The organism is Pseudomonas sp. KD5 (assembly GCF_012932895.1).
GTDB lineage: Bacteria > Pseudomonadota > Gammaproteobacteria > Pseudomonadales > Pseudomonadaceae > Aquipseudomonas.
This window is the reverse complement of the sequence record NZ_JDWJ01000022.1, coordinates 1-43,119: the sequence shown is the minus strand read 5'-3', so window position 1 is coordinate 43,119 and position 43,119 is coordinate 1. Positions and strand designations below refer to the sequence as shown.

41 protein-coding genes, 4 tRNA genes and 1 pseudogene are annotated in these 43,119 nt (G+C 60.4%); 31 read left to right on the top strand and 15 right to left on the bottom strand.

Annotated features, from left to right (window positions below):
• The 16 genes from AF70_RS29285 to AF70_RS29210 all read left to right on the top strand — a co-directional run.
• A partial coding sequence (locus AF70_RS29285) for a transposase (RefSeq protein ID WP_169342507.1) occupies positions 1–309 on the top strand: 309 nt, incomplete at its 5' end.
• A gap of 233 nt (positions 310–542) precedes the next feature.
• Positions 543–1,367, top strand: coding sequence for a tRNA pseudouridine(38-40) synthase TruA (gene truA, locus AF70_RS29280; RefSeq protein ID WP_018928093.1), 825 nt, complete (start codon positions 543–545; stop codon positions 1,365–1,367).
• A gap of 63 nt (positions 1,368–1,430) precedes the next feature.
• Positions 1,431–2,063 carry a phosphoribosylanthranilate isomerase gene (locus AF70_RS29275; protein WP_018928092.1) on the top strand — a complete coding sequence of 211 codons (633 nt, stop codon included), beginning with the start codon at positions 1,431–1,433 and terminating at the stop codon, positions 2,061–2,063.
• A 212-nt stretch (positions 2,064–2,275) separates the two neighbouring features.
• The gene (gene accD, locus AF70_RS29270) at positions 2,276–3,196 is read left to right on the top strand and encodes an acetyl-CoA carboxylase, carboxyltransferase subunit beta (protein ID WP_007935172.1); all 921 of its coding nucleotides are present in this window, start codon (positions 2,276–2,278) and stop codon (positions 3,194–3,196) included.
• On the top strand, positions 3,193–4,500 hold the full coding sequence (folC, locus tag AF70_RS29265; protein ID WP_028940401.1) for a bifunctional tetrahydrofolate synthase/dihydrofolate synthase: 1,308 nt from the start codon (positions 3,193–3,195) through the stop codon (positions 4,498–4,500). The genes accD and folC overlap by 4 nt, the downstream gene beginning before the upstream one ends.
• Positions 4,484–5,146: an SPOR domain-containing protein gene (locus tag AF70_RS29260; protein WP_028940400.1), complete on the top strand. Its 663-nt coding sequence runs from the start codon at positions 4,484–4,486 to the stop codon at positions 5,144–5,146. The genes folC and AF70_RS29260 overlap by 17 nt, the downstream gene beginning before the upstream one ends.
• Before the next feature lie 98 nt (positions 5,147–5,244).
• Positions 5,245–5,805: a CvpA family protein gene (locus tag AF70_RS29255; protein ID WP_018928089.1), complete on the top strand. Its 561-nt coding sequence runs from the start codon at positions 5,245–5,247 to the stop codon at positions 5,803–5,805.
• A gap of 41 nt (positions 5,806–5,846) precedes the next feature.
• Entirely contained in the window at positions 5,847–7,352 is a 1,506-nt protein-coding gene (purF, locus tag AF70_RS29250) for an amidophosphoribosyltransferase (RefSeq protein ID WP_018928088.1), read from the top strand.
• A gap of 67 nt (positions 7,353–7,419) precedes the next feature.
• A complete protein-coding gene (locus tag AF70_RS29245; RefSeq protein ID WP_018928087.1) occupies positions 7,420–8,631 on the top strand; it encodes an O-succinylhomoserine sulfhydrylase in 1,212 nt (403 codons plus the stop codon).
• Positions 8,628–9,404, top strand: a complete 777-nt coding sequence (locus AF70_RS29240; RefSeq protein ID WP_008007225.1) for an SDR family oxidoreductase — start codon at positions 8,628–8,630, stop codon at positions 9,402–9,404. The genes AF70_RS29245 and AF70_RS29240 overlap by 4 nt, the downstream gene beginning before the upstream one ends.
• A 268-nt stretch (positions 9,405–9,672) precedes the next feature.
• Positions 9,673–9,748, top strand: a tRNA-Val gene (locus tag AF70_RS29235).
• Positions 9,749–9,802: 54 nt separating this feature from the next.
• Positions 9,803–9,879: transfer RNA gene (locus AF70_RS29230), tRNA-Asp, on the top strand.
• A 105-nt stretch (positions 9,880–9,984) separates the two neighbouring features.
• A tRNA-Asp gene (locus tag AF70_RS29225) sits at positions 9,985–10,061 on the top strand.
• A gap of 249 nt (positions 10,062–10,310) precedes the next feature.
• Positions 10,311–10,820 (top strand): sigma-70 family RNA polymerase sigma factor, encoded by a 510-nt coding sequence (locus AF70_RS29220; protein WP_019582127.1) that lies wholly within the window; start codon positions 10,311–10,313, stop codon positions 10,818–10,820.
• On the top strand, positions 10,817–11,767 hold the full coding sequence (locus AF70_RS29215; protein ID WP_028940399.1) for a FecR domain-containing protein: 951 nt from the start codon (positions 10,817–10,819) through the stop codon (positions 11,765–11,767). Before AF70_RS29220 ends, AF70_RS29215 begins: the two co-directional genes overlap by 4 nt.
• Positions 11,768–11,834: 67 nt before the next feature.
• Positions 11,835–14,258: a TonB-dependent receptor gene (locus AF70_RS29210; RefSeq protein WP_026331919.1), complete on the top strand. Its 2,424-nt coding sequence runs from the start codon at positions 11,835–11,837 to the stop codon at positions 14,256–14,258.
• A gap of 73 nt (positions 14,259–14,331) precedes the next feature.
• Here AF70_RS29210 and AF70_RS29205 read toward each other — a convergent pair whose 3' ends face one another.
• Positions 14,332–15,615 (bottom strand): FAD-binding oxidoreductase, encoded by a 1,284-nt coding sequence (locus tag AF70_RS29205; protein WP_019582130.1) that lies wholly within the window; start codon positions 15,613–15,615, stop codon positions 14,332–14,334.
• Positions 15,616–15,798: 183 nt separating this feature from the next.
• Between AF70_RS29205 and AF70_RS29200 the strand changes: the two genes are divergently transcribed.
• The 4 genes from AF70_RS29200 to AF70_RS29185 all read left to right on the top strand — a co-directional run bounded on the left by AF70_RS29200 (position 15,799) and on the right by AF70_RS29185 (position 17,959).
• Positions 15,799–15,875 (top strand) — tRNA-Val (locus AF70_RS29200).
• A 202-nt stretch (positions 15,876–16,077) separates the two neighbouring features.
• On the top strand, positions 16,078–16,545 hold the full coding sequence (locus AF70_RS29195) for an anti-virulence regulator CigR family protein (RefSeq protein WP_007935023.1): 468 nt from the start codon (positions 16,078–16,080) through the stop codon (positions 16,543–16,545).
• A gap of 178 nt (positions 16,546–16,723) precedes the next feature.
• Positions 16,724–17,332 (top strand): hypothetical protein, encoded by a 609-nt coding sequence (locus tag AF70_RS29935; RefSeq protein ID WP_231508973.1) that lies wholly within the window; start codon positions 16,724–16,726, stop codon positions 17,330–17,332.
• Positions 17,333–17,503: 171 nt separating this feature from the next.
• On the top strand, positions 17,504–17,959 hold the full coding sequence (locus AF70_RS29185; RefSeq protein ID WP_019582132.1) for a DUF2214 family protein: 456 nt from the start codon (positions 17,504–17,506) through the stop codon (positions 17,957–17,959).
• A gap of 193 nt (positions 17,960–18,152) precedes the next feature.
• On the opposite strand, the gene csrA is transcribed toward AF70_RS29185, so the two are convergent.
• Positions 18,153–18,347, bottom strand: a complete 195-nt coding sequence (csrA, locus tag AF70_RS29180; protein ID WP_007938114.1) for a carbon storage regulator CsrA — start codon at positions 18,345–18,347, stop codon at positions 18,153–18,155.
• Positions 18,348–18,597: 250 nt separating this feature from the next.
• Between csrA and AF70_RS29175 the strand changes: the two genes are divergently transcribed.
• Positions 18,598–18,963, top strand: coding sequence for an SPOR domain-containing protein (locus tag AF70_RS29175; protein ID WP_007938113.1), 366 nt, complete (start codon positions 18,598–18,600; stop codon positions 18,961–18,963).
• 95 nt (positions 18,964–19,058) lie between these two features.
• On the opposite strand, the gene AF70_RS29170 is transcribed toward AF70_RS29175, so the two are convergent.
• From AF70_RS29170 to ftrA, 5 genes are all read right to left on the bottom strand, one after another.
• A complete protein-coding gene (locus AF70_RS29170) occupies positions 19,059–20,522 on the bottom strand; it encodes a GDL motif peptide-associated radical SAM/SPASM maturase (RefSeq protein ID WP_028940397.1) in 1,464 nt (487 codons plus the stop codon).
• Positions 20,523–20,692: 170 nt separating this feature from the next.
• Complete coding sequence (locus tag AF70_RS29165) at positions 20,693–21,274, bottom strand: DUF1842 domain-containing protein (protein WP_018928079.1); 582 nt, start codon at positions 21,272–21,274, stop codon at positions 20,693–20,695.
• 54 nt (positions 21,275–21,328) lie between these two features.
• A complete protein-coding gene (locus AF70_RS29160; RefSeq protein ID WP_018928078.1) occupies positions 21,329–21,964 on the bottom strand; it encodes a DUF1842 domain-containing protein in 636 nt (211 codons plus the stop codon).
• 41 nt (positions 21,965–22,005) lie between these two features.
• Positions 22,006–22,194, bottom strand: a complete 189-nt coding sequence (locus tag AF70_RS29155; RefSeq protein ID WP_018928077.1) for a DUF1843 domain-containing protein — start codon at positions 22,192–22,194, stop codon at positions 22,006–22,008.
• A gap of 228 nt (positions 22,195–22,422) precedes the next feature.
• Complete coding sequence (gene ftrA, locus AF70_RS29150) at positions 22,423–23,394, bottom strand: transcriptional regulator FtrA (protein WP_028940396.1); 972 nt, start codon at positions 23,392–23,394, stop codon at positions 22,423–22,425.
• Positions 23,395–23,495: 101 nt separating this feature from the next.
• Between ftrA and AF70_RS29145 the strand changes: the two genes are divergently transcribed.
• Positions 23,496–23,930 (top strand): rhodanese-like domain-containing protein, encoded by a 435-nt coding sequence (locus AF70_RS29145; RefSeq protein WP_019582137.1) that lies wholly within the window; start codon positions 23,496–23,498, stop codon positions 23,928–23,930.
• Positions 23,931–24,082: 152 nt separating this feature from the next.
• Here AF70_RS29145 and AF70_RS29140 read toward each other — a convergent pair.
• A pseudogene (locus tag AF70_RS29140) lies at positions 24,083–24,712 on the bottom strand (type 1 glutamine amidotransferase); the annotation flags it as partial.
• 321 nt (positions 24,713–25,033) lie between these two features.
• Here AF70_RS29140 and AF70_RS29135 point away from each other — a divergent pair.
• From AF70_RS29135 to AF70_RS29125, 3 genes are all read left to right on the top strand, one after another.
• A complete protein-coding gene (locus AF70_RS29135; protein WP_018928073.1) occupies positions 25,034–25,813 on the top strand; it encodes an ABC transporter substrate-binding protein in 780 nt (259 codons plus the stop codon).
• 121 nt (positions 25,814–25,934) lie between these two features.
• Entirely contained in the window at positions 25,935–27,047 is a 1,113-nt protein-coding gene (locus tag AF70_RS29130; RefSeq protein WP_019582139.1) for a succinylglutamate desuccinylase/aspartoacylase family protein, read from the top strand.
• A gap of 129 nt (positions 27,048–27,176) precedes the next feature.
• Positions 27,177–27,893 (top strand): alpha/beta hydrolase, encoded by a 717-nt coding sequence (locus AF70_RS29125; protein ID WP_019582140.1) that lies wholly within the window; start codon positions 27,177–27,179, stop codon positions 27,891–27,893.
• An 11-nt stretch (positions 27,894–27,904) separates the two neighbouring features.
• On the opposite strand, the gene AF70_RS29120 is transcribed toward AF70_RS29125, so the two are convergent.
• Both AF70_RS29120 and AF70_RS29115 read right to left on the bottom strand, forming a co-directional pair.
• Entirely contained in the window at positions 27,905–28,492 is a 588-nt protein-coding gene (locus AF70_RS29120) for a hypothetical protein (RefSeq protein WP_028940395.1), read from the bottom strand.
• Positions 28,493–28,600: 108 nt separating this feature from the next.
• Positions 28,601–29,383: a hypothetical protein gene (locus tag AF70_RS29115; RefSeq protein WP_028940394.1), complete on the bottom strand. Its 783-nt coding sequence runs from the start codon at positions 29,381–29,383 to the stop codon at positions 28,601–28,603.
• Between the two features lie 147 nt (positions 29,384–29,530).
• On the opposite strand from AF70_RS29115, the gene AF70_RS29110 reads away from it, so the two are divergent.
• Positions 29,531–30,850: an Nramp family divalent metal transporter gene (locus AF70_RS29110; protein ID WP_028940393.1), complete on the top strand. Its 1,320-nt coding sequence runs from the start codon at positions 29,531–29,533 to the stop codon at positions 30,848–30,850.
• A 16-nt stretch (positions 30,851–30,866) separates the two neighbouring features.
• Here the strand turns inward: AF70_RS29110 and AF70_RS29105 are convergent, their stop codons facing one another.
• On the bottom strand, positions 30,867–31,763 hold the full coding sequence (locus AF70_RS29105) for a LysR family transcriptional regulator (RefSeq protein ID WP_018928067.1): 897 nt from the start codon (positions 31,761–31,763) through the stop codon (positions 30,867–30,869).
• A gap of 110 nt (positions 31,764–31,873) precedes the next feature.
• On the opposite strand from AF70_RS29105, the gene AF70_RS29100 reads away from it, so the two are divergent.
• Positions 31,874–32,476 (top strand): NADPH-dependent F420 reductase, encoded by a 603-nt coding sequence (locus AF70_RS29100; RefSeq protein ID WP_028940392.1) that lies wholly within the window; start codon positions 31,874–31,876, stop codon positions 32,474–32,476.
• 190 nt (positions 32,477–32,666) lie between these two features.
• On the opposite strand, the gene AF70_RS29095 is transcribed toward AF70_RS29100, so the two are convergent.
• Genes AF70_RS29095 through AF70_RS29085 form a run of 3 tightly spaced genes read right to left on the bottom strand, consistent with a single transcriptional unit; the run spans position 32,667 to position 35,257 of the window.
• A complete protein-coding gene (locus AF70_RS29095; protein WP_028940391.1) occupies positions 32,667–33,845 on the bottom strand; it encodes an acetyl-CoA C-acetyltransferase in 1,179 nt (392 codons plus the stop codon).
• Positions 33,846–33,856: 11 nt separating this feature from the next.
• On the bottom strand, positions 33,857–34,522 hold the full coding sequence (locus AF70_RS29090) for a CoA transferase subunit B (protein ID WP_028940390.1): 666 nt from the start codon (positions 34,520–34,522) through the stop codon (positions 33,857–33,859).
• 36 nt (positions 34,523–34,558) lie between these two features.
• Positions 34,559–35,257, bottom strand: coding sequence for a CoA transferase subunit A (locus AF70_RS29085; RefSeq protein ID WP_018928063.1), 699 nt, complete (start codon positions 35,255–35,257; stop codon positions 34,559–34,561).
• Positions 35,258–35,405: 148 nt separating this feature from the next.
• Here AF70_RS29085 and AF70_RS29080 point away from each other — a divergent pair, with 148 nt between their 5' ends.
• The gene (locus AF70_RS29080) at positions 35,406–36,299 is read left to right on the top strand and encodes a LysR family transcriptional regulator (RefSeq protein WP_028940389.1); all 894 of its coding nucleotides are present in this window, start codon (positions 35,406–35,408) and stop codon (positions 36,297–36,299) included.
• A gap of 251 nt (positions 36,300–36,550) precedes the next feature.
• On the opposite strand, the gene AF70_RS29075 is transcribed toward AF70_RS29080, so the two are convergent.
• Positions 36,551–37,597: a class I SAM-dependent methyltransferase gene (locus AF70_RS29075; RefSeq protein ID WP_028940388.1), complete on the bottom strand. Its 1,047-nt coding sequence runs from the start codon at positions 37,595–37,597 to the stop codon at positions 36,551–36,553.
• Positions 37,598–37,895: 298 nt separating this feature from the next.
• Here AF70_RS29075 and AF70_RS29070 point away from each other — a divergent pair, with 298 nt between their 5' ends.
• The 3 genes from AF70_RS29070 to AF70_RS29060 all read left to right on the top strand — a co-directional run.
• Positions 37,896–38,732: a DUF692 domain-containing protein gene (locus tag AF70_RS29070; RefSeq protein ID WP_028940387.1), complete on the top strand. Its 837-nt coding sequence runs from the start codon at positions 37,896–37,898 to the stop codon at positions 38,730–38,732.
• Entirely contained in the window at positions 38,725–39,495 is a 771-nt protein-coding gene (locus AF70_RS29065) for a DUF2063 domain-containing protein (RefSeq protein ID WP_028940386.1), read from the top strand. The genes AF70_RS29070 and AF70_RS29065 overlap by 8 nt, the downstream gene beginning before the upstream one ends.
• Positions 39,496–39,643: 148 nt before the next feature.
• Positions 39,644–43,119 (top strand): DUF6531 domain-containing protein (locus tag AF70_RS29060; RefSeq protein ID WP_169342508.1); only part of this gene is annotated, 3,476 nt, incomplete at its 3' end.

Here is a 43,119-nt window from a genome sequence, read left to right as displayed (position 1 = left end):
AGTCGTTATGCAGGGCTGGACGTGCGACTGACCCAGTCTGGAACGAGCATCGACAAGCCCGGACGCCTGAGCAAGGGTGGCAACGCCTACCTGCGCTCGGCGATGTTCATGCCTGCCATGTCAGCGATCCGCTGCGATCCTTATGTGAAGGCTTTTTACGACGTGCTAGTCGGTCGTGGAAAACGAAAAATGCAGGCCATCTGTGCGGTTATGCGCAAATACCTGACAGGCTTGTGGGCCTGCATACGCGCTGGAGAGGATTTCGATACGGCCAAGCTTTTCAGCGAAAAACATCTGCTAAAAGCTTGACCGTGAACAGAGTATCTACAGGGGGATATGCGGACGCCCCAATCACTGTAGGAGCGAGGCTTGCCCGCGAAGAGGCCTCACATCCAGCACAACTGTCAGCAGTTGAACTGGTTGGGCGAAGCACAGAAATCACACGGCTCTGGCATCCCGGTCCAGCGGCCTTATAATGCCTGCCTTTGCGTAGATCAGCAGGCTGTCACCCCTTGGCAAATATAGATAATCCGGCCGCCGAAATGGCGGCCGACGGCTTTTTCCGGATCGCGTTGGGCGTTGAATACAAAGGTTCGCGTTATCGCGGCTGGCAACGTCAGGCCTCCGGTGTGGACACGGTGCAGGAGCTTCTTGAAAAGGCCTTGTCCAAAGTCGCCGACTCACCCGTGTCGCTGCATTGCGCCGGGCGCACCGACGCCGGTGTGCATGCTTGCGGCCAAGTGGTGCATTTCGACACCCAGGTAGAGCGCTCGATGAAGGCCTGGGTCATGGGTGCCAACATCAACTTGCCGCACGACATCAGCGTCAGCTGGGCCAAGGTCATGCCGGCGCATTTCCATGCGCGGTTCAAAGCCATCGCCCGGCGCTATCGCTACGTGATCTACAACGATCAGATCCGCCCGGCGCACCTGAACGAGGAAATCACCTGGAACCACCGCCCGCTGGACGTCGAGCGCATGTCCGAGGCCGCTCAGTATCTGGTCGGCACCCACGACTTCAGTGCTTTCCGTGCCGGCCAGTGCCAGGCCAAGTCGCCGATCAAGGAGCTGCATCACCTGCGCGTTACCCGCCATGGCAAAATGATCGTGCTGGATATCCGTGCCAGCGCGTTCCTGCACCACATGGTGCGCAACATCGCAGGCGTCTTGATGACTATCGGTGCTGGCGAGCGTCCCGTGGAGTGGATGAAAGAGGTGCTGGAGAGTCGCATTCGCCGTTCCGGTGGGGTGACGGCTCATCCGTTTGGCCTGTATCTGGTGCAAGTCGAGTATCGCGACGAGTTCGAATTGCCCGAGCGTTACATCGGCCCACACTTCCTCACCGGCTTCTCGGAACTTGACGGCTGACGCCTTCGAACGCTTTTGATACCATCCGGGACTTTCCCGCAATTGCCCTGAGGTTCTATCGACATGTCGGCCGTTCGCAGCAAAATTTGTGGGATTACCCGCATAGAAGATGCGTTGGCGGCGGTCGAGGCCGGGGCCGATGCCATCGGATTTGTGTTCTACGCCAAAAGCCCGCGGGCCGTGACGTTCCAGCAGGCGAGGGCGATCATCAAGGCCTTGCCGCCGTTCGTGACCACCGTGGGTTTGTTCGTCAACGCCAGTCGTTGCGAGTTGGGGGAAATCCTCGACGCCGTGCCACTGGACCTGTTGCAGTTCCATGGCGACGAAACCGCCGCTGATTGCGAAGGCTGGCACCGGCCGTACATCAAGGCATTGCGGGTCAAGGCCGGTGATGACATCGCGGCAGCTTGTGATGCATACCCAAGCGCCAGCGGTATTTTGCTCGACGCCTATGTCGAAGGTGTTCCCGGTGGAACCGGTGAAGCCTTCGACTGGTCACTGATACCGCAAGGCTTGAGCAAGCCGATCATCCTGGCGGGGGGCTTGACGCCAGATAACGTCGCCGAGGCGATCGCCCGGGTTCGGCCTTACGCGGTGGATGTCAGCGGAGGGGTAGAGGCGAGCAAGGGCATCAAGGATCACGCAAAGATTCAGGCGTTCATCAAAGCGGTACGCGGTAGCACGTCGTTGATGTGACGGCTGGCAGACTGCCGCCGTCCACTGCTCTGTACAAAAGAGGTGCACCTGCACAAAGCAGGCATGGCTGAGAGTTTTTGGGTTGTACGCAGGTCAGCATCTCGCTGACCCGGCAATCCATCGATCATCGCTACACATATGAATTTAGCTCAAGGGCATACGCGGGGCTGCGAACCAGAGCGTTCGGGCCGCCGGTACTGGAGAAAGAAAGCATGAGCAACTGGTTAGTAGACAAACTGATCCCTTCGATCATGCGTTCCGAGGTCAAGAAGAGCTCGGTGCCTGAAGGTCTGTGGCACAAATGCCCGTCTTGCGAGGCGGTGCTGTATCGTCCGGAGCTGGAAAAGACCCTGGACGTTTGCCCCAAGTGCAACCACCACATGCGTATTGGCGCACGCGCGCGCATCGACATCTTCCTCGACGCTGAAGGTCGTGCCGAACTGGGCGCGGATCTGGAGCCGGTTGACCGTCTGAAATTCCGTGACGGCAAGAAGTACAAGGATCGCCTGACCGCTGCGCAAAAGCAGACCGGCGAAAAAGACGCACTGATCTCCATGAGCGGCACCTTGCTGGGCATGCCGGTCGTGGTGTCGGCTTTCGAATTCTCCTTCATGGGTGGCTCGATGGGTGCCATCGTCGGTGAGCGCTTTGTGCGCGCCGCCAACTACGCCCTGGAAAACCGTTGCCCGATGATCTGCTTCTCCGCTTCCGGCGGTGCACGGATGCAGGAGGCGCTGATCTCCCTGATGCAAATGGCCAAGACCTCCGCGGTGCTGGCACGTCTGCGCGAAGAAGGCATTCCGTTCATCTCGGTGCTGACCGACCCAGTCTACGGTGGTGTTTCCGCCAGTCTGGCAATGCTCGGCGACGTGATCGTCGGTGAACCGAAAGCCCTGATCGGTTTCGCCGGCCCGCGCGTGATCGAACAAACCGTTCGCGAAAAACTGCCGGAAGGCTTCCAGCGCAGCGAGTTCCTGCTGGAGCACGGCGCGATCGACATGATCATCCCTCGTCAGGAACTGCGTCCGCGTCTGGGCAACCTGCTGGCACAACTGACCGGCAAGCCGACACCTAAATTCGTCGCCGCACCAGTCGAGCCGATCGTAGTCCCACCGGTACCTGCGAACCTATGATCGAGCGCACCCTTGGCGAGTGGCTCGCCTACCTTGAACAGTTGCATCCTTCGGCCATCGACATGGGGTTGGAGCGTTCGCAACAGGTAGCGTCCCGCATGGGGCTGGGCAAGCCGGCGCCTCGGGTGATCACGGTCACCGGCACCAACGGCAAAGGGTCTACCTGCGCATTCGTGGCTTCATTGCTGCGGTCGCAGGGCCTGAACGTGGGTGTCTACAATTCTCCGCACCTGCTGCGTTACAACGAGCGGGTGCAGGTCAATGGTGTCGAAGCCACTGACGCGCAGCTGTGCGAAGCCTTTGCCGCGGTCGAGGCCGGTCGCGGTGAAACATCCCTGACTTACTTCGAAATGGGCACCCTGGCGGCGTTCTGGCTGTTTCAACAGGCCGGTCTTGATGCAGTGGTGCTGGAAGTCGGCCTGGGCGGGCGCCTGGACACGGTCAACGTGGTGGATGCCGATATCGCGCTGGTCACCAGCATTGGTGTCGACCATGCGGATTACCTGGGTGATACCCGCGAATCCGTGGCCTTCGAAAAGGCCGGAATCTTCCGCCAGGGCGCGCCTGCACTGTGCGGCGATCTGAATCCTCCTCAACCTCTGCTGGATAAGGCGCGCGAGCTCAATTGCCCGTTTTTCCTGCGTGGGCGCGATTTCGACCTCGGTATCACCGATCACAACTGGCAATGGCGCGGCGTTGATGCTCAAGGGCGTGCGGTCGAATTGCACGATCTGCCATTGCTCGATCTGCCGATGGAAAACGCTGCACTGGCGTTGCAGGCTTACCTTCTGCTCGGTTTGCCTTGGGTGGATGCGCAGATTATTGAAGCGTTGAAAGCGACGCGGATCGTCGGTCGTCTTGATCGTCGGCAGTTCGACTGGCAGGGCAAGCGTCTGAATCTGCTGCTGGACGTGGGGCACAACCCTCACGCGGCAGAATATCTGGCTCGGCGTCTGGCCAGTCGACCGCTGGCCGGCAAGCGTCTGGCGGTGTTCGGGTTGTTGGCGGACAAGGACCTGGATGGTGTTGTCGGTGAATTGAATGCTAGTGTCCAGCATTGGGCCGTCGCGCCGCTGGATTCGCCGCGGGCACGGCCGGTAGCTCAGTTGCACGCAGCGTTGCAGAACCTTGGTGCCTCGGTTACGTCCTATGACAGTGTGGCCGCTGCCCTGGAAGGGCAATGCGCACAGGCGACGAGCGACGACGAGATTCTGTTGTTCGGATCATTTTATTGTGTCGCCGAGGCCCTTGAGTGGCTGGCCCGGCACTCCACGGAGGAAGGGGCAAATGGCTTTGCTGGATAAGGCGTACAAGCAGCGCATGGTTGGTGCCCTGGTGCTGGTGGCGCTGGCGGTGATTTTCTTGCCGATGCTGTTTTCCCGTCAGGACGAACAGCGCCAGGTAAGGGTCGACGCGCCTGCCGCACCGCATGCCCCCTCGATACCGCAAGTGCAGATCGAGTCGGTGGCGGTGCCTGAACCGCAGCCATTGCCGCAAGAGCCTGTGCCAAGCGACGACGAAATTGCCGAGCAGCAAGCGCCGTCGGCACCGATTGCGCCAACGGCTCCCGTAGCGCCAGCGCCGCCGGCTGCCAAGCCAGTCGCGCCGCCAGCAGCGCCAGTTGCCAAGCCTGTACCGGCACCTGCCCAGCCAATCGCGGTTGCACCGACCAAGCCGGTCGCTACTCCAAGTCGCGTCGATGCCAATGGCCTGTCGGTCAGCTGGTCGGTGCAACTGGCCAGCCTGGCGAGCCGTGAGAGCGCTGAAAGTTTGCAGAAAACCCTGCGCAGCCAAGGCTATAACGCCTACATTCGCTCCGCCGATGGCAAGAATCGAGTGTTCGTCGGGCCGCTGATCGAGCGTGCGGAAGCCGATCGTCTGCGTGATTTGTTGAGTCGCCAGCAGAACCTCAAGGGTTTTGTGGTGCGTTTCCAGCCTGAGCGCGGCTAAATCTATCGCCCCGATTTGAAAAGCACTGACAATCTCAGCTTACCGACAGCCATGGGCTCTGCTAAAATGCGCCGCCTCATCTGTCTGTAGGCTGCACTGTGCCATTTACCTGGGTTGACTGGGCGATCGTTGCAATCATCGCCATCTCCGCTTTGATCAGTCTGAGCCGCGGCTTCGTCAAGGAAGCACTCTCGCTGCTGACCTGGATCATCGCAGGAGTCGTTGCCTGGATGTTCGGTGGTTCATTGTCCGAGTACCTGGGCGGATATATTGCTACGCCGTCGGCGCGTGTGATCACGGGCTGTGCCATCATGTTTGTCGCCACTTTAATCGTAGGCGCAATGATCAATTATCTTATCGGCGAGTTGGTTCGCGTCACCGGGCTATCCGGGACCGATCGATTCCTCGGCATGGCTTTTGGCGGTGCGCGTGGCGTGTTGCTGGTGGTCGTGGCGGTCGGGCTGTTGAGCCTGGGGCCGGTACAGCAGGACGAGTGGTGGAAAGAGTCACAGCTCGTGCCAAAATTTCTATTGGTCGCAGACTGGTCCAAAAACCTGATCCTCGGGTGGAGCAGTCAGTGGCTTGCCAGCGGAATCAGCGTACCCGCTGATATTCCGTTCAAGGAGCACCTCTTGCCGACGGCCAAAACGCCTCAGTGAGTTGTGTTCAGTTCAGATCCATTAAGTAGGGGTTGCGTCGCATGTGTGGCATCGTCGGTATCGTCGGTAAGTCGAACGTCAATCAGGCGCTGTATGACGCGCTAACCGTCCTCCAGCACCGCGGCCAGGACGCTGCCGGTATCGTGACCAGCCACGATGGCCGGTTATTCCTGCGCAAGGACAATGGCCTGGTGCGTGACGTGTTCCATCAGCGTCACATGCAGCGCCTGGTCGGCCACATGGGCATTGGCCATGTGCGTTATCCGACCGCGGGCAGCTCGACCTCGGCCGAAGCTCAACCGTTCTACGTCAACTCGCCGTACGGCATCACCCTGGCGCACAACGGTAACCTGACCAACGTTGAACAATTGGCCAAGGAGATTTACGAATCTGACCTGCGCCACGTCAACACCAACTCCGATTCGGAAGTGCTGCTCAACGTGTTCGCACACGAGCTGGCCCAGCGTGGCAAGTTGCAGCCGACTGAAGAAGACGTGTTCGCGGCCGTCACCGACGTGCACAACCGTTGCGTCGGTGGTTACGCGGTCGTGGCGATGGTGACCGGTTATGGCATCGTCGGTTTCCGCGATCCGCACGGCATCCGCCCAATCGTTTTCGGTCAGCGTCACACCGATGAAGGCGTCGAGTACATGATCGCCTCCGAAAGCGTTTCGCTGGACGTGCTCGGTTTCACCCTGATTCGCGACCTGGCACCCGGCGAAGCGGTCTACATTACTGAAGACGGCAAGCTGCACACCCGTCAGTGCGCGACCAACCCGTCGCTGACCCCGTGCATCTTCGAACACGTCTACCTGGCGCGTCCGGACTCGATCATCGACGGCGTCTCGGTTTACAAAGCCCGCCTGCGCATGGGTGAGAAGCTCGCCGAGAAAATCCTGCGCGAGCGTCCGGACCACGACATCGACGTGGTCATCCCGATTCCGGACACCAGCCGCACCGCGGCCCTGGAGCTGGCGAACCACTTGGGCGTCAAGTTCCGCGAAGGCTTCGTGAAGAACCGCTACATCGGTCGGACCTTCATCATGCCGGGTCAGGCTGCGCGGAAAAAATCCGTACGCCAGAAGCTCAACGCCATCGAACTGGAGTTCCGCGGCAAGAACGTGATGCTGGTGGACGACTCCATCGTTCGCGGCACCACCTGCAAGCAGATCATCCAGATGGCTCGCGAAGCCGGCGCCAAAAACGTCTATTTCTGCTCGGCGGCCCCGGCCGTGCGTTACCCGAACGTCTACGGCATCGACATGCCGAGCGCTCACGAGCTGATCGCCCACAACCGTTCGACTCAGGACGTGGCCGACCTGATCGGTGCTGACTGGTTGATCTATCAAGACCTGCCTGACTTGATCGAAGCGGTCGGTGGCGGCAAGATCAAGATCGACAAGTTCGATTGCGCGGTGTTCGACGGCCATTACGTCACCGGCGACGTCGACGAGGCTTACCTGAACAAGATCGAGCAGGCACGTAACGATGCCTCCAAGGTCAAGACCCAGGCAGTCAGTGCGATCATTGATCTGTACAACAACTGAGTAACTACCGGCCCTGAGGGGCCGGTTTTGTATCTACTAAATAAAGAGCAAGGCAAGGAGTGACAGCATGAGTCAGGATTGGGATGCCGGTCGGCTGGACAGCGACCTCGAAGGCGTAGCGTTCGATACCCTGGCCGTACGCGCCGGTCAGCACCGCACGCCGGAAGGCGAACACGGTGATCCGATGTTCTTCACTTCCAGCTACGTATTCCGTACCGCCGCCGACGCGGCTGCACGCTTTGCCGGTGAAGTGCCGGGTAACGTTTACTCGCGCTACACCAACCCGACCGTGCGCGCGTTCGAAGAGCGCATTGCCGCGCTGGAAAGCGCCGAGCAAGCCGTGGCTACGGCGACTGGCATGGCCGCGATCATGGCGGTGGTAATGAGCCTGTGCAGTGCCGGCGATCACGTGCTGGTGTCGCGAAGCGTGTTCGGCTCGACCATCAGTCTGTTCGAGAAATACTTCAAGCGCTTTGGCATCGAAGTCGATTACGTAGCGCTGGCGGACTTGTCCGGCTGGGATGCGGCGATCAAGGCCAACACCAAACTGCTCTTTGTAGAATCGCCGTCCAACCCGCTGGCCGAGCTGGTAGATATCACCGCGCTGTCGGAAATCGCTCACGCCAAGGGCGCGATGCTGGTGGTCGACAACTGCTTCTGCACGCCTGCACTGCAGCAGCCACTGAAGCTGGGCGCGGACATTGTCGTGCACTCGGCGACCAAGTTCATCGACGGCCAGGGTCGTTGCATGGGCGGTGTCGTGGCGGGTCGCAGCGAGCAGATGAAAGAAGTCGTCGGTTTCCTGCGCACTGCCGGGCCGACCCTGAGTCCGTTCAATGCCTGGATTTTCCTCAAGGGCCTGGAAACGCTGAGCCTGCGCATGAAGGCGCATTGCGCTAATGCCCAGCAACTGGCTGAGTGGCTGGAGCAGCAGGACGGCATCGAGAAAGTCCATTACGCCGGCCTCAAGAGCCATCCGCAGCACGAACTGGCCCAGCGTCAGCAGAAGGGTTTCGGTGCGGTCGTGAGTTTCGAGGTCAAAGGCGGCAAAGAGGGCGCCTGGCGCTTTATCGATGCGACTCGCCTGATCTCCATCACCGCCAACCTGGGCGACAGCAAAACCACCATCACGCACCCGAGCACCACCTCTCATGGCCGTCTGGCGCCGCAAGAGCGTGAAGCTGCGGGGATCCGTGACAGCCTGATCCGCATTGCGGTCGGTCTGGAAGACGTGGCCGACCTGCAAGCCGATCTGGCGCGCGGGTTGGCTGCCTTGTGATCGAGTTGTCGACGCCGACCACGGGTACCCATGGCCGCGTCGCGCTGGTCACCGGTGCCGCGCGCGGCATTGGCCTGGGCATTGCGGCCTGGCTGATCAGCGAAGGCTGGCAGGTGGTGCTGACCGATCTGGATCGCGAGCGTGGTTCGAAAGTGGCGAAGGTGCTCGGCGAAAACGCCTGGTTCATCGCCATGGACGTCGCGAATGAAGCGCAGGTGGCGCTGGGTGTGGCCGAGGTGCTGGGGCAGTTCGGGCGTCTGGATGCGCTGGTGTGCAATGCGGCGGTGGCCGATCCGCACAACATCACCCTGGAAAGCCTCGACCTGGCCTACTGGAATCGGGTGCTGGCGGTGAACCTCAGTGGGCCAATGCTGTTGGCCAAGCACTGTGCGCCGTACCTGCGCGCTCACAGCGGCGCCATCGTCAACCTGGCCTCAACCCGCGCCGCGCAGTCGGAACCCGACACAGAGGCTTATGCGGCGAGCAAGGGCGGCCTGTTGGCCTTGACTCACGCCTTGGCCATCAGTTTGGGGCCAGAGATTCGTGTCAATGCGGTCAGTCCCGGCTGGATCGATGCGCGGGATCCAGCGGCACGGCGCGCCGAACCGCTGACTGACGCTGATCATGCGCAGCATCCGGCGGGCAGGGTAGGGACCGTCGAAGACGTGGCGGCAATGGTGGCCTGGTTGCTGTCGAAGAACGCTGGTTTCGTCACGGGCCAGGAGTTTGTGGTCGATGGTGGCATGACCAAGAAGATGATTTACAGCGAGTAACGGGGCAGGTGCGCTGCCCCGGCATTGATGTTGAATGTGTTGCCATCATCGTCGGCTCGCCGCCTAGAGTCGGGTCGCTCCCACATTAGAAAACCTGTTGTCTGAAGAAGCGCGGTCCACTGTGGGGGCGAACCTGCTCGCGAAAGCGGTCTGACGGTTGTCGACCTCGTCCGGAATGACACGATTTTGTCTTTTTTAGAAAAACTTCAAGCGGGGTATTGACTTAGCTTCGGCACCTGCGTAAATTTCGCGGCCTCAGAGATGCAAAGGGTGATTAGCTCAGCTGGGAGAGCGTCTGCCTTACAAGCAGAATGTCGGCGGTTCGATCCCGTCATCACCCACCAACTCTTGAGACTCTTGTGTAAGCAAGAGGGAAGCTGAAAAGCCTCCACCGACGCGCAGCGGTAGTTCAGTCGGTTAGAATACCGGCCTGTCACGCCGGGGGTCGCGGGTTCGAGTCCCGTCCGCTGCGCCATATTTTCCGAATCAGGTTTGCCCTGGTTCGAGATTGAAAAGCGAGATCGAAAAGTCTCGAAGTTTCAATCAGACGAGTTACTTGAGCGTCAGCTCAAAGCGATACGCAGCGGTAGTTCAGTCGGTTAGAATACCGGCCTGTCACGCCGGGGGTCGCGGGTTCGAGTCCCGTCCGCTGCGCCATATCTGCCTCAAGGCCCACTGAACGCCTTGGAGCTACGAAGAAGGCCGTTGGCAATCTTCGAGTCGATAGCAAAGACCCTGGTCGAAAGACCGGGGTTTTTTGTGTCTGCGATTTGGCTTTTTCTTCTTTCGCGCCTTCCCGACATTAGCTTTCTGCACGCCCGATGCACAAAGAACTTGGTTCACGGCATCGATATTAATTAGAATCACTCTCATTTACGATGACTCCTTGGCGCAGGACTTCTTGAGATGAGTGATGCAGCGATGCCGAAGGAGCAAACCCTCCACGACCTGTACCGCGATCACCGTGGCTGGCTTGAAGGCTGGTTGAGGCGGCGCGTGGGCAACGCGTTTGACGCGGCGGACCTCAGTCAAGATACGTTCCTGCGCTTGCTTGCCAGCTCTCAACGGATTTCCGACCTGCAGGAGCCCCGCGCCTATCTGCTGACTGTGGGTAAGCGACTGCTGAGCAACTTCTATCAGCGTCGTAGTCTTGAGCAAGCCTATTTGAATGCCCTGGCCTCGCTGCCTGAAGGCAGTGTGCCGTCTCCCGAGCAGCGCTGGCTGCTGCTGGAAACCCTGCAAGCCCTGGACGAATTGCTCGACGGACTGCCGACGGCGGTGCGACGGGCGTTTCTCTGGAGTCAGCTGGAAGGCTTGAATTATCAGCAAGTCGCCGAGCGCCTGCGGGTGTCGGAACGCACGATCAAGCGCTACATGGCGCAAGCCTACGAGCATTGCCTGTTGGTGGAGATGTGAGTAGTCCGTCGCCCTCGGTGGAGGCTCGCCAGATAGTGCGCGCCGCCGCGCAGTGGCTCGCCTTGCTGGAGTCCGGCAGTGCGAATGAGCAGGATCACGCCGGCCTGCAACGGTGGCGTGACAGTTGCGTCAGTCACGAGCAGGCCTGGCAGAAAGCTCAAGCCTTGCGTCAGCGTTTTGCCGATCTGCCTTCGGCGTTGGCGCTGCAAAGTCTGGATCGCCCTGAGCCGGGTAGGCGCGTGGTGCTCAAGCGCGCATTGGGTGCAGTGGTGTTGGTGCCGGCGGCATGGCTGATCAGCCGGCAATTACCGCTGGAGGTCTGGCGGGCCGACTTGCATACGTCCACTGGGGAGCGCAAGCAGGTGCAGCTTGCCGATGGCAGCTTCCTGCAGCTCAACACAGCTAGCGCCGTTGATGTGGATGTGCAGGGGCGGCGCTTGAAGTTGGTAGAGGGTGAAATATCACTGAAGGTGCCTGACGCCTCGCCATTGACGATCCAGACACGATTTGGGCAAGTTATAGTCAGTCAAAGCGAGGTCTGTGTGCGGCAGGATGCACTCGGATGCCGAGTGTCGGTATACAGCGGCTTCCTGCAATTGCAGCCGTTGCAGGGGCCAGTCTTGTCATTGCGCGGTGGTCAGCAGGTTGACCTTCAAGCGGGCGGTGCCGGGTCGACAACTGCATTCGATGTGCTCGCGCCGGGCTGGCGCGAAGGCGTGCTGATGGCAAAAAATCGGCCGCTGGGGGATTTCCTGCGTGAGCTTAGCAGTTATCGACCGGGTGTCCTGCGCTGGGAGCCTGCGCTCGAGGCGCTGCGCGTCACCGGTAGTTTCCGTCTGGACGACACCGATCGCGTGCTGACGCTGCTCGCGGCCAGTCTGCCACTGGAGGTGCATTCGCGTACGCGTTACTGGGTGACGTTGCTGCCGCGTAAAAATAGTGTGTGAAGCCTGTCCCCTTTTTTCGACTCGCTTGTCATTCAAGGCAACCGAGCGAATCAAGAGAGCTTCTTCAATGCCCACAGTAATGCCTTGCTGTCCGCGTCCGGCTGCTTCCGGTCTGCGTCCGTTGTTGCACCTGAGCCTGTTGCTGAGCCTGAGTGCCAGTCCGTTGTTCATCACTTCCAGTTGGGCCGAAGACGCCACCCGGCGCAGTTATCAAGTGCCTGCCGGGAGCCTGAGCGATGCGCTGACCAGGTTTGCCGGGCTGGCCGGGGTCAACCTCTCGGTGGACCCGGCGTTGGTAGGGGGGCGCAGCAGCGCCGGCTTATCCGGTGAATTTGCGGTCGAGGAGGGCTTTACCCGGCTGTTGCAGGGTTCCGGTCTGCAACTGCAGCCAGTGGGCGAACAAACGTACATCCTGACTCCGGCGCCAGAAGGCAGCAGCCTGCAACTGGCTCCCACCTCGATTCTCGGTGCCACCGACTCGGCTGGCGGCGATCCGTATGCCGGCGGCCAGGTTGCGCGCCATGGTTCGCAAGGCTTGCTGGGCTCAAAAGACTTTATGGAAACGCCATTCAGCATGACCTCCTACACCAGCGAGGTGGTCAAAAACCAGCAGGCTCGTACCTTGGTCGACCTAATCGCCAACGATCCTTCGGTTCGCGCCACCAACCCGGCGGGTGGGCGTTATGAGCAGTTCACCATTCGTGGGCTTAGTCTGTTCAACAGTGATGTCGCCTACAACGGTCTATACGGTGTCTTGCCGACCTATACGGTCGACATGGAGATGGCCGACCGCGTCGACATCCTCAAAGGCCCGAGCCAGCTTATCAACGGCATCTCGCCGCGAGGCGCCGTGGGTGGCGGGATCAACGTGGTGCCCAAGCGCGCGACCGACAAACCCATCACTTCTCTCACCGGTAGCTACGCTTCCGACAGTCAGGTGGGAGGCGCCGTGGATGTCGGCCGGCGTTTTGGTGAAGACAACAAGTTCGGTATTCGTTTCAACGGCGTGAAGCAGTCCGGCGACACCGAATGGGACCATCAGAGTGTCGACCGCGAGATGGCCGTGCTGGGCCTGGATTTTCGCGGTGAGCGCCTGCGACTGTCGACGGATATCGGACGCACCGAGCGCGATACCAACGCGCCGCAGGAGCGCGTGCAGGTCGGCGCCAACGCCCAGGTTCCGCATGCCAGCGATGTCCGCCGCAACTATGCGCAGCCTTGGAGCAAGGCGAGTACCAACGACACTTTCGGCGCGGTGAACGGTGAATTCGATGTCAGCGATTCCGTCATGCTGTACGGCGGTGTGGGCGCGCGTAAAAGCAACCATGACTTTCTCCGGCATGCCGTCGCGGTCACCAACAACGCAGGTGATTTCAGCGTTCAGCCACGTGATTTCACCCGCGACGAAAATGTCCGGACGGCCACGGCAGGGGTGCGCAATTGGTTTCATACTGGTCCGGTGAGCCATGAAGTTAACCTGGCCGCCAGCTATTTCTACATGGACTTCGAAAATGGCGGTGCCCGTTATGCCGCTACTCGCAGCAACCTCTACGAACCGGTGGAAACACCAACACCTGTCAGGCCCACTCGATTCGATTCGAAGGTCTACACCGAGAACCGCTTCAGCGGCGTGGCGTTGTCCGACACACTGGGTTTCTTCGATGATCGGCTACTGCTGACCCTCGGCGCTCGCTGGCAGCGCGTGAAGGTTGATGACTGGACGGATAACGTCAAAGGCGACACAGCCTACGACGAGGAAAAGGTTTCGCCGTCGGGCGGCATCCTGTTCAAGGCGACCGACAAATTGTCGCTGTATGCCAACTACATGGAGGGCTTGAGCCAAGGCAAGATCGCGCCGTCGACTTCGGTGAATGAAGACGAGATATTTCCGCCGTTCATCAGCCGGCAGGTCGAGGTCGGCGCCAAGTATGACGCGGGTGCGTTCGCCGTGACCGCTGCGGTGTTCCGGATCAAGCAGCCGGCCTATGAGACCAACGCCACGACGCGAGTCTTCGGCCCGAACGGCAAGCGTCAAAACGACGGTGTGGAACTGAGTGTGTTCGGTGAGCCACTCAAGGGTTTCCGCCTACTGGGTGGTGTCATGTACATCGACAGCGAGTTGACCAATACCACCAATGGCACCTTTGACGGCAACCGGGCGCCTGCGACGCCGAAATACAACGTCAACCTGGGCGCCGAGTGGGACGTGCCGACCGTACAGGGCCTGACCCTGACCAGCCGTGGTATCTATTCCAGTTCACAGTATCTGGACCAGTCCAACGACAAGGAAATCGACTCTTGGGAGCGTTTCGACGTGGGCGCACGTTACGCGTTCAAGATCGACGAGAAGAACATCACCCTGCGTGCCAATGTCGAGAACGTGGCGGACAAGCGCTACTGGAGCTCGGCTGGGGCTTCGGATGACAGTGAGCCGGGCTTGACGCTCTCGACCCCACGAACCTACCTCGTTTCGGCGACGGTCGACTTCTGAATCAGGGTTTGACTTCCCCCGGCGGATACAAAAAAGGGGCTGCGTTCAGCGGCCCCTTTTTCACCTCTATCGGTCAGTATCCGAGCTTGTCCCGCAATCCGTAATACCAGGCGCCCAACGCTGCGAACGGCGTACGCAGCAATTGCCCGCCAGGGAACGGATAGTGGGGTAGGTCGGCGAAGGCGTCGAAGCGTTCAGCCTGTCCGCGCAATGCTTCAGCCAGTACCTTGCCCGCCAGGTGCGTATATGTCACGCCGTGGCCACTGCAACCCTGGGAGTAGTAGATGTTGTCGCCCAGTCGCCCGACCTGAGGAAGACGCGACAGGGTCAGCAGGAAATTGCCGGTCCAGGCGTAATCGATCTTCACGTCCTTGAGTTGCGGGAAGGCCTTGAGCATCTTCGGTCGAATGATCGCCTCGATGTTCGCCGGATCCCGCGCGCCATACACCACGCCGCCACCAAATATCAGGCGTTTGTCGGCGCTCAGGCGGTAGTAGTCGAGCAGGTAGTTACAGTCTTCGACGCAGTAGTCCTGAGGCAGCAGGCGCTTGGCCAATTCATCGCCCAAGGGTTCGGTGGTGATCACTTGAGTCCCGCAGGGCATCGACTTGGCCGCCAGCTCCGGCACCAGATTGCCGATGTACGCGTTGCCGGCGACTATGATGAATTTGGCCCTGACCTTGCCCTGAGGCGTATGCACCACCGGGTTGGCACTGCGCTCGATGCGCACTGCCGGCGATTGCTCGTAAATAGTGCCGCCCAACGACTCCACGGCTGCTGCTTCGCCCAAGGCAAGATTGAGTGGATGAATATGCCCGCCGCTCATGTCGAGCATGCCGCCGACATATTGATCGCAAGCCACTACCTCGCGGATGCGACGCTGATCCAACAGCTCAAGCTGCGTGTGACCGAAACGCTCCCACAGGCGCTTCTGAGACTCCAGATGGCCCATCTGCTTGTCGGTAATGGCGGCGAACACACCGCCATCCTTCAAGTCGCACTGGATATTATATTTGGCCACTCGTTCACGAATGATCCGCCCACCTTCGAACGCCATCTGCCCCAGCAACTGAGCTTGCTTGGGGCCGACGCTGCGCTCAATCACATCGATATCACGGCTGTAGCTGTTAACGATCTGGCCACCGTTGCGTCCCGACGCACCGAAACCGACCTTGGCGGCTTCCAGCACCGTAACCTTGAAACCGTTTTCCAGCAGGAACAGGGCAGAGGACAGGCCGGTGTAACCGGCGCCGATTACACAGACATCAGTCTCTACATCATCCTGCAAGGCCGGGCGCGCTGGTGCCGCATTGGCCGACGCGGCGTAATAGGACTCTGGGTAGGGAGTGTTCGCCATCCTGCAGCCTCTGTTTAATATATTTTACGAGTGCATTGATCCTACCCGAGTTAAAAATCGACCGCCAGCCACCGGAAAATCTTCTTTGCCACAGCGAAATTAAATATTTTGCATATTCATAGGGTTAGGTGAAAAAAAGGTGTTGACACCCCTCCGGAATTCCGTAGAATGCCGCCTCACAGCAGGCACGTAGCTCAGTTGGTTAGAGCACCACCTTGACATGGTGGGGGTCGTTGGTTCGAGTCCAATCGCGCCTACCAAACAAAATCCGCTCTGCTGGGCGGTCTGGAAGGGCTCACCGAAAGGTGGGCCCTTTTTTGTTGTCTGCGATTTACCTGGCTTTTGCAAAATCCTCAAAAACGCCAACTCGGCGCCTTACTTCCAGTAAACACTGTTGCTGAACTAATACCGCCATAGCCGTCTACATTCTTCAGGGGACATCCCCTTTCGGAGAGAACGGATATGTTTAGATCTCGCTCGTTGATCGCCGCTATGACGTGTCTTGCCTTGGTGTCTGGTTCAGTGACTGCATTGGCCGACCCGGGAAACGGGAAAGGCCAGGGAGGAGGCAAGGGAAATCCACAATACAACCAGGACCATGGCAACTCCGGCCATGGAAACAAAGGGAAAGGTTCAGGGGGGGACGATTGGAGTCACGGCCCGAGCATCAACCACGGTAGCGTCCTTGGCATCGTGGGTGGTTATCGCGACTACTGGAGCCCCGGTCCCGCCTTGCCACCCGGTATTCAGAAAAACCTTGCGCGCGGTAAACCTCTGCCGCCGGGGATCGCCAAAAAACTCGATGGCCGTCTGCTCGGCCAGCTTCCCCACTACGATGGCTATGAGTGGCAGCAGGCTGGCACTGACTTGATTTTGGTGGCTATCGCTACCGGGATCATCTACGAGGTGCTCAATGGTGCGTTCGATTGATGTGAGGGCGATAAATTTCAATTGCGCCCTTGCAGCATAACGACCAGCAACATCACGGGAAGCAGTGTGCCGGTTCGATCGCTGCACATTGCCTGCCCGCTGGTCGCCGGCCTTTGAACTGTATGGGGGGGAGACGGTCAATTATTCCGTGCAATATCAACCTCCACGGAACCTCACCATGCTATTAAAAAACAAGAGTTTTGTTGCCGTCATGTCCTGCGTGATGATGCTTGCAGCCGCCCCGTTATTGCCCGCTGAACTGTCCATCATGAGCTCCGCCTACGCGAAGGATGGTGGCAATGGCGGTGGTGGCGGCGGTGGTAACGGTGGTGGCAATGGCGGCGGTAACGGCGGTGGTCATGGTGGTATCGGCGGTTCTGGCCATTCCGGCGGCGACAGCAGCAATGGCCGTGGTGCCGGCTTGAGTAGCGACCATATCGGCCGTGGCGCAGGTCTGAGTAGCGACCACGTCGGCCGCGGCGCAGGCTTGAGCAGCGACCATGTCGGCCGTGGTGCAGGCTTGAGTAGCGACCACGTCGGCCGTGGTGCCGGCTTGAGCAGTGATCACGCTGGCAAAGCCGTCCGGGACCATGGCCTCAAAGGCAACCACTATGGTAGCGAACGTAACAGTGATCGCGGCCATGGCGCAGTCACTTCGGGCATTGCGCATTCCAGGGACACACGAGGAGTTGCCAAGGCCTCTGCCATTTCGGCAACTACTCCTGGCGATCACAACACCAAAGGGTTGAGCAGCGCTCGCACTTCGATCTCGAAACGACTGGATTAAGTCCAAGACTCTCAAAAACCGGGTATCCATCAGGAACCCGGTTTTTTTTCGCCTGCAATTTGCCCGGTGGCGAGGTGCGGGAGATCAGCCCAGCCACCTGCGTGAGCAAATCCCACACGATGGGCTACTACTGTAATGCCAATTCAACTTTGTCCTGATGGGAGTATGTCGATGCTGGCTCACTGGTTTCTGGCGGCGGTTCACCTCTTGGCCTTTGGTCTGGGTTTTTGGGCTGTACTGACCCGCGGTACGGCGTTGCGTCGTCTGAGTGCCGGGGCAGGGGACGCTCGCCGTGTTTTGATTGCAGATAATCTGTGGGGGATCTCTGCAGTCACTCTGCTGATCACGGGTGGGCTGCGAGCCTTTGGCGGGTATGAAAAAGGCACTGATTACTATCTTCACCAACCCCTGTTTCATCTCAAGATGACGCTCTTCGTGTTCATCCTGTTGCTTGAGATTGCACCGATGGTGACGCTGATCAAATGGCGGATTGCGCTGGGGCGCGGCGCGGCAATCGATACCGGGCGCGCAACGCTGTTTGCCCGTATCAGCCATATCGAGGCGCTGTTGCTGGTGCTGATGGTCGTGGCGGCTACGGGCATGGCGCGTGGTGTGACGTTTGGCTAACCGGGCAGGAGAGCGCTCTTTCTCGCGGCAAATGCGAAACGTCTGACAGTCATGGCAGGAGCCAGGGCAGTAGTATCGGCTCCGTGTTGCGATAGCATCGCAAAGAGAGACGGAGCGCAGAACGATGCGGCACTTGAATCTTAGCCAGCCGTTACTCGAGGCAGAATGGGCTGGCTACTGACTGCAGCAGGATTCAGGGCGTTTGCGGCTTGTCCGGGGCGGTCAGGCCAGCCTGGATGCGTTGATAAATTTCTTCGCGATGCACCGCAACGTCTTTCGGGGCGTTGATGCCAATCCTGACTTGCTGGCCGCTAACGCCCAGAATGGTGATCGTAATGTCATCACCGATATTTATGCTTTCACCGACTTTGCGGGTGAGTATCAGCATGGTTTTCTCCTTGATTGCTTTGTAGGGCACCTGATTCGGACAGTGCAGAGGTCGGTATTAGATATAGATTAGTGCGAAGTTTCACGGTTTGGGTGCCTCTTTCTGACGCGCAGATGCTGCATTAATTCCCAAGGTGTAACTATACAGAGGCCGCCACCATCATTCTCGTTGTTTTGAGCCCATTTTGCGGCACTCCGGATGGATCCATGGATGTTAAAATCGCCGCTTTAAGCATTCGGAGGAAAGCGTTGTGCGCAAAATGGTCTTGGTAATCGCGGTACTGACGCTGGCCGGATGCGGTGAGGATAAAGGGGTTGACGCTCAAAAGCCGCAACCGGCAGTCGCCTCCGTCCCCGCTGCGGTAACGGGCCCGCAGTGGGACGTCGAAGTGCGTGGCGAGACACCCCAGGCGGTCAGTGACCTGAGCGGTTGGTTGATTGAGCACAGCTTCGTTCCCAACGTCGTGAAGGAAAATGGAAAGGTTCGTATTCTGGTCGGGCCGTTCGGTTCGCAAGCCGAGGCGCAGGCCAGGCAAGCTGAAATAACGGCGGCGCTGACCCGGGCGAAAAAGATGAACATCGAATCGCTGATCGTCGAACACCCGACGGCTCAGTAACCGACCTTTTCGCAACGCGCAGACCCGCATGCCGGGTGATGTGTCGGGGAAGCGATCTGCGAGGTCGCTTCCCTGGTGATGCGTCGGCATAAACGTTACATCAAGTTATTTTGCGGCAATCCCAGCAGGCCGGTCAGAGTGTTGATGATCGCTTGTTGCCGGGCACGGTCTGTCTGGTGCACGGCTTCCGCGGCGGCGACATCAGCGTCGCAGTGGGGGCACGTCACTTCGTGTGCATGGATGTACTGCAAGCAGCCACGACACAGCGCCAGTTGCGGTGGAATACGTCCTTCGTCAGGCGATTTCTGGCCCTGGTTCGCCCAGGCCAGTTTGATCACCTGGCCGCTGTCGCTGACGCTGTTGACCTTCTCGCCGGTATCGATGCGTTCGGTAATCAGATCAAAACGTCCGACGGCGAAGGAGGTTTTTGCCGCGTCCTCGAGTTTGACGATGCGCTCGCGTAGCCCGCGTTTTTGCAGGTCCAGCGCGCGGTAATGGCAGTAGGGATTATTGCCGGGTTTGCCGAGCAGGGAGTGCGAGGTCCAGGTGCAGCCGCCACGGCAGACGTCGTTGTAGTAACAGCCTCGGCAGTAGCCCCACAGGTCGTCGACCCCCCGCAGGCGACCAAAGTGCATGCCTTCGCTGTAGTGCCAGATATCGTGCAGGCTCATGTTGCGTACGTTGCCGCCCGAAAACCCCACCGTGGCCAATGACGGGCAACCCTTTACCGTGCCGTCGGCTTCCAGCGCCAGCACGGTCTGGCCGGCGGCGCAGCCACTCCAGTGCACGCGTTCGTCGCCGAAGCCACGCCACATGTGCTCGTAAGGGCCGTAGTAACCAATATTGTTGCCCACGTTCATCAGCAGGCCGCGATCAACCCCTTCGCGGTAGAGGCGCGCCAGCAGCGGCATCACTTCCAGCAGTTGGTAGGGTTGCAACAGCAGCTCCGGGTGGTCGACGGCATTGCCCATGGCGACCGTCAGCTGGATCTGCCAGTGAGTGGCGCCGAGGTCGATGATCAGGTCCATCAGCTCGGGCAGGTCGGGCAACGTGGCCGCGCCGATTTGTGTGTTGACGCTCACCGCAAGCCCGGACTGTTTGGCGCGTCGCAGGGTGTCCACCGCCTTGTCGAACGAGCCCGGAACATTGCGCACTGCGTCATGCAGTGGGGCCAGTCCATCCAGTGACACACCGACGCCATTGAGTCCGGCGTCCACCGCTGCCTGCATTTTCGCGGGCGTCAGGTTGCGCCCACCGGTTTGTATCGCGCAATACATGCCGTGATCGTGGATAGCCTGGATCAGTTGGGTCCAGTCCTTGCGCAAATAGGCTTCACCGCCGATCAGGGTGATTTCGCGGGTGCCGAGTGCCGCCAGGGAATCGATGACATCGAGGCACTCCCGGGTGTTCAGTTCATCGGGGCGTCGATGGCCGGCGCGTGAGCCGCAATGCAGGCATTTGAGATCGCAGGCCAGAGTGATTTCCCAGACCACATGCACCGGCACGTAGCGTTTGAGGTCGGTTTCACTGAGGTAGCGGGCAGGGCGACTGTCTGACATGGGAAATCCTTGCGCACCAACGCGTGCGCGGCACGAATCCATCGAAGTGTTCGCGCCTTCCTTGAGTCAATGGCGCGACCGGATTTACCTTTTGTTGTTGGTCAATAGCGCGGACCATGTGGGAGCGAGCCAGCCCGCTCCCACATGGGTTTGCGCTTAACTGCCTGGGGTTATCGGGCCTCCAGGCGGGCGATTTCAGCGTTCAGCTGCTCCAGAGCGCTGCGCAGGGCACCGCTGTTGGCCAATTGCTGTTCACCCTGGCTCACCACGGACTTCAGTTGCGCCAGGTCACCGCTGGTTTGCGCTTGCTGTACCGCGACGGCATAGAGCGGCACCGCATGGTGCGGATGCTCTGGGCGCTCAATCACTGGGGCCTGGCTGACAGCTGCGTGTTTCACGTAATGCCAGATACCCTGGTCCTGGTACTTGTAGTCGACATAACCGCTCGCCCAATCGGCGCCTAAAATGCCTTTCAAGCCGAAAGTCTGGGCGATCTGGCTGAGAGGGCCGCTGGGGCTGCCCGCCAAGGTGAGGATGATGTGGTTTTCGGCTGTCGGCACCAGTTTGGCCTCGGAGTACTCACCCCATACACGGGCACGGAAGTTGAGAGGCGGATAGGTGCTTTGGAAAATGCTGGCAACCCCGCTGACTTTTTTCTTTACGGTATCTACCAGCAGGTCCAGGGTTAAAACCGGTGCGCCCAATAGGTGACTACTGACATTCAGGCGGGTATGAAATAGTCCGATTGACATTGTGCTACTCCCTTATTTGTATTCAGGACAACTCGGGCATGTTTCGTGAGCGGGTCAGCGGCGTTCCTGCCGGCTGATTTCGCCCTTGGCCGTTTCAAGCGCGCTCTGCAGTTGGGGTTGCTGATCCAGTTGTTGTTGGGCCAGGCGGGCCAGGTTTTTCATCTGGGCCAGGTCACCGCTGGCAATGGCACTTTGAATCGGTGCGGCGTACAGCGGCATGATCGGTGGATAGGCTGGAATGACCGGGCCGGGCTCCAAAGGCACTGATTTATAAGCGTTGGAGGGTACCGCCTCGACAAGATGAGCGGGGGCAGTGACCTGGACCCACCGTTCACCATTGAAGTACTCGTAATTGGCGACACCTTCTCTCCAGTCGCTACCGACCACCAGATGCAACTTGAAATTCACGATTGAGTTCGAGCCTGGGCCGCCGTTATTGCCTTGAGCGGTGATCAGGATCTTGCTGACGCCAGGGCTCATGACCGTCAGGTAGGTGTATTCGCCCCAGACATCGGAGTGCACATCCAGTGGAGGGTTAGTGGCTTGAGTAATTTCGGCAGTGCCGCTTACCGTTTGATCTGGGGTAAAAACCAGAAGATTGAGTGCCAGGTTTTGTGCGCCCGCGGCCGAAGTACCAATTCGGTAGCAGAGTGGGAACAAGCCGACAGGTTGTTGATTGGAACCAGACATAATTATTGCCTCCATTGCAATAAGGGGCGCGGAAATAGCTATTAGTGCTTTTCCAGGCGTGCGATTTCCTTAACCAACTGCTCGTAAGCAGTTTTTAGCTCTTTATTTTCTGGTGTGGATGCATCGCGTTGTTTCAACAGCGTCTTCATTTGCGGCAGGTCGCCTGCCTTGATCGCGCCTTGGATGGCCACCCCATAGGGGGGCATGCTATGGCGAGTTGAAGTGCTCATAACGATTCCTTCCGTGGTGTTTGCGGGCACTGCTGTCATCAGCAGTTTTTGCAGTTAAGCAGGCGCCGATAAATATGCAATGGACTGCACCGGAGTAATGTTTAATATTATTTTATTAATAGCGACGCGTTTGGGTATGAAGTGTTTGATATTAAGAATGGCGATAGATTAACGCGCTTTCTCATCATTCATTATTGTTGTTATCGCCATTGATAATGAGTGATGGATTCAAACAGCACTGACCTTGCGCCCGAACCGTTCCCGATACACCGAAGGCGGCACGCCGACCACGCTACGAAATGCCACCCGGAAACTCTCCACCGAGCGATAACCGCAGTGCTGGGCAATCTGGTCGGTGTTTTGATTCGTACTCTCCAGCAGCTCGCGGGCCCGGGCCAGGCGTTCATGCTGCAGCCACGCTTTGGGCGGCATACCGCTGGCTTCGGTGAACCGCCGCAGGAACGTGCGCTCACTCATGGCCGCCTCGCTGGCGAGGTCGCGGACCTCCAGCGGTTCATGCAGACGTTCCCGCGCCCACTGCATGACCCGCGACAGATCGCTGCGCGGCGTCGGGCTGACCGGTGACGGAATGAACTGCGCCTGGCCGCCGGTGCGTTGCGGCGACATCACCAACCGCCGGGCCACCGAGTTGGCCACCTGCGTGCCGAAATCCCGCGCGACCAGATGCAGGCAGGCATCGATGCCGGCGGCGCTGCCGGCCGAAGTGATCAACTGACCCGAATCGACATACAGCACGTCCGGATCCACCAGAATGTTCGGGAAGCGCTCGGCCAGTTCAGCGGTGTAGCGCCAATGGGTGGTGGCGCCGTGACCGTCCAGCAAACCGGTGGCCGCCAGTACGAATACCCCGGAACAGATCGACAGCAACCGCGCGCCCCGGGCATGGGCCTGGCGCAGGGCGGCGAGCAAGGGTTCGGGCACCGGCGCGTTACGGTCGCGCCAGCCGGGGATGATGATGGTTCGGGCGCGCTCAAGCAGTTCCATCCCGCCGTCGGCCAGCACCTGAATGCCGCCCATGGCGCGCATCGGCCCTTGATCGACGGCGACGATGCGATGCTCGTACCAAGGGAAATCGAACTCTGGCCGCGCCAGGCCGAAGATCTCCACGGCAATGCCGAATTCGAAGGTACAGAGGCCGTCGTAGGCCAGAATCGCGACTAAACTTGGGGTGGGCTGCATTTGGCGGAAAATTCCCGGTGAGTGTCTTGTGCGCCACTGTAGCGGCAAGGCCGGAGCAGATAAAGTTTTCTCACACCCACTGAGACTTTGGAGTACAGCTCATGCCTAGCCTGGTTCGCGAGATTCCCGCAGCCCCGTCCGCCATCGCCCTGATGCACTTCAGCAATCGTCTGACCTTCGAAACTGATTGTTCCGACGTCTACAGCAGCCAAGAGGCCGGCGAGGTGGATTTTGTTCTGGTGGACGTGCGCGGACCGTTGGCGTTCGAACGCGGACATGTGCCAGGCGCGATCAACATCCCGGGTCGGTTGATCACAGCTGATAGCCTGGTGGCCTATCCGAAGTCCACGCTGTTTGTGGTCTATTGCGCCGGCCCTCACTGCAACGGCGCCAACAAGGCTGCGGTGAAATTGGCGGCACTGGGTTACCCGGTCAAGGAGATGATCGGCGGGGTGACCGGGTGGCTGGATGAAGGGTTTCAGTTAAGTGTCGTGGTTGCTCGCACCGCCAAGACAGTCATTGGTTGTGAATGCTGACGTTCAGATACAGGTGATCAAATGTGGCGAGGGGGCTTGCCCCCGTTCGGCTGCGAAGCAGTCGTAAATCCTTGGGGATCGCGGTGACTGGTTTGGGGCCGCTTCGCGACCCAACGGGGCGGTGCGGCGTTCCGACAAGCCCCCTCGCCACAGGATACTGTCCACCATCCATCCAGCGTCATCTGCAACCAGTCAAACACAGCTGCGTAGGCGGCGCTGTCCTGTGGTTCTCGGGGCAGCGGCGATTCATCGGCAAAATGCTCATTGAGGATCGCCACCGATTCAGCATTCCATTCCGGGTGGAACTGCAGCCCCACCCGCGTCGGGCCAACGTGATACATCTGCTGCTCACAAACCTCGCTGCTGGCCAGCAACTGCGCAGCGGGGGGCAGATCGATCGCGTCTTCATGCCACTCCAGCACCTTCAGCGTCTGGCCATCGGTAAAGGTCACGGTAGTCCAGCCGGTTTCGGTGTGAGCCATCCGCCGCACATTGCCGCCCAGGCTCAGCGCCAGCAACTGCGCCCCCAGGCAAATCGCGAACACCGCCGCGCCCTGATCCAGGCTGCCCGCCAACCACTGACGCTCTGTTTTCAGCCATGCCGGCCCGGCACCTGATTCATAAGGCCCACCCAATAGAATCAGCGGTGCCGCGCTCACCGGCGGCAACTGACCGAGGTCGGCGCGAAACACGTTCAGGGTAATGCCTCGGGACCGGGCCCATTCGGCAATGGCGCCGGGGCCTTCGGCAGGATGGTGCTGGATCAGATTCAGCGCGGGCATCACGTTTCTCTTGTGGGGGCGGTTGGTGGGTCAATGTGAGGCAAAAAATGGTTCATCGCCAGTGCGACGCTTCGATCGGATCAGTACCCGAAAACGTGTAGGTTTTGTCTGAAGCAAAGGATTGTCCTACAGTCCTTGCACCACCTCGGAGCACACTTCAAGTGCCTCGAATCCCTCGGCTTCTTTTTTATAAGTATTTGTCGCCTAAACACAATTTGCCCTCCTGTAGCCGCTCTAGACTGCCGGCCACTTCGGTCTTCACTGGCCGAAAGTTGCCAATCGAAAGCTGCCAATAAAAGCCTCCGCACACAGGAGTTATAAATGAAGAAGCGAGTGATGTTCGGTGCCCTGGCACTGTCGATGTTGTCCCTGACCGCCGTGGCCGAAGACGCCAAACCGATTCGCCTCGGGATCGAAGCCGGTTACCCGCCATTCTCGATGAAAACCCCCGACGGCAAACTCACCGGTTTCGACGTGGACATCGGTGACGCGCTGTGTGAACAGATGAAAGTGAAGTGCACTTGGGTCGAGCAAGAGTTCGATGGCCTGATCCCGGCCCTGAAGGTCAAGAAAATCGACGCGATCCTGTCGTCCATGACCATCACCGACGACCGCAAGAAGAACGTCGATTTCACCATCAAGTACTACCACACCCCGGCGCGCTTCGTGATGAAGGAAGGCACCAACGTCAAGGATCCACTGACCGAGCTCAAGGGCAAGAAAGTGGGTGTACTGCGCGCCAGTACCCATGACCGCTTCGCCACCGAAGTGCTGGTGCCGGCCGGCATCGACCTGGTGCGTTATGGTTCCCAGCAGGAAGCCAACCTGGACATGGTTGCCGGTCGCCTTGACGCGATGCTGGCCGACTCGGTCAACCTGGACGACGGTTTCCTGAAAACCGATGCCGGTAAAGGCTTCGCGTTTGTCGGCCCGACCTACGAAGACGCCAAGTACTTCGGCGGTGGTGCCGGTATCGCCGTGCGCAAGGGCGATAAAGAGCTGGCAGACAAATTCAACACTGCCATCACTGAAATTCGCGCCAACGGCAAGTACAAGCAAGTGCAGGACAAGTACTTCAACTTCGATGTTTACGGCCATTAATACGCCGTAGAGAAGTGGCCACCGTGGATGCGGTGGCCATTTTTTCACGCTGGACTTTGTGGGTGCGAGCAGGCTCGCTCCCACAAGAATGGCCTCATCGCACAGATATTCAGGAGTCCCCATGCAACGCATCGATCATTCACTGCCCTGGAGCCATCTGGGGACTGAACGCACGCTCAGCGTGTTTCGTTATGGCGCGGGTACTCGCAAGGTTTACATCCAGGCCAGCCTGCACGCGGACGAACTGCCGGGCATGCGCACCGCCTGGGAACTGAAGAAGCGTCTGGCCGAGCTCGAAGCCCAGGGGCAACTTCAGGGCATCATCGAACTGGTGCCGGTGGCCAATCCCATCGGCCTCGATCAGCACCTGCAAGGCAGCCATTTGGGCCGCTTCGAATTGGGCAGCGGCAAGAACTTCAACCGCTCGTTCGTTGAACTCAGCGCACCGGTGGCTGAGTTGATCGGCGATCAATTGGGGGGTGACGCCCAGGCCAACATCGTACTGATTCGCCAGACCATGGGGCAGGTGCTCGATGGATTGCCGGCACCGCTTTCGCAATTGGAAGCCATGCACCGCTTGCTGCTGCGCCACGCCTGCGAGGCCGACATCACCCTCGACTTGCATTGCGATTTCGACGCGGCGATTCACCTGTATGCCTTGCCGCAGCATTGGCCGCAATGGCGCTCCCTGGCGGCTCGCCTGAAGGCCGGGGTGGCGTTGTTGTGTGAGGATTCCGGCGGCAGCTCTTTCGATGAGTCGTGCTCTACGCCGTGGTTGCGCCTGGCGCGGGCCTTTCCTGAGGCTGCGATCCCGCCGGCCAACCTGGCGACCACGCTGGAGCTGGGCAGCATGGGCGATACCCGGGTCGATCAGGCCCAGGCCAATTGCGAGGCGATCCTGGGGTTCCTCGCCGAACAGGGTTTCATCACCGGCACCTGGCCGGCAGCGCCAAGCGAATGCTGTGAGGGCCTGCCGTTCGAAGGCACCGAGTACCTGTTTGCACCGCATCACGGGGTGGTCAGTTTCCTGCGCAATTCAGGTGAATGGGTGGAGCGGGGCGATGCGTTGTTTGAAGTAGTCGATCCGTTGAGCGACCGGGCCACCACCGTTTGCGCCGGAACCAGCGGCGTGCTGTTTGCCATCGATCGCGGGCGCTACACACAGCCTGGCACCTGGCAGGCGAAAGTCGCCGGACGTGAGCCGATCCGGGTCGGGAAACTGGTCAACGACTGACGTCCCGACGCGATTCAATATGTAGGCGCTGCCTTCTGCGGGGGCGCGGTGCATCAGAGGGAAACGGTGCATCGGCGGGAAGAGATGTTAGGCTCTGTCCCGAATCCTGCGCGCTGTGAAGGAAGGTTTATGTTGAAGTTTCTCGCTCTGCTCACGCTCCTGGCGTCCACCGCCGTCCACGCTGAAATCCCGCTACGCACCGATCTGCCGCTCAAGTACCTGGAGCAGGCCAACGTTGAATCCCGTAACCAGCCCTTGGTGATTTTCCTGCACGGTTATGGCAGCAACGAGCAGGACCTGTTCGGCATCAAGGATGAATTGCCGCCGCAGTACACCTACCTGTCGGTGCGGGCGCCGATGACGTTGGAAGAGGGCAGTTACCAGTGGTTTCGCAAAAAGGGCGAGGGTGCCTATAACGGCGAGACGGACGACCTGAAGACCAGCAGCCAGGTGCTGCTGGATTTCGTCGCACAAGCGGCAAAGAAATATCACACTGAAACGGACAAGGTTTTCCTGGTGGGTTTCAGCCAGGGCGCGATCATGTCCTATGAAGTCGCGTTGCGTCATCCCGAGGCGGTGGGCGGCATTGCGGCGTTGAGCGGGCGCATCCTGCCGGTGCTCAAGTCCGAACTCAAACCGGATGAAAAACGCCAGTCGCTGGCGATTTTCATCGGTCATGGCACCGCCGACAAACGCCTGCCCTACACCGACGGCACCGAGGCCGACAGCCTGTTGCAACGCCTGTCACTCAAGCCCGAGTTTCATGCCTACGAAGGTGTCGGCCACAGCATCAGCGCCACCGAGATGCAGGATTTGAGCGCCTGGTTGCAGCGCCTCAATCCCTGAGCCGGTCGGGTTTATTTGCCGGTGATGATCTGGTTCACCAGCGTTTCGTGGCCGGTTTTGTCGTTGGGGCGGGAGATGACCTGAATGATGGCCATGCGAGTGCCAGAAGCGGCCATCAGCGAGGTGTCGAGGGTCATGCCGCCGCCCTGGGTGGCGGTGCTGTCGATCTGTCGCAGGCCCAGCCCCGTGCCTTTTTGGGTCAGGCTTTTTTCGCTCAGCTTGTTGAAGTCCGGCAAGGCATTGCGTTGCTCGGTGGCGAAGGCGGACACGGTGGAATCGAGGAATTCACCGTCGTTGTCCTTGACGTTGACGCCGCCGGGAATGGTGTTTTCGGCGGCGATCACTACGGTTTTGGTCGTCTGGTTGGTGTACATCGTACCCGTCGCCCCGGCGGTACCGGTGGCCGCGTCGCCGGCCGGCAGCGGATTGGCGATGAAGCCCTTGGGCAGGGTGAAGGTGAACTTGCCGCCGAGCATCGAGACCTTCTGGGTCGGCGCTTTGTCGCTGGTAGTGGCCTTGGCCGCCTGCGCATTCAAGGCCCCCAGGCTGGCAGCCGCTGTCAGCAGCAGAACAATGGCTTTTTTACTCAACAATGACATTCAAACTCTCCGTGGGATGGTCGCGCTATGACGGCGATCATCCCACGGATCGCGATTTGTAGCAGCAGCCTCGCAAGCTCGACAGCTGCTACACAAGGCGTGTGGTGATCATCGTTGCCGTTCGTTGAAACGATAGGGCGCTGGGCGCAATGCCCGTTGTTTAGTCACCAACAGCATCCCGAACGAGGCGCCTATCCCCAATGCGAATCCCATCCAGCCGAACCTCGGCAACGCCAATGCCAGCACCAGGCAAAACGCCGCGAACGAATACATCCCGGTTGCCGTAGCCCTGAGCAACGCCGCCGTAAACGCCGGACCGCGAGTCTGCTGGGAAAATACCGCCATCACACTGCCCAGCACCGGGAACACTGCAAGCAACCCGCTCCAGCGCTCGCCGACGGTGCTGGCCAGCAGCGTCACGGCCAACGTGAGCAGGGCGCCAGCCATCATGCGCAGCAGCAGTTTGTCGGATTTGGGCGCCGGGCCTGAAACGACGGGTTGCACCGAGGGAAACAGGTACGGTGCGGCCAGCAACGCGGTGGCGGCGGCGATCACCGAGAGCGCCAGCGATGGCGGGATCAGCGACAGCACAACAGCCACCGACGCCCAGACCAGCAGCGCCATCGTCAGTGCCCACGACCAGCTCAAGCGTTGTGCGACCTGGGCATACGTCACGCAGAATGCAATCATCGCGAACATGGCTGACAGCGCCGCCGTTGCCGCTTGAGCGGCGAACACATGGCCTTGCTCGATGGCGAGGAACAACAGAATCGGCCCGACCACCACCGGCAACCCCGACAGCCAACCGGCCACGCTCGGTCCCCAGCGTTTACCGGCCAGGGAAATCAGCAACAGAAACCCCGGAATCACCAGCAGCTTGAGCATCAGCACGCACGCATCTCCATTTGTGTGTGCCGGTCACGTTAGCATTGCGGGCGATGGATTGCTTAAGGCGGTTTCTGCGCAAGCGTTGAGCGCCTACACCCGGGTGCGCGAAACGTCTAAGCTGCGCGCTCCCACCTGTTGACGGATGCTTGCGTGAAATTCAGTTTGCCCAAAGTCGGCACCGCGCCGTTTTGCCCACCGGAAGTGGCCGGCACGGTTGCCGTTGACCCTGGTGCTTCGTTCTTCAAGCGCGTTCTGCGTTTTGCCGGCCCCGGTTTGCTGGTGTCCATCGGCTACATGGACCCGGGCAACTGGGCCACGGCCATCGAGGCCGGTTCGCGGTTTGGCTACAGCCTGTTGTTCGTGGTGTTGCTGGCGAGCCTGGCGGGGATGGTGGTGCAGTGTTTGTGCTCGCGTCTGGGCATCGCCACCGGGCGCGATCTGGCGCAGTTGTGCCGGGAGCGCTACAGCACGCGGACCGCACGGACCCAGTGGCTGCTGGCGGAAATTTCGATCATCGCCACCGACCTCGCCGAAGTGCTCGGCTGCGCCTTGGCATTCCACTTGCTGCTGGGTTGTTCGCTGACGTTTGGCATCGCGCTCACCGCGTTCGACACGTTGCTGGTATTGGCCCTGCAAAACCGGGGTTTTCGTCGGCTGGAGGCGATCATGCTGGTGCTGGTGGGCACTATTGGCGCGTGTTTCTTCGTCGAACTGCTGCTGATCAAACCCTATTGGCCGGACGTCGCTCGCGGTTTCACACCGTCACTTTCGGTGATCGGCGATGCGGCGCCGTTGTACCTGGCCATCGGCATTCTCGGGGCCACGGTGATGCCGCATAACTTGTTCCTGCATACCTCGATCGTGCAGACGCGGATGATCGGCAAAGACCTGGCCAGCAAGCAGGACGCGGTCAAACTGGCGCGCATCGACACCATCGGCTCCCTGGCGCTGGCACTGCTGGTCAACGCGGCGATCCTGATTCTTGCTTCGGCGGCCTTCCACAAGACCGGGCACACTGACGTGGTGGACATCCAGGACGCCTATCACTTGCTCGATCCATTGGTGGGCGGGGCGTTGGCCAGTGTGTTGTTTGGTGTGGCGTTGCTGGCGTCGGGGCAGAGCTCGACCTTCACCGGCACCATCGCGGGCCAAGTGATCATGGAGGGCTACCTGAACCTGCGCTTGCCCTGCTGGCAACGGCGCTTGATCACTCGCGGGCTGGCGCTGATCCCGGCGTTTATCGGCGTGTGGCTGATGGGCGACGGGGCAATCGGCAAACTGCTGGTGTTGAGTCAGGTGGTACTCAGCCTGCAACTGCCGTTCGCGTTGTACCCGTTGATTCGCATGACCAACGATCAGACGCTCATGGGGCCGTTTGTGAATCGGCTGCCAACGCGGGTGTTGGCTTGGGGATTGTTTACGGTAATCAGTGCGGCCAACAGCTGGTTGATTTTGCAGTTTGTGGGCTGAGTCATTCTTTTGATCTTCACCCCCGCTCAAACGCCTCAACCAGATAATCGATAAACACCCGGGTCTTGGCCGGCATCAACGTGCGGCTCGGGTAATACAGCGAGATCGATCCCGCGTCGGCATGCCAGTCCGGCAACAAGCGCAGCAGTTCGCCGTGCTGGATATGGGCGATGACATCGGGCGACACCAGCAGCGTCACACCAAGGCCGAGCAGGGCCGCTTCACGCATGGCGGCAGGGTCATTGAGCACGATGTTTTCACTCAGCTCGGCGCTGGCTTCATTGCCCACGCTATCCCGCATCACCCATTGGCGCACCCGCCCGGTGCGAATGCCGCGCATCACAATGCCGTTGTACTGAGCCAGGTCCGCCGGGCTGCTGGGCAGGGTGCGTCCGGCCATGTACGCCGGTGAGGCCACCGCCACCACATCCGCCGCTGCCAACGTCCGCGAGACGACCCCGGGTGTCAGCTCGAAACCGCCGCCGATGGCGGCGTCATACCCTTCGGCGATCAGATCGACCTGGCGGTTTTCAAAGTGCCATTCCAAGCGAATCAGCGGGTAGCGCGCCAGAAATTCCGGTAACAGCGGCAACACGTGGTCAATGCCGAACGTCGGCGCCAAGCTGACCTTGAGCACCCCCGCCGGCTCCCCGCGATCACTGGACACCGCACTGATCGCCGTCTGCAGCGCCTGCAGATTGCCGCCGATGCTGGCCAGAAAGCGTTCGCCGGCTTCGGTCAGTGACAGCTTGCGGGTCGAGCGCTGGAACAGCCGCACACCGATATTGCGTTCAAGCATCGCCACGTTGCGGCTGACGGCGGCGGGCGTCAGTGCGAGCAACCGTGCGGCGGCGGAGAAGCTGCCGGTTTCAGCGCTGCGCACGAAAGATTCGAGGTTGGCGAGTGTTTCCATCTCAGACACCTGATATTAATACTTGAAGATCATTCAACTCATTACCGTCTAATAAAGTAGTAATGGCAAGCGCAGTATTCACTCCACCAACCCACTACGGAGTGAACACCATGAGCACTATCGGAATCATCGGCGCCGGCGCCATCGGCACAGCCTTCGCCAAAGCATTGTCCCGTCAGGGCATTGAAGTCGTCATCGCCAACAGCCGCGGCCCGGAAACCCTGGCCTCACTGGTGGAAGAACTCGGGCCGACGGCGCGGGCCGGCACCCGTGAAGAAGCGGCCGCGCAGCCGATCGTTCTGGTCGCGGTGAACTGGTCGAAATTGCCAACGGCACTGGCCGGATTGCCGGATTTCGGCGGGCGGATTGTCATCGACGCGAACAATTCGATCGAGGCGCCATCGTTCAAAGCGGTGGATTTGCAGGGCCGTCCGTCCAGTGAAGTGTTTGCCGAATGGGTACCTGGCGCGCGGGTGGTCAAGGCCTTCAATCACCTTCAAGCGCCTCTGCTTGAGAGTGATCCGGCGGCGGAGGGTGGGCGGCGAGTGTTGTTTCTTTCTGGTGACGATGCCGAGGCCAAGGCTCAAGTGGCAGCGCTGATCGAGCGATTGGGCTTCTTTGGAATCGATCTGGGCGAACTGAGTGTCGGGGCGCGGCTGGTGCAGTTCCCGGGCGGTCCGTTGCCGGTCTTGAACCTGGTGAAATTTGCCTGAGGGCCAGAGGTTTCCAGCCGTTGTGGTGAGGGGACTTGCCCGCGAAAGCGGTGTGTCAGGCGACATCAATGTTGACTGTGCCGCCGTCGTCGCGGGCAAGCCACGCTCCCACAGGTAACCGAGTGCTCTCGGGAGAATGCGGTCACCTGTGTGCGAGCCTGCTCGCGATGAACGACAACGCGGTCTCGGGCTAGCGCTCGATCGCCAATGCCACGCCCTGACCGCCTCCAATGCACAGGGTGGCCAGGCCTTTTTTGGCGTCACGCTTGATCATCTCGTGCAACAAGGTCACCAGCACCCGGCAACCCGATGCACCAATCGGATGACCCAGGGCAATCGCGCCACCGTTGACGTTGACCTTGCTCAGGTCCCATTCCAGGTCCTTGGCCACCGCCAGGGATTGCGCGGCGAAGGCTTCGTTGGCCTCGATCAGCTCCAGTTGATCGATGGACCAGCCGGCCTTGTCCAGGCAACGACGGGTGGCGCTGACCGGGCCGATGCCCATGATCGCCGGGTCGACGCCCGCGTTGGCGTACGCGGCGATTTTCGCCAGCACCGGCAGGCCGAGGGCCTTGGCTTTTGCGGCGCTCATCAGGATCACCGCGGCGGCGCCGTCGTTCAGCGACGAGGCGTTGCCGGCGGTCACCGAGCCGTCCTTCTTGAAGGCCGCTTTCAGCTTGCCCAGGGATTCGGCGGTGGTGCCGGCTCGCGGCTGTTCATCGGTGGCGAAGGCCAGTGGATCGCCCTTGCGTTGGGGGATCAGGATCGGGGTGATTTCATCGACGAAACGCCCGGCTTCGATGGCGGCCACGGCTTTCTGTTGCGAGGCGGCAGCGAAGGCGTCCTGGGCTTCACGGCTGATGCCGTACTTGTCCACCAGGTTCTCGGCGGTGATGCCCATGTGGTAATCGTTGAACGCATCCCACAAACCGTCGCTGATCATCGTGTCGACGATCTGGCTGTGGCCCATGCGCAGACCGGTGCGGGCGCCGGGCAGCACGTAATTGGCCAGGCTCATGTTTTCCTGGCCGCCGGCGATGATCACCTCGGCATCGCCGCAGCGAATCGCCTGCGCCGCCAGATGCAGCGCTTTGAGGCCCGAGCCGCAGACCTTGTTCAAGGTCATGGCCGGTACGGCGTGAGGCAGTCCGGCCTTGATCGCAGCTTGGCGCGCAGGGTTTTGCCCGGCGCCGGCGGTCAATACCTGGCCCATGATCACTTCATCGACCTGCGCCGGGTCCAGATCGGTTTGCGCCAGCAACTGGCGGATCACCGCAGCACCGAGATCAACCGCGGACACATTGGCCAACGCGCCCTGGAAACTGCCGATGGCAGTGCGAGTGGCAGCAACAATCACAACGTCTTGCATGGACGGATTCCTCACTGGGCAGCGAACTGCATTTCCGGGACGTGGTCAGGCACGATCAGTTTGCCGGCGGTCTTGGCGACGATTTCCTCAACGCTCACGCCTGGTGCGCGTTCCTTGAGAATGAACGCGCCGTTGTGGATTTCCAAGTAGGCCAGGTCAGTCAGTACGCGTTTGATGCAACTGGCGCCGGTCAGCGGCAGGCTGCAGCGGGGCAGCAGTTTCGACTCACCGTCCTTGGAGGCGTGGGTCATGGTGACGATGATGTTGTCCGCACCGGCCACCAGGTCCATCGCGCCGCCCATGCCCTTGACCAGTTTGCCGGGGATCATCCAGGAGGCGATGTTGCCTTCGACGTCCACTTCGAACGCACCGAGCACGGTCAGGTCGATGTGGCCGCCGCGGATCATCGCGAACGATTCGGCGGAGGAGAAAATCGACGCGCCGATACGCGCGGTCACGGTTTGTTTGCCGGCGTTGATCATGTCGGCGTCGACTTCGGCGTCGGTCGGAAAGGCGCCCATGCCGAGCAGGCCGTTTTCCGATTGCAGCATGACTTCCATGCCTTCGGGGATGTAGTTGGCGACCAGGGTCGGAATGCCGATGCCGAGGTTCACGTAGTAGCCGTCCTGCATTTCGCGGGCGACGCGCTGAGCCATTTGTTCGCGGGAAAGTGCCATAGTTGTTATTCCTTCATTCGGTCCGGGGGCAGGGGATCACTTACGCACGGTGCGCTGTTCGATGCGCTTCTCGAACGTGCCGCAAATGACCCGGTCGACATAGATGCCAGGGGTGTGGATCTGCGACGGGTCCAGCTCGCCGGGTTCGACGATTTCTTCGACTTCGACCACGGTGATCTTGCCGGCGGTGGCGGCCAACGGGTTGAAGTTCTGGGCGGTGTGGCGATAGACCACGTTACCGAAATGGTCGGCTTTCCAGCCTTTGACGATGGCGAAGTCACCGGTGATGGATTCTTCCATCAGGTACTGGCGGCCCTTGAATTCGCGCACTTCCTTGCCTTCAGCGACTGGAGTGCCGACGCCGGTGGCGGTGAAGAACGCCGGGATGCCGGCGCCGCCTGCGCGCATTTTCTCGGCGAGGGTGCCTTGGGGGGTCAGGACGACTTCGATTTCGCCTTTAAGCAGTTGGTCTTCGAACAGTTTGTTCTCGCCGACGTAGGAGGCCACCACTTTGCGGATCTGCCGGTCCACCAGCAGCACGCCGAGACCGAACCCATCGACGCCGCAGTTGTTGGAGACCACGGTGAGGTCACGGGTGCCCCGGTGCTGGATCTCGGCGATGAGGTTTTCCGGAATCCCGCACAGGCCGAAGCCGCCGGAGATCACGGTCATGCCGTCTTCAAGACCGGCCATCGCTTCCTCATAGGAATACACGCGCTTGTCGAACCCTGCCATATGCACCTCTTTTATTCTTTGTGGGCGGCTGGCTAGCCGGATGGGGAGGGAGTGTCTCGCCACAGGATTTATTTGTTAAGTTGATTTTTAAGGTTGATTGATAGATAAAACTCACCAATGAGTGCGCGCTACGTTGGAGACAGTGGCCATGACCGTTAAACAGATCCGCGCCTTCCTGGCCGTGGCCCAGAGTTTGAGCTTTGCCGTGGCTTGCGAGCGGCTGCACCTGTCCCAATCGGCGCTGAGCCTGACCATCAAGGCGCTGGAGGACGGCCTGGGCGGGCGCCTGTTCACCCGCAATACCCGCAACGTCGCACTGACCGCCGAGGGTGAATCGCTGCTGCCACTGGCCCGTCGGCTGATCGCGGACTGGGACAATGCCGAGGATGAACTGCGCCAACGCTTCACCCTTCAGCGTGGCCGCGTGACGCTGGCGGCGATGCCGTCGTTTGCCGGCAACCTGCTGCCGCCGATCCTCAAGACTTTCCGCGCGCGTTATCCCAAGGTCAACGTCACGGTGAACGACGTGATCAACGAGCAGGTGTTGGAAATGGTCCGCGACCGCCAGGTGGAATTGGGCGTGGCGTTTGAGCCGACCCAGAGTTCGTCGCTGCAATTCACCCCGTTGTACATAGACCGGTTTGTGGCGGTGGTGCCGCTTGATTCACCGCTGGCGGACCTGAGCGATATCGATTGGCAGACGTTGCTCAAGGAACCGTTCATTACCCTGCAGCGACCGTCCACGGTGCGGGTGATGCTCGAAGAGCACTTGCAGGCGCGGGGCATGAAGTTGCCGGTGGAGTTTGAAAGTCATCAGTTGGCAACGGTCGGGCGGATGGTGGCCAGCGGACTGGGCGTAAGCGCGGTGCCAGCGTTGTGCGCCGAGCAGATGCGCGAGTTGGGCGCGCGTTGTATCACCTTGCGCGACCCGGTGGTGGAACGGGCGATCGGGGTTTTGACGACCGGGCAAGAACTGTCGGCGGCGGCGCAGGCGTTGTTCGATATTCTCAAGGCTGAAAACCTTGGCGAGCGTCTGAGTTGATCACGGTCACCTATGAGAGCGGGCTTGTGTGGCGAGGGGGCTTGCCCCCGTTGGGGCGCGAAGCACCCCTAAAACCAATCACCGCGATCTTGAATTTAGAAAGCGGTGACTGGTTTTACGACTGCTTCGCAATCGAACGGGGCGATGCGGCGTTCCGACAAGCCCCCTCGCCACACAAGCCCGCTCCCACAGGATCCGGTTTCATCCGTTGCATCCGGGCAGACCAACCTGCCCGGGTGATGAGCCGGGCGTTATTTACGCGCCTCCAGAATCAGGTTGAACGGCGTTTCCGTGGCTCGCCGGAACTGGGTGAACCCCGCCTCGGTGAAGACCTTGCGCAACCGTGCCTCGCCTGCCTGGGCACCGAGCCCGAGGCCGACCTCCTGGGACAGCGAGTTGGGTGTGCAGATAAAGGTCGAGGCGGCGTAGAACAGCCGTCCCACCGGGTTGGCGTTCTCGTCTAGCGTGTCGTTGGCGAAGGGCTCAACCAACAGCACCGTGCCGTCGGGTTTGAGCGATTCATAGGCATGCCGTGCCGCGCCCACCGGGTCACCCATGTCGTGCAGACAGTCGAAATAGCAGATCAGATCATAGTCGTCGCCCGGATAGCTCTTGGCGGTGCCCTGGAAGAACCGTGCCCGTCCGGACACGCCACCTTCTTCGGCGCGCTGGGTGGCGACGGTGATCGAGGGCGCGTGGTAATCGAAACCGACGAACCGCGACTCGGGGAAAGCCTGGGCCATGATCACGGTCGAGGCGCCGTGGCCGCAGCCAATGTCCGCCACTTTCGCGCCAGCCTCCAGTTTGGCGACCACCCCGTCGAGCGCCGGCAGCCACTCGCTGACCAGATGCGCCTTGTAGCCTGGGCGGAAGAACCGCTCGGTGCCGCTGAACATGCACGGATGGTGATCGCCCCAGGGCAGGGCGCCGTTGCCGCGCATGGCGTTGACCAGTTTGTCCTTGTCATGAAAAAACGACGCAACCACCGCCATACCGCCGGCCACATAGACCGGTGAGTCTTCGATCGCCAGCGCCAGGGCTTGCTCTTCAGGCAGGCGGAACTGGCCGTCGCGGTGTTCCATGTAACCGGAGGCCGCGTGGGCGCTGAGCCATTCACGCAGCAGGCGGGTGTTGCAGCCGGTCTTCTCGGCGAGTGCTTCGGGGGTGACTGGCTGACTGTCGGCCATGGCCCGGTACAGGCCGAGTTCTTCGCCGAGGATGACGTTGGCGAGCATCGCCGCGCCGCCCATGTCGCTCACCAGTTTGCCCATGAAATCATTGAGTCTGGCCTCGTCCATCATGTGTGCTCCTTCAGCAGGATCACGGCCCGCAGGCATTGTTTGTCGAGGCATGCACCTGTGGGCGGTGATCGTGGGAATGAACAGGACGATAACCGCGTCCTGGCTCCCCTACGGGGGTAATCAACAAGTCTAGTTCGTGTATCCCACTGTATCTGGCTGCCTGTCCGATACAGTGCGCTGAGAAGAGGGGCGTTTGCGCACACAGACCCGACACACCGAGGCGCTTGACTGGGCCTGCCGGCCGGCACTGAGTGTTCAGGCGCTGGAGACCGGATCCCAGGATGAGATCGACACCATGCAAATTCCCCTCACATCTGCACAGGCGACCGTCGGGCTAGGCTTGCGCCGCGGTTTGATGAACGACCTTCAAGCAGCCTCGGCGGGCGCTTTCGACTTTCTGGAAGTCGCGCCGGAAAACTGGATCGGCATCGGCGGCGCGCATGGCGCGGCGTTTCGTGCCCTGGCCGAACGTTATCCGTTGTCCTGCCACGGCTTGTCCTTGTCGTTGGGTGGGCCGGCGCCGCTGGACGTAGGCTTCCTGCAAGAAGTGCGGGTTTTCCTCGATCGCTACAAAGTGCCGCTGTACAGCGAACACCTGAGCTACTGCAGCGATGACGGGCATCTTTACGATCTGCTGCCGTTGCCGTTTACCGAGGAAGCGGTGCACCACGTCGCCACCCGAATTCGTCAGACCCAGGACATTCTCGGTCGGCGCCTGGCGGTGGAAAACGTCTCCTACTACGCCGCGCCGCAGCAGGACATCGACGAACTGACGTTCACCAACGCAGTACTGCGCGAAGCCGATTGCGACCTGCTGCTGGACGTCAACAATGTCTACGTCAACTCGATCAATCACGGTTTCGATCCGCAGGCGTTTCTGGCGGGTATCGACGCGGGGCGGGTGGTCGCGATGCATGTGGCGGGGCATTTCGACGAATCCGACACCCTGAAAATCGACACCCACGGCGCCTCGGTCAAACCAGTGGTCTGGTCGTTGCTGGCCGAGGCGTATGCGCGGTTCGGGGTACAGCCGACGCTGCTTGAACGGGACTTCAATTACCCGGCGTTCTCTGAACTGGTGAGCGAGTTGCAGACCATTCGCCGACTGCAGGAGGAGGCGGACCGTGGATAAACCGACGCTGTATCAGCAGCAAGACACCTTGACTCGCTACCTGCGCGACCCCGACCACTGCGCACCGCCTGCCGGGATGGACGTGGCACGGGCGCAGGTTTATCGCGATCTGGTGTTCTCGAACCTGTCGTCGTTGCTCAGCGGCACCTTTCCGGTGTTGGTGAGAATACTGGGGGACAGTGACTGGCGTTCTCTGGTGCGAATCTTCCTGCGGGACTACCGCGCTCACACGCCAAAATTCGGCGAGATCGCCCGGGAGTTTGTCGAGTTCCTCGCATCGATGCCGCTGGCGCTGAACGATGGGCCGTGGCCACCGTTCATGGTCGAGCTGGCGCATTACGAATGGGTCGAAATGGCCCTGCAACAATCCGACGCCGAGCCGCTACCCGCCGGTGACGCAGGGCTGCTGCTGGATCAACCGTTGCAGGTTTCGCCACTGGCCTGGCCGTTGGCCTATGGCTGGCCGGTGCAAAAAGTGGGGCCGGATTATCGGCCGCAAGTGCCACCGACTCAGCCGACATTGTTGTTGGTGCGTCGGGCTGAAGACTGGAGTGTGCGCTTCTCCGAGCTGAGCCCGTTGGCGTGGCGGTTGTTGCAGCGGATCGGGGAGTTTCCTGAGCTCGATGGGCGGTCGCAGCTGGAAGGGCTGGCGGTGGAGGCGGGGATGGCCGGGTCGCTGGAGTTCATCGACAGCGGGGTGGCGTTGCTGCGGCAGATGCATGGGGACGGAGTAATCGGCATAGCGGCCTTTAGTCGCTGCTAATAAGCGAATCGCCCTACATCCATTTCCACCTTTCCTGACTTCATTTCTGATTGATCCCCCGCAAAGTCCCCGCGCCTAATTTTCTGCGCAAGGGATTGCTTATGTTCGACTCCTTTTCTCCAGTCGCTGCCTGCTTTTCGGTGCGTTGATGGAGCACATCGCCCGTATCGAGCAGGAGCTAGACCGTTTTCCGGACTCCCTGACGCTCTACCGCAAACAGCTTAAGCGTTGGTTCAACCAAACGGCGGACATGGCCAGCCGTGCCGCTGATTTGCCGTCGCTGATGGACATGGAACGCAAAATCAAACTGGGCGATACCAGTAAGTCCGTCAGCAGCAGCGATGACGATTTTTTCTCCAGCGTTGCGCAGTGTCCCGACGGCGGAATTCTGCAGATCGAGAGCAAGTTCGAGTCGGTTTACGACGTTCCGTTGGGGAATATTCAGGTCGATGTCATTGCGGTGGATGGCGGTAAGTCGACGCCTGTGACGCTCAATGAACGTGGCAAGGGAGAGTTCACCGGTACACCCGGCAAGTTCTACCGCGTTCATGTTCACAACGAAGTCACCCCGGATCAGGTACATAAGCTGTTTTCCTCGTACGACGGCCTGACGAAGGAGCTCGACAGCTGGCTGCGTGATGAATGGCAGACGTTCAAACCGAAGTGGTCGGAATCGTCTTCGGTTGCTGTAGGCAATGGAATGCTCGCGGGAAGTTGGGCGGCAATTGAAGGAGTGTGGGACGGCATCGGCCTGCTTTCGGACATTCTCAAGGATCCGGCGAAGTTTGGAGAGCGGTTGGGCGAAAGCGCCGCAGAGCTGGAGAAGCTCGCCAAAGCCGCACCGGATGTCATGGAAAAAGCCCAGTTGCTAGTCAGTGACGAAGCGGCGCTGTGTCTGCTGGTGCGCTGCGCCAGCCTCTGGCTCGACATGCTGCCACCCAGCGAAATTGCCGGCAAAACCGCCGAAGCGGTGTCGATGGTGGTGGTGCAGCTGCTGATCGATATCCTGATTGGCCTCGTCCTGACGTTCGCCGGGGCGGGCGCCGGCATCGCCTATCTGACGATGCGTTTGGCTGATCGAGCTGCGCAGTTGCTCAGTGCCGTTGTGCGTCTCGTGAAGGCGATTTTCACGATCATCAATAACTTCATCGGCTACGTCGACCGCTACAAAAAAGTCGCCGCCCGCGGTATCGCCGCAGGGATGAAAAAAGGTCGGATGCAACTGCGTTGGGATGCCAGGCGCAACACCACTCTCAAGCAAAGCGAACACCGCGACGACGCCCCGGATCAGGCGAAAAACCCCAATGGCGACAGCGCCGATTGCTCGGCACTGACCTGCACCAACGGCTGTCCTGTGTCGATGGTCAGCGGCGAAGAACTGCTGACCCTGACCGACGGTGCGCTGGACGGGCTGCTGCCGTTTGCCTTCACCCGGTTGTACCGCACCAGCGCGGTGGAGATAGATTGCGGGCTGGGCTGGGGCTGGAGCCATTCGCTCGCCCATCGACTGGAGATCGACGGCGACCAGGTCATCTGGATCGACCACGAAAACCGCCGCACCACGTTCCCGCTGCCGAATCACGAACGCCCGGCCATCCACAACAGCCTGTCGCGCGCGGCGATTTACCTCGGCAATGACCCCGAAGAACTGATCCTCGCCCAGGCCGGCGACGACACACGGTTCTACCACTTTCACAACGGTCGGCTGACGGCCATTAGCGACGCCTACGATAACCGCCTGCGCATCACCCGCGACCGTCAGGAACGTATCCAGCGCTTCGACAACGGAGCCGGTCGTGCCTTGCTGTTGCGCTACGACCGCGCCCACCTGATCGCTGTCGACTACCAGTGTTTCCGCCCGGCCCAGACCCTCGCCGAGGCGTGGCACACCGAACAAACCTTAGTCAGTTACCACTACGACGAACGCGATCAACTGATCGAAGCGAGCAACGCCGCCGGGGAAAGCGAGCGTTACGACTACGACGACCAGCACGTAATTTTGCAGCGGCAACTGGCCGGTGGCGCAAGTTTCTTCTGGGAGTGGGAACGGTCTGGCAAGGCGGCCATATGTATTCGCCACTGGGCGTCGTTTGCGCAGATGGACACGCGCTATGTCTGGGATGACCAGGGCAGCGTCACGGTCCGGAACATCGACGGCAGTGAAGAGGTTTACGTCCACGATGATCGGGCGCGGCTGGTGCGACGGGTCGGGCTGGACGGCGGCGAACAGCTCAAAGCCTATGACGAGCAGGGCCGATTGGTCGCCGAGCAGGATCCGTTGGGGGCCGTCACCGAATACCGTTACGACGACGTCGGACGGTTGGTGGCGCTGATTCCGCCGCAAGACGAACCGACGTCCTACGAGTATCGCAACGGTTTCTTGCACGCGCGCTATCGCGGCAAAGCGGTGTGGACCTACCGGCGCAATGCCCAGGGCGATGTCACCGAGGCGACCGATCCGGACGGTCAGGTCACCCATTACCACTACGACCCTCAGGGCAGGTTACTGTCGATCCGCTACCCGGACACCAGTCGCCATGTCTTTGTCTGGAATGCCTTGGGCCAGTTGCTCGAGGAAACACTGCCGGACGGTGGGCAGCGAGCGTTTTCCTACGATGCGCTGGGGCGGCAGACGACTCGTCAGGACGAACACGGTGCGGTTACCCAGTACCAATGGGATGCCGTCGGCCGACTGATCCAGACGACGCTGCCCAGCGGTGCCACCCGCGGGTTCAGCTACAACGCCTACGGCAAGATCACCGCCGAACGCGATGAACTGGGCCGCGTCACCCGCTACGAGTACGTCGACGATTTGCACCTGGTCAGCCGCCGGATCAATCCCGACGGCACCCAGCTCAAGTACCGCTATGACAATGCGCAGCTGCTGCTGACGGAAATCGAGAACGAATCCGGCGAACACTATCGGCTGGACTACACGCCCAGCGGCCTGATCCGACAGGAAACCGGCTTCGACGGTCGCCGCACCGCGTACGCCTACGATCTCAATGGGCACCTGCTGGAGAAAACCGAGTTCGGTGATGACGGCTCGCAGCTGGTGACGGCTTACGAGCGGGATTCGGCCGGGCGCTTGCTGGTCAAAACCTTGCCCGACGGCATCCAGGTCCAATACCGCTACGACTCGCTGGGCCGACTGACCAGCGTCGACGACGGCCACGATCATCCGCTGGAATTCGAGTACGACCAGCAGGACCGCCTGATCACCGAGCATCAGGGCTGCGGCACCCTGCGTTATGGCTACGACGCCTGCGGCCAGCTCAACCGCCTGCGCCTGCCGGACGGCAGCAAACTCGACTACCACCACGCCAAGGGTGGTGCGCTGACGGCCATTGACCTCAACGGCGCGCGGCTCACCAGCCACCAGTTCGTCTTCGGCCGCGAACAGCAACGCCAGCAAGGACAACTGACCAGCCAATACCACTACGACGAACAAGGCCGGTTACAAGCCCACGCGATCAACCAGCAAACCCGGCCGCTGTACCTGCGCCACTACAGCTACGCGGTCAACGGCAACCTGGCGACCATCGCCGACAGCCGTCACGGCCAGCGCAGCTACTACTACGACGCACTCAACCGCCTGACCCGCGTCCGCCACACCCGCGACGA

Coding starts and splice junctions, on each gene's coding strand:
- AF70_RS29135 (WP_018928073.1), top strand. CDS start 25,034: ATGAAGAAGCGAGTGATGTTCGGTGCCCTGGCACTGTCGATGTTGTCC.
- AF70_RS29085 (WP_018928063.1), bottom strand. CDS start 35,257: ATGGCAGGGTTCGACAAGCGCGTGTATTCCTATGAGGAAGCGATGGCC.
- AF70_RS29145 (WP_019582137.1), top strand. CDS start 23,496: ATGCCTAGCCTGGTTCGCGAGATTCCCGCAGCCCCGTCCGCCATCGCC.
- AF70_RS29090 (WP_028940390.1), bottom strand. CDS start 34,522: ATGGCACTTTCCCGCGAACAAATGGCTCAGCGCGTCGCCCGCGAAATG.
- AF70_RS29245 (WP_018928087.1), top strand. CDS start 7,420: ATGAGTCAGGATTGGGATGCCGGTCGGCTGGACAGCGACCTCGAAGGC.
- AF70_RS29195 (WP_007935023.1), top strand. CDS start 16,078: ATGTTTAGATCTCGCTCGTTGATCGCCGCTATGACGTGTCTTGCCTTG.
- accD (WP_007935172.1), top strand. CDS start 2,276: ATGAGCAACTGGTTAGTAGACAAACTGATCCCTTCGATCATGCGTTCC.
- AF70_RS29160 (WP_018928078.1), bottom strand. CDS start 21,964: ATGTCTGGTTCCAATCAACAACCTGTCGGCTTGTTCCCACTCTGCTAC.
- AF70_RS29165 (WP_018928079.1), bottom strand. CDS start 21,274: ATGTCAATCGGACTATTTCATACCCGCCTGAATGTCAGTAGTCACCTA.
- AF70_RS29100 (WP_028940392.1), top strand. CDS start 31,874: ATGAGCACTATCGGAATCATCGGCGCCGGCGCCATCGGCACAGCCTTC.
- AF70_RS29185 (WP_019582132.1), top strand. CDS start 17,504: ATGCTGGCTCACTGGTTTCTGGCGGCGGTTCACCTCTTGGCCTTTGGT.
- AF70_RS29075 (WP_028940388.1), bottom strand. CDS start 37,597: ATGGACGAGGCCAGACTCAATGATTTCATGGGCAAACTGGTGAGCGAC.
- AF70_RS29070 (WP_028940387.1), top strand. CDS start 37,896: ATGCAAATTCCCCTCACATCTGCACAGGCGACCGTCGGGCTAGGCTTG.
- AF70_RS29275 (WP_018928092.1), top strand. CDS start 1,431: ATGTCGGCCGTTCGCAGCAAAATTTGTGGGATTACCCGCATAGAAGAT.
- truA (WP_018928093.1), top strand. CDS start 543: ATGGCGGCCGACGGCTTTTTCCGGATCGCGTTGGGCGTTGAATACAAA.
- AF70_RS29935 (WP_231508973.1), top strand. CDS start 16,724: ATGCTATTAAAAAACAAGAGTTTTGTTGCCGTCATGTCCTGCGTGATG.
- AF70_RS29260 (WP_028940400.1), top strand. CDS start 4,484: ATGGCTTTGCTGGATAAGGCGTACAAGCAGCGCATGGTTGGTGCCCTG.
- AF70_RS29105 (WP_018928067.1), bottom strand. CDS start 31,763: ATGGAAACACTCGCCAACCTCGAATCTTTCGTGCGCAGCGCTGAAACC.
- purF (WP_018928088.1), top strand. CDS start 5,847: ATGTGTGGCATCGTCGGTATCGTCGGTAAGTCGAACGTCAATCAGGCG.
- AF70_RS29170 (WP_028940397.1), bottom strand. CDS start 20,522: ATGTCAGACAGTCGCCCTGCCCGCTACCTCAGTGAAACCGACCTCAAA.
- AF70_RS29080 (WP_028940389.1), top strand. CDS start 35,406: ATGACCGTTAAACAGATCCGCGCCTTCCTGGCCGTGGCCCAGAGTTTG.
- AF70_RS29125 (WP_019582140.1), top strand. CDS start 27,177: ATGTTGAAGTTTCTCGCTCTGCTCACGCTCCTGGCGTCCACCGCCGTC.
- AF70_RS29155 (WP_018928077.1), bottom strand. CDS start 22,194: ATGAGCACTTCAACTCGCCATAGCATGCCCCCCTATGGGGTGGCCATC.
- csrA (WP_007938114.1), bottom strand. CDS start 18,347: ATGCTGATACTCACCCGCAAAGTCGGTGAAAGCATAAATATCGGTGAT.
- AF70_RS29120 (WP_028940395.1), bottom strand. CDS start 28,492: ATGTCATTGTTGAGTAAAAAAGCCATTGTTCTGCTGCTGACAGCGGCT.
- folC (WP_028940401.1), top strand. CDS start 3,193: ATGATCGAGCGCACCCTTGGCGAGTGGCTCGCCTACCTTGAACAGTTG.
- AF70_RS29220 (WP_019582127.1), top strand. CDS start 10,311: ATGAGTGATGCAGCGATGCCGAAGGAGCAAACCCTCCACGACCTGTAC.
- AF70_RS29095 (WP_028940391.1), bottom strand. CDS start 33,845: ATGCAAGACGTTGTGATTGTTGCTGCCACTCGCACTGCCATCGGCAGT.
- ftrA (WP_028940396.1), bottom strand. CDS start 23,394: ATGCAGCCCACCCCAAGTTTAGTCGCGATTCTGGCCTACGACGGCCTC.
- AF70_RS29130 (WP_019582139.1), top strand. CDS start 25,935: ATGCAACGCATCGATCATTCACTGCCCTGGAGCCATCTGGGGACTGAA.
- AF70_RS29205 (WP_019582130.1), bottom strand. CDS start 15,615: ATGGCGAACACTCCCTACCCAGAGTCCTATTACGCCGCGTCGGCCAAT.
- AF70_RS29210 (WP_026331919.1), top strand. CDS start 11,835: ATGCCCACAGTAATGCCTTGCTGTCCGCGTCCGGCTGCTTCCGGTCTG.